49 protein-coding genes (1 of these 49 cut by a window edge) are annotated in these 57,671 nt (G+C 64.1%); 21 read left to right on the forward strand and 28 right to left on the reverse strand.

The window, feature by feature from the left end:
* Positions 1–113: 113 nt before the first annotated feature.
* Entirely contained in the window at positions 114–1,019 is a 906-nt protein-coding gene (locus tag G3O06_RS02680) for an NAD(P)-binding domain-containing protein (protein ID WP_205814865.1), read from the reverse strand.
* A gap of 553 nt (positions 1,020–1,572) precedes the next feature.
* Entirely contained in the window at positions 1,573–2,841 is a 1,269-nt protein-coding gene (locus G3O06_RS02685) for an aminotransferase class III-fold pyridoxal phosphate-dependent enzyme (protein ID WP_174983390.1), read from the reverse strand.
* A 914-nt stretch (positions 2,842–3,755) separates the two neighbouring features.
* On the opposite strand from G3O06_RS02685, the gene G3O06_RS02690 reads away from it, so the two are divergent.
* Positions 3,756–3,959: a hypothetical protein gene (locus G3O06_RS02690; RefSeq protein WP_205814866.1), complete on the forward strand. Its 204-nt coding sequence runs from the start codon at positions 3,756–3,758 to the stop codon at positions 3,957–3,959.
* An 85-nt stretch (positions 3,960–4,044) separates the two neighbouring features.
* Here G3O06_RS02690 and G3O06_RS02695 read toward each other — a convergent pair whose 3' ends face one another.
* Entirely contained in the window at positions 4,045–4,920 is an 876-nt protein-coding gene (locus tag G3O06_RS02695) for a phytanoyl-CoA dioxygenase family protein (RefSeq protein ID WP_205814867.1), read from the reverse strand.
* Positions 4,921–5,346: 426 nt separating this feature from the next.
* On the reverse strand, positions 5,347–7,155 hold the full coding sequence (locus G3O06_RS02700) for an alkaline phosphatase D family protein (protein WP_205814868.1): 1,809 nt from the start codon (positions 7,153–7,155) through the stop codon (positions 5,347–5,349).
* A gap of 396 nt (positions 7,156–7,551) precedes the next feature.
* Here G3O06_RS02700 and G3O06_RS02705 point away from each other — a divergent pair, with 396 nt between their 5' ends.
* Together G3O06_RS02705 and G3O06_RS02710 are read left to right on the forward strand one after the other, a co-directional pair.
* Positions 7,552–10,071: an AsmA family protein gene (locus G3O06_RS02705; RefSeq protein WP_205814869.1), complete on the forward strand. Its 2,520-nt coding sequence runs from the start codon at positions 7,552–7,554 to the stop codon at positions 10,069–10,071.
* Positions 10,072–10,591: 520 nt separating this feature from the next.
* The gene (locus G3O06_RS02710; protein ID WP_205814870.1) at positions 10,592–12,214 is read left to right on the forward strand and encodes an AMP-binding protein; all 1,623 of its coding nucleotides are present in this window, start codon (positions 10,592–10,594) and stop codon (positions 12,212–12,214) included.
* Between the two features lie 558 nt (positions 12,215–12,772).
* Here G3O06_RS02710 and G3O06_RS02715 read toward each other — a convergent pair.
* The 5 genes from G3O06_RS02715 to G3O06_RS02735 form a co-directional block, all read right to left on the reverse strand.
* Positions 12,773–13,957, reverse strand: a complete 1,185-nt coding sequence (locus tag G3O06_RS02715; protein WP_205814929.1) for an acetyl-CoA C-acyltransferase — start codon at positions 13,955–13,957, stop codon at positions 12,773–12,775.
* A gap of 54 nt (positions 13,958–14,011) precedes the next feature.
* A complete protein-coding gene (locus G3O06_RS02720; protein ID WP_205814871.1) occupies positions 14,012–15,835 on the reverse strand; it encodes an acyl-CoA dehydrogenase in 1,824 nt (607 codons plus the stop codon).
* Between the two features lie 114 nt (positions 15,836–15,949).
* Positions 15,950–16,486, reverse strand: coding sequence for a MaoC/PaaZ C-terminal domain-containing protein (locus tag G3O06_RS02725; protein ID WP_205814872.1), 537 nt, complete (start codon positions 16,484–16,486; stop codon positions 15,950–15,952).
* Positions 16,479–17,411, reverse strand: a complete 933-nt coding sequence (locus tag G3O06_RS02730; RefSeq protein ID WP_205814873.1) for an SDR family NAD(P)-dependent oxidoreductase — start codon at positions 17,409–17,411, stop codon at positions 16,479–16,481. Before G3O06_RS02730 ends, G3O06_RS02725 begins: the two co-directional genes overlap by 8 nt.
* 706 nt (positions 17,412–18,117) lie before the next feature.
* Entirely contained in the window at positions 18,118–21,309 is a 3,192-nt protein-coding gene (locus G3O06_RS02735; RefSeq protein ID WP_205814874.1) for a cytochrome P450, read from the reverse strand.
* Between the two features lie 163 nt (positions 21,310–21,472).
* On the opposite strand from G3O06_RS02735, the gene G3O06_RS02740 reads away from it, so the two are divergent.
* Positions 21,473–22,030: a TetR family transcriptional regulator gene (locus G3O06_RS02740; RefSeq protein WP_346779480.1), complete on the forward strand. Its 558-nt coding sequence runs from the start codon at positions 21,473–21,475 to the stop codon at positions 22,028–22,030.
* A gap of 450 nt (positions 22,031–22,480) precedes the next feature.
* Here the strand turns inward: G3O06_RS02740 and G3O06_RS49920 are convergent, their stop codons facing one another.
* Entirely contained in the window at positions 22,481–22,792 is a 312-nt protein-coding gene (locus G3O06_RS49920) for a hypothetical protein (protein ID WP_205814876.1), read from the reverse strand.
* 461 nt (positions 22,793–23,253) lie between these two features.
* Between G3O06_RS49920 and G3O06_RS02750 the strand changes: the two genes are divergently transcribed.
* Both G3O06_RS02750 and G3O06_RS02755 read left to right on the forward strand, forming a co-directional pair.
* Positions 23,254–23,643: a BON domain-containing protein gene (locus G3O06_RS02750; protein WP_205814877.1), complete on the forward strand. Its 390-nt coding sequence runs from the start codon at positions 23,254–23,256 to the stop codon at positions 23,641–23,643.
* Positions 23,644–23,739: 96 nt separating this feature from the next.
* Positions 23,740–24,192 (forward strand): DUF3331 domain-containing protein, encoded by a 453-nt coding sequence (locus tag G3O06_RS02755; RefSeq protein WP_205814878.1) that lies wholly within the window; start codon positions 23,740–23,742, stop codon positions 24,190–24,192.
* On the opposite strand, the gene G3O06_RS02760 is transcribed toward G3O06_RS02755, so the two are convergent.
* From G3O06_RS02760 to G3O06_RS02770, 3 genes are all read right to left on the reverse strand, one after another.
* Entirely contained in the window at positions 24,173–24,604 is a 432-nt protein-coding gene (locus G3O06_RS02760) for a universal stress protein (protein ID WP_205814879.1), read from the reverse strand. The genes G3O06_RS02755 and G3O06_RS02760 overlap by 20 nt on opposite strands.
* Positions 24,605–24,826: 222 nt before the next feature.
* Entirely contained in the window at positions 24,827–25,087 is a 261-nt protein-coding gene (locus tag G3O06_RS02765) for a sigma factor-like helix-turn-helix DNA-binding protein (protein ID WP_205814930.1), read from the reverse strand.
* A gap of 140 nt (positions 25,088–25,227) precedes the next feature.
* The gene (locus G3O06_RS02770; RefSeq protein ID WP_205814880.1) at positions 25,228–25,464 is read right to left on the reverse strand and encodes a DUF4148 domain-containing protein; all 237 of its coding nucleotides are present in this window, start codon (positions 25,462–25,464) and stop codon (positions 25,228–25,230) included.
* Between the two features lie 536 nt (positions 25,465–26,000).
* Here G3O06_RS02770 and G3O06_RS02775 point away from each other — a divergent pair.
* The 5 genes from G3O06_RS02775 to G3O06_RS02795 all read left to right on the forward strand — a co-directional run bounded on the left by G3O06_RS02775 (position 26,001) and on the right by G3O06_RS02795 (position 34,944).
* Positions 26,001–31,058 (forward strand): trifunctional serine/threonine-protein kinase/ATP-binding protein/sensor histidine kinase, encoded by a 5,058-nt coding sequence (locus tag G3O06_RS02775; RefSeq protein ID WP_205814881.1) that lies wholly within the window; start codon positions 26,001–26,003, stop codon positions 31,056–31,058.
* Positions 31,059–31,158: 100 nt separating this feature from the next.
* On the forward strand, positions 31,159–31,818 hold the full coding sequence (locus tag G3O06_RS02780; RefSeq protein ID WP_174968601.1) for a response regulator: 660 nt from the start codon (positions 31,159–31,161) through the stop codon (positions 31,816–31,818).
* Between the two features lie 158 nt (positions 31,819–31,976).
* The gene (locus tag G3O06_RS02785; RefSeq protein WP_205814882.1) at positions 31,977–32,360 is read left to right on the forward strand and encodes a response regulator; all 384 of its coding nucleotides are present in this window, start codon (positions 31,977–31,979) and stop codon (positions 32,358–32,360) included.
* A gap of 135 nt (positions 32,361–32,495) precedes the next feature.
* Positions 32,496–33,566: a HAMP domain-containing sensor histidine kinase gene (locus G3O06_RS02790; protein WP_205814883.1), complete on the forward strand. Its 1,071-nt coding sequence runs from the start codon at positions 32,496–32,498 to the stop codon at positions 33,564–33,566.
* A 184-nt stretch (positions 33,567–33,750) separates the two neighbouring features.
* Complete coding sequence (locus tag G3O06_RS02795) at positions 33,751–34,944, forward strand: MFS transporter (protein ID WP_205814884.1); 1,194 nt, start codon at positions 33,751–33,753, stop codon at positions 34,942–34,944.
* 89 nt (positions 34,945–35,033) lie between these two features.
* Here the strand turns inward: G3O06_RS02795 and G3O06_RS02800 are convergent, their stop codons facing one another.
* Entirely contained in the window at positions 35,034–36,287 is a 1,254-nt protein-coding gene (locus tag G3O06_RS02800; RefSeq protein ID WP_205814885.1) for a condensation domain-containing protein, read from the reverse strand.
* 90 nt (positions 36,288–36,377) lie between these two features.
* Complete coding sequence (locus tag G3O06_RS02805) at positions 36,378–36,824, reverse strand: cupin domain-containing protein (protein ID WP_205814886.1); 447 nt, start codon at positions 36,822–36,824, stop codon at positions 36,378–36,380.
* A gap of 326 nt (positions 36,825–37,150) precedes the next feature.
* Between G3O06_RS02805 and G3O06_RS02810 the strand changes: the two genes are divergently transcribed.
* From G3O06_RS02810 to G3O06_RS02840, 8 genes are all read left to right on the forward strand, one after another.
* Complete coding sequence (locus G3O06_RS02810; RefSeq protein ID WP_174997468.1) at positions 37,151–37,396, forward strand: DUF4148 domain-containing protein; 246 nt, start codon at positions 37,151–37,153, stop codon at positions 37,394–37,396.
* A gap of 71 nt (positions 37,397–37,467) precedes the next feature.
* Positions 37,468–37,884 (forward strand): organic hydroperoxide resistance protein, encoded by a 417-nt coding sequence (locus tag G3O06_RS02815; RefSeq protein ID WP_174968594.1) that lies wholly within the window; start codon positions 37,468–37,470, stop codon positions 37,882–37,884.
* 114 nt (positions 37,885–37,998) lie between these two features.
* On the forward strand, positions 37,999–38,334 hold the full coding sequence (locus tag G3O06_RS02820; RefSeq protein WP_241019471.1) for a CPBP family intramembrane glutamic endopeptidase: 336 nt from the start codon (positions 37,999–38,001) through the stop codon (positions 38,332–38,334).
* A 202-nt stretch (positions 38,335–38,536) separates the two neighbouring features.
* The gene (locus G3O06_RS02825; RefSeq protein ID WP_205814887.1) at positions 38,537–39,085 is read left to right on the forward strand and encodes an RNA polymerase sigma factor; all 549 of its coding nucleotides are present in this window, start codon (positions 38,537–38,539) and stop codon (positions 39,083–39,085) included.
* 2 nt (positions 39,086–39,087) lie between these two features.
* Entirely contained in the window at positions 39,088–39,408 is a 321-nt protein-coding gene (locus G3O06_RS48850; RefSeq protein WP_241019472.1) for a hypothetical protein, read from the forward strand.
* Positions 39,405–39,617: a hypothetical protein gene (locus G3O06_RS48855; protein ID WP_241019473.1), complete on the forward strand. Its 213-nt coding sequence runs from the start codon at positions 39,405–39,407 to the stop codon at positions 39,615–39,617. The genes G3O06_RS48850 and G3O06_RS48855 overlap by 4 nt, the downstream gene beginning before the upstream one ends.
* 457 nt (positions 39,618–40,074) lie before the next feature.
* On the forward strand, positions 40,075–40,794 hold the full coding sequence (locus G3O06_RS02835) for a response regulator transcription factor (protein WP_039353478.1): 720 nt from the start codon (positions 40,075–40,077) through the stop codon (positions 40,792–40,794).
* Positions 40,794–42,299, forward strand: a complete 1,506-nt coding sequence (locus G3O06_RS02840) for a HAMP domain-containing sensor histidine kinase (RefSeq protein WP_205814931.1) — start codon at positions 40,794–40,796, stop codon at positions 42,297–42,299. Before G3O06_RS02835 ends, G3O06_RS02840 begins: the two co-directional genes overlap by 1 nt.
* Positions 42,300–42,318: 19 nt before the next feature.
* Here G3O06_RS02840 and G3O06_RS02845 read toward each other — a convergent pair whose 3' ends face one another.
* From G3O06_RS02845 to G3O06_RS02855, 3 genes are all read right to left on the reverse strand, one after another.
* Positions 42,319–43,419 (reverse strand): AraC family transcriptional regulator, encoded by a 1,101-nt coding sequence (locus G3O06_RS02845; RefSeq protein WP_205814888.1) that lies wholly within the window; start codon positions 43,417–43,419, stop codon positions 42,319–42,321.
* Between the two features lie 139 nt (positions 43,420–43,558).
* Positions 43,559–44,014 carry a carboxymuconolactone decarboxylase family protein gene (locus G3O06_RS02850; protein ID WP_174968590.1) on the reverse strand — a complete coding sequence of 152 codons (456 nt, stop codon included), beginning with the start codon at positions 44,012–44,014 and terminating at the stop codon, positions 43,559–43,561.
* Between the two features lie 300 nt (positions 44,015–44,314).
* Positions 44,315–45,106, reverse strand: a complete 792-nt coding sequence (locus tag G3O06_RS02855) for an HAD-IIB family hydrolase (RefSeq protein WP_205814889.1) — start codon at positions 45,104–45,106, stop codon at positions 44,315–44,317.
* Positions 45,107–45,407: 301 nt separating this feature from the next.
* On the opposite strand from G3O06_RS02855, the gene G3O06_RS02860 reads away from it, so the two are divergent.
* Both G3O06_RS02860 and G3O06_RS02865 read left to right on the forward strand, forming a co-directional pair.
* Positions 45,408–47,042, forward strand: a complete 1,635-nt coding sequence (locus tag G3O06_RS02860) for an AMP-binding protein (protein WP_205814890.1) — start codon at positions 45,408–45,410, stop codon at positions 47,040–47,042.
* A complete protein-coding gene (locus tag G3O06_RS02865) occupies positions 47,042–48,202 on the forward strand; it encodes an AraC family transcriptional regulator (protein ID WP_205814891.1) in 1,161 nt (386 codons plus the stop codon). The genes G3O06_RS02860 and G3O06_RS02865 overlap by 1 nt, the downstream gene beginning before the upstream one ends.
* 87 nt (positions 48,203–48,289) lie before the next feature.
* On the opposite strand, the gene G3O06_RS02870 is transcribed toward G3O06_RS02865, so the two are convergent.
* The 10 genes from G3O06_RS02870 to G3O06_RS02915 all read right to left on the reverse strand — a co-directional run.
* Positions 48,290–48,931 carry a PqiC family protein gene (locus G3O06_RS02870; protein ID WP_205814892.1) on the reverse strand — a complete coding sequence of 214 codons (642 nt, stop codon included), beginning with the start codon at positions 48,929–48,931 and terminating at the stop codon, positions 48,290–48,292.
* On the reverse strand, positions 48,928–50,598 hold the full coding sequence (locus tag G3O06_RS02875) for an MlaD family protein (RefSeq protein WP_205814893.1): 1,671 nt from the start codon (positions 50,596–50,598) through the stop codon (positions 48,928–48,930). Before G3O06_RS02875 ends, G3O06_RS02870 begins: the two co-directional genes overlap by 4 nt.
* Entirely contained in the window at positions 50,595–51,242 is a 648-nt protein-coding gene (locus G3O06_RS02880; protein ID WP_174988780.1) for a paraquat-inducible protein A, read from the reverse strand. Before G3O06_RS02880 ends, G3O06_RS02875 begins: the two co-directional genes overlap by 4 nt.
* Positions 51,239–51,886, reverse strand: coding sequence for a paraquat-inducible protein A (locus G3O06_RS02885; RefSeq protein ID WP_205814894.1), 648 nt, complete (start codon positions 51,884–51,886; stop codon positions 51,239–51,241). The genes G3O06_RS02880 and G3O06_RS02885 overlap by 4 nt, the downstream gene beginning before the upstream one ends.
* 124 nt (positions 51,887–52,010) lie before the next feature.
* Positions 52,011–53,585 carry a Na+/H+ antiporter gene (locus G3O06_RS02890; RefSeq protein ID WP_205814895.1) on the reverse strand — a complete coding sequence of 525 codons (1,575 nt, stop codon included), beginning with the start codon at positions 53,583–53,585 and terminating at the stop codon, positions 52,011–52,013.
* A gap of 138 nt (positions 53,586–53,723) precedes the next feature.
* Positions 53,724–54,236 carry a DUF3331 domain-containing protein gene (locus G3O06_RS02895; RefSeq protein ID WP_205814896.1) on the reverse strand — a complete coding sequence of 171 codons (513 nt, stop codon included), beginning with the start codon at positions 54,234–54,236 and terminating at the stop codon, positions 53,724–53,726.
* A gap of 164 nt (positions 54,237–54,400) precedes the next feature.
* Positions 54,401–54,634, reverse strand: coding sequence for a hypothetical protein (locus G3O06_RS02900; protein ID WP_205814897.1), 234 nt, complete (start codon positions 54,632–54,634; stop codon positions 54,401–54,403).
* Between the two features lie 26 nt (positions 54,635–54,660).
* Positions 54,661–55,350 (reverse strand): response regulator, encoded by a 690-nt coding sequence (locus tag G3O06_RS02905; RefSeq protein WP_174997456.1) that lies wholly within the window; start codon positions 55,348–55,350, stop codon positions 54,661–54,663.
* Between the two features lie 113 nt (positions 55,351–55,463).
* A complete protein-coding gene (locus tag G3O06_RS02910) occupies positions 55,464–56,906 on the reverse strand; it encodes an efflux transporter outer membrane subunit (RefSeq protein WP_205814898.1) in 1,443 nt (480 codons plus the stop codon).
* 4 nt (positions 56,907–56,910) lie between these two features.
* Positions 56,911–57,671 carry the 3' end of a multidrug efflux RND transporter permease subunit gene (locus G3O06_RS02915; RefSeq protein WP_205814899.1) on the reverse strand. Its footprint extends 2,383 nt past the window's final position, so the window shows 761 of its 3,144 coding nt (coding positions 2,384–3,144); its start codon lies off the right edge, out of view; it ends in the stop codon at positions 56,911–56,913.

Genomic DNA, 57,671 nt, shown 5'->3' on the forward strand with positions numbered 1-57,671 from the left:
GCGCTCTTACGGGCAGCGTGGGGCGAATTTGGCCTGCAGTCGGTGGAGGTTCTGTTTCCGGTGTCAGGTCTGCGGCCCTTCGGCTGCGGAACGGGATACGGGTCGGGTTGTATCTAACCCCGGTCCGCGAGCGGCTTCCTGAAACATTCAAACACGGCGGCCAGCTCATGTTGACCGTGGCCCTTGGCGACGGCCTGCTGGAGTCGCGCCAATACTTCCTGCGGGTAGCTGCTGTCCGTGCCACTTTCCTGGCTGAACGCCACCAGCTGTCCGATACCCGCGGCCCAACTGTCCAGGGTGGCCTGCGACCCTGAGTAATTCCCTTTCTTGATCATCTGTACGCACGTCTGAAGCGTATCCTCGACGAAGGGACGACGCGCCAAGGCAAGTGACAAGTAGGTGTCGAGGGAGATGCCTTCGGCGTCACACACGGCGGCGCCGTAGAGAAACCCGAGCGCGGCCCCCAGGGAGAACGAACCCACAACTGCGCCATCGAGAATGGCGGCATTCTCGAATCGCTCCCCAACGAACAACGCATGTCCACTCAGGTTCGCCAGGGCAGGTCGCAGGGCTTCGAAGGTCGAACGCGAGCCGGCATACAGAATCGATCCGTCCGGCGTGCCGATATCCTTGGGGTAGCAGCCGATGGTGCCGTCCAGGTAAGCCACGCCGTGTTCCTTGGCCCATTCCGCAGCATCTCGCGCGTCCTCCGGCGTGCCCGTCGTGAGCTGGATGATCGTTTTGCCTTTGAGACGGGCCGCGACGTCCGGCGTGCGCAGCAACGAGTCGGACGCGCCATAGTCGAGTACGCAAACGATCACGGCCTGACTCGCATCGATCGCCTCCGCGGCTGAGTGTGCGACCTGGGCGCCAACCTCGCCAAGCGCCGCGGACTTGCTCGCCGTGCGGTTCCAGACGGTGACGCGATGATTGGCGGCAAGCAATGCCTTGGCCAGGGCCGCTCCCATTGCGCCGAGACCAATGACGGATATTGCCTGCGCCGTTACGGTATTTGCCATCACAAAACTCCTTCGAATCGGGTATATGAAACTTCAGAAGAGGACTTGCTTTGCACAGCGAGGAACAGGGGTGCCCGCCGTCGACCGCCACCGATCGCATGTGGCAGGAACCTGTCGTTGCCCTGCCTGCTTGCCCGGCAGCCGCGTCGAGATGCGCTCGATCAGCACCCTGCCGTAGTCGGTCTTCCACATCGCATCGGTCGACTCGGCGCCGATGAAGCGTGGTTCGATCGCGTTGGCGGATGCGGTGGATCCTGGATGGTTTCACGCGAGAAGTGCCATCCATCGACGTCGGGCAACGACGGATCAATCCGCGACGAATGCTTTAACCTGCGTGGGTTCGAGACGTTGGATGAAGCCACGACGATCATCGAGGCATGGCCCCTGAATGACCTGCCAACGATGGTTATCCTGGCTCTTCTCCGAAAGAAGCAGCACCAGCCGAATTCGCCTTTCAGCTGGTGCCTTGGTCGGATCCGGCTGGATCCGAAATGCTGTAAAGCGCGCTCCAGATCTGGCGCGGAAAACCCGTGCCGATCAAGCGCATCCGGCATTAACGCTGTACGGTGTCCAGAATATCCAGGCGGCTCACTGCAATCGCCTTCTGCTTGATCGCGCCAAATGCCACTTCGGTCGCCTCGAGCGTACGTGCGATGTCGTCGTCGGTGTGGCTCGCCGTGAAGAACATGTTGTGCCACGGGTGGAGATAGGCGCCATTCTTGATGACCTCCGAAGCCCACGCCCGGCCGCGCGACACGAGCTCGTCGTCACCCGCGAAAAGCATCTGGGGCATGACGCTAGGCCCGGTCTGCTTGAGTTCGAAGCCATGCCGCTCGGCTTGCTCGGCGATGCCGGCGCGCAGCTTGTCCGCCAACCGCTTGGTGTGTTCGAGGTAGTCCGTTTCTCGTACCAGGCGCAGCGTTTCGATCGCCGCGGCCATCGGCACAGCCGAGAGCCAGTAGGAGCCGGTGACGAAAACGTTCGTCGCAGCCTCTCGTGCCTTGTCCGAACCGAGCACCGCAGCGATCGCATAGCCGCCGCCGATGGCCTTGCCCCAGCAGCTGAGGTCCGGGTGCACGCCCCAGTCCGACCATGAACAGTCGCGCGACAGGCGCAGCCCCGTGCGGACCTCATCGACGACCAGAAGCGCTTCCTGCTCGTCCGCGAGGCGACGGCACTCCTTCGCGTATTCGATCGACGGGAAAAACTGATCGTAGAGCACTTCGTGCCGGAACGGCGTAGCGTAGATGGCCGCTACGTCACCGTCGACGCTCTTGACGGCGGCATTGAGGCTCTCGATATCGTTGTACTCGAAGTAGACGATGTGAGCCCGGTCTTCCTTGGTAATCCCCGTCGTATAGGGCACGTTCCACGGGGACGCACCATGGTATGTGCCGCGCGCAACGAGAATCTTCCGCTTCTCGCGATAGGCGCGCGAGATCACCATGGCCATCGAGGTGGCGTCCGAGCCGTTCTTGCAGAACATCGCCCAATCGGCGTGGCTGACCTGTTGAGTGAGCGCCTCGGCAAGCTGAACCATCACCTCGCTGGGACCCGTTGCCGTGTCGATCTTCTGCAACTGGAGGGCGGCGGCCTGCTCGATCCGCTCGTTGCCGTAGCCGAACAGATTCGTGCCGTAGCCACACACGTAGTCGATGTACTTGTTGCCGTCGACGTCCCAGAGGTGGGTGCCTTTCGCTTTTGCAAAGTACAGCGGGAAATCTTCCGTCAGATACTTGACGCTCTGGTGACCGTACATCCCGCCCGGGATGACCTTTTCGGCTCTTGCGAACCACTCGTTCTTCTTTGCCAGCCTGTCCATGCTCGACTCCTTGTGAAAAATTCGTTCTCGGAACGTCAGACCCGATATCGAGTCTTTTGACTGAGTCATTTGACCAAGTAATCAGGCCCCGGGAATTTCGGGGAATGCAGCTTCTGAAATCTCGCGTCTGATCGTTGGATCGACGCACCGTATCGCCTTGCGTCGTGAATGCAGCTTCACTGCGTCGCGCGCTTGAGCGTCTGTCGGCGCCTCACTGGAATTGGTCATTTGACCAAGTCCAGTGTCTATAAATGTCGCCCAGACGGAAATTGGCGTTTTCCACTAGTCCCGCACAGCCGTGGACCGACGTCACGCTCGGCATGCAACGGCGATGGGGGAGGAGGCGAGTTGAGCGGCGCCAGTTCTCCGGCGTGCGCTGTGCGGCGTCGCTATCTGATCCGCATAATGAAAATCCCCGCTCAACCTTCAAGCGGGGATGCCGGGTGATCAAGGTGGGGCGGAGGGCTGGGAGGGGCGGCGGTGTACTTCCGCCAGAAGATTTCGCAGCGCGAGATCGTGGTGCGTACGGGCGTGTTCAGACGCACGGTACGCGCATGGCAGGGGCAGACTGATCTACGCAGTCGGAAGTAACCGCAGCGCGCGGGCCCGCGCGTCCTCGACGCATGGACCCACTAACTGTTGGGCTGGTTCGAGACCGAAAGCTGCCGACCGAAGCGCGAGCAATGCGCTCCGCGGATCGTGTTCGATACGATCCGCGCGCAAGGCAACGCCGGCGTGTTCGATCTTTCCAGGCGGAGCCTATTGGCTCGAGTCGTAGTGCTCGATATGGTAGAGGACCATGAATCCCGGGCTCAATACAAGAAGGATTCCGGCAACGAGAGAGATTGCGACAAATAAACGCTTCACCATGATCACGCTCCTGAGTTGGATGAGGTGCAATAGAAAGTCGATTCTTGGGGACCATCCCCGGAAAGGCGCGCAATCTCCGCATTGACCTCGAGATTGCCTTGGGCAACGCCGGACGAAGGAGCCATCTCGCCGCCGCGGTTTTACGCCTCGTCGAGGCGTTGGGCGAGCGGGTGAGCGACCTGGTCGCCGGTCACGATCGCAACGCGATTCGTCAGGTCGATCTTCATGGGGTGTCTCGCGGGTGGTGATTCTGTCGTGGCTCGCGCATGTGCATCACGGAATCCGGGGAGGGGGATCAACCCGCCCGGACCGACGCATGCCTCTGTTCCTGGCTTAAAGACCGAGGTGCGTTGCGATATCGTCGTAGTCGACTTGCCACAGGCCCGGCGTGCCAGCGGGATATTGCGAGCGGAAGCCGATGATTCGCTGAACGCGTTTCGACAGGCGTCGCACGGTGTCCATGTCCACGATGAAGGGATACGCTTCCTCCGGCGTCAGGTAGGACGGTTGCATCGGAATCGTGAGCCCGCGTCGGCGCTCGTTCTTCGTCACATTCGCGCCGCCACCGTGGATCACCTTTCCGCTGAACAGCAACGCGTCGCCGGCGTCCATCTCGGCGGCAATGGTCATTTCGGGCGTCCCCTTGCTGTCGAAGTAGTCCTCGTCCCAGTTCTGGCTCCCCGGAATGATTCGGGTGGCGCCGTTTTCCTCGGTGAAGCGCGTCAGCGCAATCATGAGGTTGGTGAACACCGTGGGCCCGTTGACTCCGAGCGCGCACAGGGGCGGAAAATTGCCGACATCGCGATGCAGCATCTGTGCCGTGTTGCCCGGGCCGATGTCGATGACCTGGGCGGTCGAAAGCCACCAGTCTCCGGACTCTTCACGGTAGAGCACCTCGCCGAGTTCATGAAAGAGTTGGTCGTCCAGCACGTCTCCGAAAGTCTTGCTGTGCGTGACCATGTTCGTCAGGCGCTTCGTATAGGTGCCGTGGAATTCCTTGATCAGTTCGTTTTCGTGCGACGACCCCTCGCGAAGCCGCTCGAGCGGAGCATCGACCTCGCGGTTGATGTTCGCGACCTGCTCCTGGGTCAGATAATTCTTGATCCGGACGCCGCCGTATTGATTCATGAGCGACACGATCTCTTGTGCGCTGGTTTGCTTGGAGACGGTAGGGAGGGAGCCCTGAATGTTCTGAATGTTTGCGTTCATGTTTGCCTCAAAGTTGCGTGGACGGGTAAATCAGACACGGCGTCACGTTCTGATTCGGGGGGGATCCAGACATCAATTCGAATGTTTGACTGAGTCATGTGACTATGTATGCCTTCGCTTTCTGCCATACGTTCCTTTCACGCCAGTTGACGGAACGCGCACGTTCTTCCCGACGTTACCGCGACCTCTGGGTGATCCAGTACCTGTTTCCAGGGGCGGCAGAGGTGGAGCTATTCGTGGGTGTTTCCGGTGAGCTGGCGTATTCGTGACAAATCAGGTCAAATGACCAAGTCGTATGATCGAGGAAGTTAACATGGCGTTTTTCGACGGTCGATCATGGTTAACCCGTCGCACATGACCGGGCAGGAGCACGCACGCAAATTCGCTGGAACGCACAACGCATCCAGAAAAGCGGCGCGTCGGAACCTACATGTGTTCGACGCGTACCTCGACTGAATCCCTGGGCACGGTCAATCGCGTGCGGCCAAGCAGCGCGTCCGCGGGCGCGGCTCCGTCCGGGTTCAACGGCTTCACTTTGTTGAACGTAACGGAAAAGTATTCCGGTGTGACGGTGGCCGACGCATAACCCTGCGCGTCGTGGTCGGCGTGGCACAGATCGGGGTTGTTCGCCGTCAGGAAGCTATCGAGTCTGGCAGGCGTCGCCGCGATCGACGCGAGCGGCGTACCGTTCCATGCGGCGTTCAGATAGGAATAGAAGGACGTGCTGCTGATGCCGGCGCAGACGAAATCGACGATGACCGGCACCCCGGTCGCGGGATCGGGATCGTCCCGCACGACGCCGCACTGAAATGCATGCAGGTCTCCGGTGATCGCGACGACGTTATGGACCCCGTGCTCCCTCAAGTAAGCGAGCAGTTCGTGCTTGTGCGCGGGATAACCGTCCCATGCGTCGCAATCGACCACGAGGCGGGCCGCCGGTGTCTTGGGGGCACTTGGCATCGCGAACCACAGACGGTTCAACATCACCTCGTTGCCCCATACCTTCCAGGTTGCCGGCGAGCCCTTCATCGCGGCTTTCCACCATTGTGTCTGTTCCGGACCGAGCATCGACGGCGGGCGGCCCAGCTGCCGGGTTTCTCGCGCCTCGTCACGTTGCAGCACATCCTGCTTGACGAAGTAGCGCGAGCCGGCTGCGTCGTCCCCATGCACCGGGTCGTGCCCGCGCGAGCGCGCGACAGCCGCCTCGCTCACGACGTGGTCGTCGCGATACAGCCGCTCGTCCGTCATCACGAGGTGCATCAGCATGCCGAAACGAAAGTCACGGTAAATGCGAATGTTCGTGTATGACGGATTGTCCGGCTCGAAGCGCACATCGCCCCAATCCACCGGCATGTACTCGGCCCACGCGCGACTGGCGCTGCGGCGCCGCCGGGTTTCCTGCCGCTCCTCGTTGGTGTAGACCTGATGGTCCTGCCAACAGTCGTCGGAAAATTCGTGGTCGTCCCAGATCGCAATCATCGGCAGGCGCTGGTGCAGCGTCTGCAAGCGCGGATCGGTACGATAAGTGCGATAGAGCGTCCGGTAGTCTTCGAGCGAATCGGCATACGCGCGGCCATCCGCGAGCCGCTTGCCGCCGGGCAGGTGCAGCGGAGGATGCGCGGGCTCGGCACGGCCGGAGGGAGAGGTCCCGACCGTTTCATAGATGTAGTCACCCACGTGCACGACGAAATCGAGATCGCGTTCGTCGGCCAGCAGCGTCATCGCTTGCCAGTGGTTCACGCTCCAGTCCTGACAGGTGAGCCACGCGAAGCGAACCTGTTCGTTGGCCTCGTGTGCGTCCGGCGCCGTGCGCGCGACTCCCGTCATGCTGAGGTCGTCGCCAGCGACGAACCGGTAGTGGTAGGTGGTCTTCGGCGAGAGGGCTGTCACCTTCGCTCGCACGGTGAAGTCGTAGGTGGCCAGCGCCCGCAGCGGTACGCTGGCGACGAGCGTCGAGAAATCCGGCAGCGTCGATACTTCGAGTCGTAACGGTACCGCGCGCGCGACACCTTTTGCATCGTGCTGCATGCCGCTGGATGCCGGCACGCATCGCGTCCAGAACACGATGGAGCGATCGCGCGGATCACCGCTTGCGACACCTTGCGGGAATCGATGGAGGGTCTCGCGCGCGGGGCTGCCCGGCAGGGCCGCCGGTGAAACGTCGTGCGTGACGGCGGCCGTGGCAGCCGCAATGGTAAAAAAAGCCGACGACTTGAGGAAATGGCGACGATCCATTGATCCTCCCGATCGACATCCCGCGGATGCGGGAAGCACGGCAGCAGGCGTTTGCTTCTTGCGCTCGACAAGCGTGCCACTGCAGCACGGCGCGAGCAGGTAGAGCAGTCGATCCGGAACGTTACTGCGAAGATCGGCGCCTGAAAAGTCGTGGGAACCCGATTTCGAGCTCACGCACGCTACCTGGCGGCGGGCTCCTTTTCGGCAATCCGTCGAAGTTCCTGCACATGTAGCGGATCGTCCCGAAATCCGACTCCGCGGCATCTGTCCGCTGCTCGCACAAGTGCTCGGAAAGGCGAACGTGACTGCACGTCGATATCATCAGACAAGCCCATTCGAAGCGCGTTCAGGAACACGAATTGCTCGATACGGTGTAGCAAACTCGGGGAGTGAGCAATGCACATCAGCCACACCGTCGGCAAGGCGGCCGCGTGGCTTGCCGTTATCGTCACGCTGGCGCTTGCAGCGCTGGTCGTCTTCATGGTGACGTTCGACTGGAATCGAGCCCGGCCGTGGGTCGATGACACGGTATCGGACGCGATCGGACGGCAGTTCGCCATCAATGGCGATCTGCGTATCGGGTGGCGTCGTCCCGTGAGCGAGCAGGGCTGGCGTGCATGGGTGCCATGGCCGCGATTCAGCGCACACAATGTCACGATCGCCAACCCGGACTGGGCGCGCACGAAGAATTTCGTCACGCTGGACGTGATCAGCTTCGAAGTCGAGGCGCTGCCGCTGATGGCACGCCACATCGTGATTCCGGCAATCGATCTGGTCAATCCGTCCGTCGACCTCGAACGCCTCAGGGACGGGCGAGTCAACTGGACGCTCAAGCTCAAGGAGCCCGCGCAGCCGGGCCGATGGACGCTCGACCTGCACGAGATCGCGTTTGCCCAAGGCAATCTCGGCTACTACGACCAGCAAAAGCAATTCGATCTGAGCGCCGTGATCGACACGCTTGGCCAGTCGATCCCGTTCGGCGCGGTGATGAAGCAGCAGGAGGCGCTGGCGCATCACGAATCGGCACAGGCCGTCGGGCCGGCAGGTCAAAAGAAGCTCGCGGCCCAGGCGCACGCGGGTCCGGCGCAACCGGTGGTTCCTGCGTCGGGTGCCGAAGCGGCGTCACGCGCGTCGGCAGCGGCTTCGCAGGCGTTGGCCGCTGCTTCGCATGCCGCAGCGATGAATTCCGGCACCGCAATCGCCTCGGCTGCATCAGGCCCGCTGGCGGCGTCGAGCGCACCCGCACCCGCACCCGCACCCGCAGCTGCCGCGTCGGGCACAACGGCTTCGGTGGCATCGAGCGCACCCGCATCCGCAGCTGCCGCGTCGGGCGCAACGGCCTCGACGACAACGAGCGCATCGGCGGCCGCAGCGCCCACGGCATCTGCCACCGTTGGCACTTACACGATCGGCTGGACCGTCAAGGGGACCTACAAGAAGGGGCAGGTCGTCGGCACCGGCAAGATCGGCAATTTGCTGGAGCTGCAGGGCACGCAACGCCCGTTTCCGGTTCAGGCCGATTTGCGCTTCGGCGATACGCACCTGGCGCTCGTCGGCACGCTGACCGATCCGTCCCACCTGGCAGCGGTGGATCTCCGATTGTGGCTCGCGGGCGCCAGCATGGCCCACCTGTATGAAGTCACGGGCATCACGCTACCCGAAACCCCTCCTTATGCGACCGACGGCCGACTGGTCGGCCAGTTCCGGGCGTCCGGCAACGTCTTCAAGTACGAGGACTTCACGGGACGCGTGGGCGGCAGCGATCTCGGCGGCACGCTGGTGTACGTCTCGCGCGAGCCGAGGCCGCTCTTGTCCGGTACGCTGGTGTCGAATCTGCTGCAGTTCTCCGACCTAGCACCGCTTATCGGCGCCGACACGAATGCCAGCAAGGCGCGGCGGGGCGCCGCCGTCGCGCAGCCCGCGAACAAGGCGTTGCCGGTCGAGCCATTCCGCACGGACCGCTGGAAGAAGATCGATGCCGACGTTCGATTCACCGTGCGGCGCATCGTCAAGACGGCGAGCTTGCCGATCACCGACCTGTCGACCCACGTCGTGATGCATGACGGTGTGCTGACGCTCAACCCGCTGAACTTCGGTGTCGCAGGCGGTACGCTTGCCTCGAACATTCACCTGGACGGCAGCGGCGTGCCGCTCAAGGGGCGGTTCACGCTGCAGGCGCGACATCTGAAACTCAAGCAACTGTTCCCGACATTCCAGGTGATGCAAACGGCGCTCGGCGAGATCAACGGCGATGCCGCGTTGTCGGCCACCGGCAATTCGCCGGCCGCACTCGCAGCGACTTCCAACGGGGAAGTGAAGACATTGGTGACCGACGGCACGGTGAGCCTGTTGCTGATGGAAGCCGCCGGGCTGAATGTGGCAAACGTGGTGTACGAGAAATTGTTCGGCACACGCGACGTCAAGATCAATTGTGGCGTGGCCGACTTCGTGGTCACCATTGGCGTGCTCGACTCGCGCGTATTCGCGCTCGACACCGAGGATGCGGTGATCGGAATCGACGGTAACGTGAACCTGCGGGACGAGACCATGAACCTGACGGTCCATCCCCATACCAAGGGCTTCCGGATCATCTCTCTACGCTCGCCGCTGTATGTCACCGGATCCTTCAAGCAACCGCACGTCGGCGTCAAGCCTAGGGCACTGATCGCGCGTGGCGGGGCAGCGATCGGGCTGGGCTTGCTGAATCCGCTCGCCAGCGTGCTCGCGTTGTTGCAGCCGGGCCGCAATCGCCCGTTGCCGTGCCAGCAGATGCTGGCCGACATGGAGCAGCACCCGACGGCGCCACCGCCGGGCGTCCGGGAGAAGACGAAGGCGGCGCCGGCGTACATGAATGCGCCGCCGCCGGCTTCTGCAGCTTCGGAGCCGGCTGGTGCCGAACCCAGGCATGCGGAGTGAGCGAGAGCCTCGTGCAACTACCAAGTTGCCGCAATATTCCCTTTGTGATCAAATGACCATATCAATTGACTAATTTGAGTGTGGCCTCCCCTCGACTCGGAAGTCGGGTCTCGGGGGGCATGAATTTGCCTGCCAGGCCGGGTGCAATGGAGTCCGATGGGCGGGAGGTGCCAGGTTGAGCAGTGGATTTTCGGGAATGGATCTGGTGGTACTCAATGCGAAACCCCTGATTGGGCGGGTGCCCGCCATTGCTGAAAATCCCTGCAACGGCGTGTGCCGGGTCGGAAGTCACCAACATTTCGGTTGCTTCGGCTAACGAAGAACAAGATGGGGGCCGTCGCATGTCAACCGCACGCCGATAGCGTGATCTCGGACGCCCCCGACTGCCGGTCTACCACGCAGCCATATCGCTGCGACGAGGGATGAATCTCGCGTGGTTCGAGGCGCCCCGGCTTGTTCACGCGCGCGATGAGGGGATTGGCGTCGCGCAATCATTAAAACGGGACAGAGGAGATTGGGTATGGAAAAGATCTGGCTTGATGCCTATCCGCCGGAGGTTCCGGCAGAGATTGATTCCAGCGCGTATCGAAACATCACTGCATTGATTGAACAGAGCTTCAGCAAGTTTCACGCGAATCCGGCGTTTGCGTGCGACGGAAAGCAGATCACCTATGGCGAGCTCGACACGATGTCTCGATCACTGGCCGCGTGGCTGCAATCACGGGGGCTCGAGCGTGGTGCGCGCGTCGCCATCATGATGCCGAATGTGTTGCATTACCCGATCTCGATTTGTGCGGTCCTGCGCGCCGGCTACGTTGTCGTCAACGTCAATCCGCTCTATACACCCCGCGAGCTGCAACATCAGCTGAATGACAGTGGCGCGGAGGCGATCGTCATTCTCGACGGCTGCACCGCAACGCTGGATGCAATCATTGCGCACACGCAGGTGAAGCATGTTCTGGTTGCCGCGCAGGGCAGCGCTTGCGCCGAAGAACAGAAGCCGAGCCCGCATGCGACATTTGACGACGCGATTGCGGAGGGAAGTCGGGGCAAATTCATACCGGCTTCCCAGTCGCCGGATGATGTCGCTTTTCTCCAATATACGGGCGGGACAACCGGTGTGTCGAAAGGCGCGACGCTGCTGCATCGGAACATCGTCGCGAATGTACTGCAGACGGACGTCTGGCTCAAGCCCGCTCGCGGTTGGCGCCCTGACGTGACGCAGTTCATCACGGTGGCGGCACTTCCGATCTATCACATCTTTGCACTCAACGTTTGCTGCCTGCTGACGATGCACACGGGCGGGCTTTGCGTACTGGTGCCGAATCCGCGGGACATCGGCGGGATGATCAGGTCGCTCGCCGGATACAAGGTCACGAGCTTTCCGGGCGTCAACACGCTCTTCAACGTGATGCTCCATCATCCCGAATTCTCGCGGCTCGATTTCTCCAATCTGCTGCTGGCCAACGGCGGCGGGATGGCCACGCAAGAAGCCGTCGCAAGGCGCTGGAAGGAGATGACCGGCGCGCCGATCGTCGACGGATACGGGCTGTCCGAGACATCACCCTGCGTCGCGATCAATCCCGTGGCACGCGGTGACTTCAACGGCACGATTGGCTTGCCGTTGCCCTCCACCGAAGTGTCGATCCGGGACGACGACGGCAAGGAGTTGCCGCCCGGCGAAGCCGGCGAGCTGTGCATTCGTGGTCCGCAGGTGATGGCAGGTTACTGGCAGCGGCCGGACGAGACCGCGAAGGTGATGACCGCGGACGGCTTCTTCAGATCGGGCGACATTGCGTCGATCTCCGAGGATGGATTCGTGCGAATCGTCGACCGCAAGAAGGACATGATCCTCGTGTCGGGTTTCAACGTCTACCCGAACGAGATCGAAGAGGTCGTTGCCAACCACCCTGGCGTATTCGAGGTCGCGGCCATCGGCGTACCCGACGAGCATTCCGGAGAGGCCGTCAAGCTGTTCGTGGTCAGGAAAGATCCGGAGCTGACGTTCGAAGACCTGATGGCGTTCTGTAAAGGCCAGCTGACTGGTTACAAGCGTCCGAAAAGCATCGAGTTTCGCGACAGCCTGCCAAAGAGCAACGTCGGGAAGATCCTTCGGCGCGAGTTGCGGGTGCTGAACAATTGACGTGATCGACCGAGGCGATGCCGGAAGGTCGAGCGGCCCGCATCACAAGGCTCCGAGCGGGCACGCGAATGGCGCGACGGGAAAAGTCCGTCGCGCGCCGGCGCCCGGTGCGATGGTGCATCAGGCGCGTTTGCGCCACAAGGTCGGCGACAGCAGCCATGTCCATCCCCGTCGCTTTCCTCTGGCAGGCGTCTTCCACGCATATCCTGGAGGACGCGCCCGGTACCCCGATTTCAGCCGTCATCAAACGACGGTAGGGGAGTGAGGCAAAAGGGATACCCCGCTCAACCTTCGGGCAGGGCTACAGGGGCAATCAAGGTGGCGATGCTGGCCGGGATTTGGCGCCGCACTTCCGCCAGAAGGTTTCGTCGCGCGAGCTCGCGTGTCACGACATATGGGCCAACGCGCTGCCGAGCCGGTTCAAGTCGAAACCTGTCGACCGAAGCACGAACGGCACGCCGTGCGGTTCGTGTTCGGCAAGCATCCCTGGAGAGGTGTGCAATGCCCGCATTAGCGGGGCTGTCGCCCCATTCGTTCTACAGGCAAAGGCGCGTTCCGTCAGACAACTTCGAACAAACCGGCTGCGCCCATTCCGCCCCCCACGCACATCGATACGACGACGTAGCGCGCGCCGCGTCGTTTGCCTTCGATCAGTGCATGGCCGACCATACGGGCACCGGTCATCCCGTACGGATGGCCGATCGAAATGCTGCCGCCGTTGACGTTGTACCGGGCCGGATCGATTCCCAGCTTGTCGCGGCAGTACAGCACCTGGCATGCAAATGCCTCGTTGAGCTCCCACAGTCCGATGTCGTCGACTTTCAGACCATGAAGCTTCAGTAGCTTGGGGATCGCGTAGATGGGGGCGATGCCCATCTCCTCGGGCGCATTGCCGACGACGGTCATGCCGCGATAGATGCCGAGGGGCGTTGCGCCGATCTGTTCGGCAGTCTTGCCGTTCATCAGAACGCAGGCGCTTGCGCCGTCCGAAAGCTGGCTCGCGTTCCCGGCGGTTACAACGCCACCGTCCATCACCGGTGCGAGAGAGGCAAGCGATTCGAGCGTCGTGCCGGGACGATTCCCCTCATCCTGCGTGAGCGTGACGTCCTTCTGCGACGTTTCGCCGGTCGCTTTGTCGACGACCAGCATCCGTGTCGTGATCGGCACGATTTCGTTCGAGAAGCGGCCTTCCATTTGTGCTGCGGCAGTGCGGAGCTGGGAATCGAGCGCGTACTGATCCTGCACGTCGCGAGCGATCCCGTACTTGCGGGAAACGAACTCGGCGGTCTCGAGCATCGGCATGTATGCGGCGGGTTGCACGGCCAGCACGTTGGGATCCTGGTCGGCGCGCGTCCACTCGAAGTAGCGGGTCTGTACCGCCGAGATGTTTTCCTGGCCGCCCGCGACAACGACCTGCATCCCGTCGCACATGATCTGTTTGGCGGCCGTGGCGATCGCCATCAGGCCTGATGCACATTGCCGGTCGAGTGTTTGTGCGCCGACTGAAGCAGGTAGCCCGGCCGCCAGCACACCTTGTCGAGCGATATTGTTGCCGGCGGTTCCCGCGTTGAGTACCGAACCGATGACGGCGTCCTCGATGCGATCCGGTTCGATACCGGCTCGCAGTACGGCATGCCTGATTGCGTGACCGAGCAGGGTGGGCGAGTGCGTGAGGTTGAATGCGCCACGATATGCCTTGCCGATCGGCGTGCGCGCGGTGGAAACGATGACAGCGTCAATCATATGACATCCTAATAAATTAAACGAAAGCAACGAAATGGAGGCGTCGCGCATGGGTCAGAACCAATGCTCCGGCATCGTCAGGGGAGTTTTCTCCACTGGATTGAGCACGGCGAGCCACGCAGCCACCTTGGGCATTTCCCACCCGAAGAAGTAGTCGCACGCTGCGAGCTTGCCGCGATGGAAGTCGCTTCCGGTTGGGCCGTTCTCGAGCGTGTTGGCCACGATCGCCTGGTCGAGCCAAAGCCAGCCGACGACGACATGGCCGAATGCTTCAAGGTAGGCAGCCGCATTTGCCAACTGGACCTCCGGGTCGTCGAGTCGGTGCAGTTCGTCGGTGACGATGCGGATGCGCTCCCACGCGCATTCGAGCGTGCCGGCATGGTCCTGGAGCGAACGGATCGACCGTGCGTTGAATACCGTTGTGGCAATTTTCCTGTCGAGCGCTTTCATGGCGGCGCCGCCGTTTGCACGAGTCTTTCGACCAAGCAGGTCGAGCGCCTGGATACCGAATGTGCCTTCGTGTATCGGGTTGAGCCGATTGTCGCGATAGAACTGCTCGACGTTGTATTCGCGCGTGTAACCGTAGCCGCCATGAACCTGGATGGCTAGATCGTTGGCGACGAGCCCCCATTGGGACGACCAACTCTTGACGACGGGGGTGAGCAGGTCAAGCAGGCCATGCGCGCCTTCGCGGTCGCTGGCGTCTTCTTGAGAATGGATATCGTCGCTCAGTCGAGCCGCATACAGGCACAACGCGAGTGCACCGGATACATATGCCTTTTGCGCGAGCAGCATGCGCCGGACATCGGCATGACGAATGATGGGGGCCTGTCCTGATGCGGACGATCGGTCACCGCGTGTCCGGCCCTGCAGGCGCGTCTTCGCATAATCCAGCGAGTGAAGGTAGCCTGTATAGCCAATCGCGGCGGCGCTGAGGCCGACCGAGATGCGCGCCTCGTTCATCATGTGGAACATGTAGGCCAGCCCTTTGCCGGGCTCGCCGACGATCTCCCCGATCGCACCCGCTTCGCCTTCCGGACGGTAGCGACCCTCACCAAAGTTCAGCAGGCAATTTACCGTGCCGCGGTACCCCATCTTGTGATTGATACCGGCGAGTACGACATCGTTTCGCTCACCGGGCAGTCCGTCGGCGCCGATCAGCTTGCGTGGTACGGTGAAGAGCGATATCCCTTGAACTCCCGGCGGAAGTTGCCCGTTTTCATCGGGGATCTTTGCCAATACCAGGTGGACAATGTTCTCGGAAATCTCGTGATCGCCACCGGAGATCCACATCTTGTTGCCGAACAGGCGGTAGCGGCCATCTTTACTCGGAACCGCGCGCGTACGGATATCGGCAAGACTTGACCCGGCTTGCGGCTCCGACAGGCACATCGTGCCAAAACATCGCCCTTCCGCCATGGCCTTGACGTAGTGCTCCACCCGGTTCCGCTCGCCGTGGGCCATCAGCAAATTGGCGTTGGCGATCGTGAGAAACGCGTAGCCCGCGGTTCCCGGATTGGCTGCCAGCAAATACGCCATGCCGGCCCGCTCCACGGTGCTCGGCAGGCTCATGCCGTTCCACTCGTTGGGGAACGAGGCGCTGATCAAGCCAGCGGCCGAAAATGCACGCAATGCGACACCTACTTCCGGGTTGATGGTGACGCGCTCTCCGTCAAATGCGGGTTCGTTGCTGTCGTTCTTCTTGTTATGCGGTTTGAAGAGATCAGTGGCAAGCGATTCGTACACATCCAGCACGGATGTGTAGTCGAACCGGTCCTGCCCGGCAAACCGTTGCCGACGGGTAAGGGATTCGACCTGCAGCCAGTCGAAAAGAATGAACTCCACGTCGCGACGGGAGAGGGTGAGTTCGCTAGTCATGGAATCGAATGAGTGAGTATCTGGAGTCTTGGCACGCTTTCGAATTTATTCAATAAATTCTGGAATGCGAAATTATTGTTTCAAAGCGATCGAACCGGAAAACATTGAGGGGCATCATGTGTTGATCGGCATCGTCCGCTCCGCCACGAGGGCTGGCTTGTGATGGTTCTCAATTTCCACCATGGCGCCAATGGTCAACGGGATGCTCGTGGTGTTTCGCGTCGTGACCTGTTTCAATGTGAAGCGCCCGCGAACGCGTTCGCCACGGCGGCCCGGAGTAATGAAGCGCACGCTGTTCAATCCGCAATTAATCGGGTTCTGCCGCCTTTTGACCACGGAGAGTGCGCCGGACGCCCACCCGAACAGAATCGAAGGCGCGTGAAACCCGCAGGCGATTGTTTCGCCGTACGGTCTGGCGCGTGCAAGTTCCTCATCCGCATGAATCGATTGCCGGTCACTGTTGAAGTCGGCAAATTCATTGATCGAAGGCGGATCGATGGAGAACCATTCGGATACGCCCAGCTCCTTGTCGACGAGGGGCGGCAACCGGGATAGAGCAAGCAGGGGGCTTGCATGACGATGTCCGTCAGCCGGGTGGCTGCTCGGATCGCGGTCGAGTCTGCATGCCGCCGTCCCGGACGCGTCACGCATCGGAATGCTCCTTCGTATTCGCAGAGGCGATGCGCGCCTTTTTGACTTCGAGATCGCCCTGGGCAACACCGGATGAAGGAACCACATCGCCGCTTCGGTTTGCCACCTCGTCGAGCCGTCGGGCGAGCTGGTGAACAACCTGGTCGCCGGTCCCGAGATGGATGCCGGGCGTCAAGGTGATATGGGCGGCCTCGAAACTGCCCGCGCCGGCGCACAGGACCATCCGACTGGGTGCCTCTTCACCGGCAAGCACCGCGACGGCAGGGCTGACGGATCCAGGCGACAGCGTATCGAGGATGTCCGCAGACATGAGGCCTTCGAGCATGCGTGTACCGGCCGTCGGAGCAAGGCAGTTCACGCGAATGTCGTATCGCTCGCCTTCGATGGCCAATGTCTGCATCAGGCCGACCAGCGCCATCTTCGCGGCGCCGTAGTTCGATTGCCCGAAATTGCCGTACAGGCCCGACGACGAGGTCGTCATCACAATGCGGCCGTACTGTCGCTCCCGCATGGGTTCCCACACGGCCTTCGTGCAGTTGACTGCGCCCATCAGGTGAACGTCGATCACCGCGCGAAAGTCGTCGAGCGTCATCTTGCTGAAGCTCTTGTCGCGCAGGATGCCGGCGTTGTTCACGAGGATATCGACATGACCCCAGCGCGAAAGCGCTTGGTCGACCATGTGCTGAACCTGTTCGAAATCGGTTACCGATGCGCTGTTCGCGACCGCTTCGCCGCCGGCAGAGACGATTTCGTCGACGACTCGCTGGGCGGCCGTGGCGGAGCCGCCTCTGCCGTTTACATCGCTGCCCAGGTCATTGACCACGACTTTTGCCCCCAGCCGGGCAAGCAACAGCGCATGCTCGCGCCCGAGACCGGCGCCTGCGCCGGTCACGATCGCAACGCGATTCGTCAGGTCAATCTTCATGGGTTGTCTCGTTGGTGATGATGTGGTGGGCTACGACAAATAAGCGCGCATTCATTCCGCGTTTGTCGCGACATCCGGGTGATCTATGGCACGTATCCGGAGTGGGCATGCATCGAGCCATTCGCGGAGGTTTCCGGGATGAAGGCGTATTCATGCAAGATACGATCAAATGACCAAGTCGTATGATCGGTGAAGTTAACATGGTGTTCGTTGACGGTCGATCATGGTTAACCCGTCGCGTTTCTAAACCTGCAGTCATTGAAAGGCATGAGGTCGATCCGATGCGGTTGGCGGCGTGTGATCAACCCCTGAGGTGCAAGACGAGCCGTGAACCGGAATGGATCGACGTATAACTGAGGCCCGAATTTCGATTCGAGAAGGTCGCTCGAGAGCGAAGCGAGCAGATCGGTTTAGATAGGAATCTGGATCTTTTTGCCAACCGATATCCGAAGTTTCGCGAGACTGCGAACCATGCTCGCATGCCACCTTCCCACTCATCGCGACGCCGTCTGGAAGTGAGCGGAGAAATTGCCCATCTGGTTCCGGTCGGAACTCGACAGGAACCAGATTGAAGGGCGCGAGGAAAGCAGGGCGCAGGCCGGGATCGAAGAACTAGTCGCGAGAGTTTCGGAAGGCGGCGGCGGGGCAGGTCAAAAGCGCTTTCCCTTTTCTGAAGCGACCGGAAGCGGCATGAATCCTGCAACGGTCATGCAAACACGTCGGCAACATATCTGCCATGCTCCCGCTCCATCGTGTCAATCCACTCGCTGGCGCTCTCATCACTCTCGCCAGTTGTCTCCTGATAAATGCGACCAAGCGTGGCACGTACGGCAGGCGCCATATTCTTTCCATCCCCGCAGACAAAGACGGTGGCACCGTGCGCAAACAGTGCGGCGATTTTCTCGCGTTCCAGCCAGACTTTGTCTTGAACAAAGCGAGCACCTTCCTCCGGACGGTTTGAATAAGCCGGCATCACTTCGACCACGCCGCATCGTGCCCATTCGTCGAGTTCGTCGCGATAGAGAAAGTCAACGTCAGGGTCATCGATCCCGAAGAAGAGCAACGACGTGCCGACGTTCTCCCCACGCTGTTTCTGTAATGCGCGCTCTTGCAGAAAGCCGCGGAATGGGGCGATACCGGAACCGGCGCAGATCAGAATCATCGGGAGATCGGTTTCAGCCGGTGGCCGAAAACGTGCATTCGATGGCCTGACTGCAACGGACAGGCTGTCCCCCGTGTTGAGCTGCGCGAGATACGACGACGCCACCCCTTCATGACGACCATTGCCGGAGAGCGCCGGCGCATCGACGATTGCTACCGTCAGCGTTACATGGTCTGCTTTCCAGAGCGGGGAAGACGAGATCGAATACTGGCGTGCTTTCAGCGCGGGCAGCATATCGAGGAACTTTTCGAATGACAGATCGACGGATCCGAAGCGTTCGAGCAGATCCATGACGGTTGTCCGCTTGCCCAGAATCTCGCATTCGAAATCGTCGGCGCTCAGGCGCTCAAGCTCGACCTTCTCCGGTGGGCAACGCGTGGCAGCGGCCAGGTTGGATACTTGTGATCGAGTCGCGGGAACGGCGAGTTCGACATAGCTCGAAAACAGTTCGCCACAGCCGATTGCCTGGCCGAGCGGAAGGCGTGGATTGCTTGACGTTCCTTCAATCACCACCTGCGTGTCCCAGCTCACGCGAAACCGGCGCAGGACGCGATCGACGTTGTTTTTCGAGTTGCGGGGCAGTACGGTCAGGTAATCTCCCGATCGATAAGTCATCGCTTCAGGAAGTTTCAACTCAATATGCTTTTTAGAGCGGCTTCCAGCCACGCTAATATCAACCAGTTCTCTATTGTCGACGATGGACGCATGCGCCATGTCGCCGAAATTGAGCAATTTTTCACGGGTATTCTCGGCGAAACTTACTTTCAGTGCGATATCGCCATGTTGCACGGCCGAGACTTCCTTCCCGGCGCTAATTGCAAAGAGATTCCACATTTCGGTGTACCAACGGTCAAATTCACCAAAGAAATCGCCACCGGAATCGAGCTCGCCTCTGACGTGCACTCTCGTGGCACCGGCCTTCTCGAGGGCTTCATCGACGCGCTTGGGAATCGCCTGGTATGTCCGTGCCCATTGTTTGTTGCCGCACCCAAGAACCGAAAAATGGACGCCGTCCAGCGCACCCTCGTCCAGCGCTTCGACATACGGGACGAATGATTTGGCGTTGTCGGGCGGCTGTCCTTCGTAGGAAGCGGTGACGATCACGATTGCAGGATATCCGTCGAGTTTCCCCGCGAAGTCGTCGAGAGGCGCGCACGTGGCGTGAAATCCGTGACGACTCGCGTCGCCTGCAATGCGTCTTGCAAAGGATTCGGCGGAGCCCGTATTTCCCCCAAAGAGGACGAGCATAGGCGACGAGTCTTCGCTGGCAGGGATCGACTGAACCGGAGCGACGCTGGCGCTTTGAGCGCTCGAGCGGGCGCGAACGGTCGTATCGGGCACTTTAAGCGCACCTCGAGCCCGCGGTTTCACGTTCACGCGGAAACCGGTTGGCTTCAGCGTAAGCGTTTCGGCGACGTCCAGCTCGTAGTCCGGATCTGCGAAAGAGAAATCGAATCGCTGCAGCAGCATGATCAGAACGAGATGGGCCTCCTGCATGGCAAAAGGGCGGCCGATACAGGCACGTGCGCCATTGCCAAAAGGCTTCCAGGCATTCGGAGGCAGCTTCTCCGCGTTCTCCGGTGCAAATCGCTCTGGACGAAACGCCTCGACGTCCTCGCCCCAGACGCTCACATCCCGATGCAACATGGGAGTCAAGATCATGATGATGTCGTCTGGAGAAACGGCATATTTCCCGCCGAACGTGGTGTCAGCGAGTGGTTTGACGGCGAACGCCGGGGCCGTCGGCCAGATTCGCAGCGTTTCCATGAGGATGTGTTCGATGTAGCGAAGTCGCACAAGATGCTCGATCCGTGGTGTCTCGCTGCCAACAACCTCGTCGACCATGTCCCGTGCTTTTTGCAGGATGTCCGGGTTTTTGAGGAGGAAATAGGTGGCAAAGGACAGGAGCCCGCTTGTCGTTTCATGTCCGGCGATGAGAAACGTGATCATCTGAAAGACGATGTTCTCATCATCAAGTTTTTCCCCTGTCACCGGATCGATGCCGTTCAGCATTCGGTCCAGCAGGTCCATCGACTCTTCGCTGTCGTGCGGGTTCTTCCGCCGGTCTTCGATCATTTTGGTCGCGAGCGATCGCATGACTTCGATGTCCGCGTCGAACTTTCGACTGCGATTGACCATCAACTTCGACACAAGTTTTGGCCGCAGCTCGCGCTTTCCCGCCTCGCTGAGGGTGTTGACCATGGCATCGACAAACGGATGCTGATCTTCGCGGTAGAAGCTGTTGAAACGGCAATCAAACGCACAAAGGGCAATCGTATCGAGCGTCAGTCGAGTCATGTGATCGGACACATCGACCGGCGTCTCCGGGCCGAACCGCTCCCAATGGAGAAACATCTGGTCGGCGATGTCGACCATCTTGTCGAACATCGACCAGATACTGAGCGGGCCGAACGCCTGCATCAGCACACGATGCGCTTTGGCCCAGTTCGGTTCGTCACCGAATGCCGTAAATAACCCGTCCCCGATCGCGGGCCTAAGTTCGAGCAGGGATTGGTGTACACACTTCTGAAATCGGCTTTCGTCACACACCTCATCCACAAGTGCCTGGCCACTGACAACGTAGTAACCTTGCCCGAACACCTCGAACCAATAGACCGGCCCGTACGTGCGCGCGAGATCCATCATCTTTGCAAGTGGAGACGGCCCGAGGACCTCCATCAGATGACCGATGACGGGTTTCAGGGGCGGCTGGGGGACGAGGGAGGAGGATTTCATTTCAATAGCCTTTCAGAGGTATGTCAGCGCAGCGCATCTCAATCTATTGAACGAATGTAAAATAGACAAAACCACGTGTCCAGAGCTTTTTATGCCACCTGATGTAAGCCCTAATACCGCCGATCCTCGCTTTCAACGGAGTTACGACGCGCTCGTTCGCGCCGTGACCGAACTGCTCGACGACGCGCCGCTGAACACCCTCAGCATTGCTCAACTGGTGCAGCGCGCGGGTGTCGCTCGTCCCACGTTCTATCAGCACTTTCCCGACCTTCAGTCTGCCGCTCAGCGGGCGGCGTTGGTGAGGCTCGACAACGCTTTTGCGTTCGTCGAGGAGCAAGGCAAACTGCTGAACCCGCCGAGTGCCACTTTCGTCAGGTCAATGGAGGTGGAAACCGCGCTGATTCTCGAGCATCTGCATGCGCATCAGTCTTTCTATCTGACCGTATTCAATGACGCAGCGACATCGGCGTTTTTTGATGAACTGGTGACGTTCGTCGCCGGCCGCATCCTTCCACCCTATGAAGGCGTTCGCACGGAGGCAGAACAGGATTGCCTGACGGTGCTTGGCGGTGGATTGGTTTGGACGGCGGTGCACTGGCTTCGCCAGGGGGCCACGCGCGAGACCCCTGCGCTAATGGCAAAGCGCATGGCCAAGACTGCGGCGACGATCCTCGACGCGTTCGGTCTTACTCTCGGGTTCGCACAGGCAGATTCAGCGTAGCGCGAGGCGGTGCACGGGAAGCGGCCAGGTTGATCGACATGCGCCGCTCATGTGCTGAATCGACTTGCACGCGAACTCGCTGCCCCGAAATGGCATCTTCAGTCGTATCACCGACCGACAGCAATTGATCGCTGCGGATGATCGGGAGGCTCGGTCGGTGTGAGCTTCACTTTTAAAAGTATTTCGTACTGCTGGTTGTGTACCATTTGGTCGAGACGGCTTATCGCACTGCTTCTACATTTTCAGAAAACGAAATGCGGCGGGGAACGCTAGCGAAGCATGCCGTGGCATCGCACCCAAATCCCCATCTGACAAGAGTTTTCAGGGAGTTGATGGTCCGCCGGCTTCCGTGGAAATCCTCCACGAGCCGCCACTTTTTAGTGTTTTTTCAGTGTTCGCGATGTGGGGCAGGCTCTGCTTGGATATGCACGGGCCGACCTCGTTGCGATATCAAAGGTGCGCGATCATGGGTGCTCTGACGGTTAGGCAAATCGAAGCCGCAAAGGCGTCGGCTTCTTCGTAGGCGTTATCGTCGTCCTCCGACAGCGCCTCGATTTTTTCGGCCAGTTCGTCCTGCTGCGCGGCGAGTGCATCCGTATCGTGCTGTTCGTCCTCGGCGTACGGACGCTGGACCGGGCGCAGCCTGCCGTAACGGTTCAGTTCCAGGCAATCGCGCTCGATGCGCGTTTCCACCCAGCCCCACCCCTCTGCGCGTACTTCCCCGGCAGCAACATCGCGCTTTTCCGCGACGAGCTTCCGCAACAGGTCGGCGTCGGCAAACTATCCCGCGTTCTCGTCGTCGCTGAACAAGTCTCGGCGCACATGGCCGCCTGCTGCGCGCGTCCTTCATTGACTGACGCCGCGCGTGGACGGCGGTACGCGCGCAAGGGTGACGCTCCCGCGTTTTCCGGTTGACGGGGCAGCGGCCGCGCATCAGGCGGCGTGATGCGCAGCGACGCGTGCAGCCATTTCCAAAGCCTATACGAACGTATGTGGCCATCTATCCTGACGGGTTGTGCAGCTAGCTACAGATGCTATGGATGCCGTTGACGGCGCGCCTTATTCTGGTTCCACCGGTACACGAATCGCATCGGTGACGACTCCGGCGACAGGTGATCGAGTCGGCTTTGCGATGTGGCAATGATGCGATTCGCGTGCGTCGCGACGATGCACACGGCCGGAACATGCATGCCATTCGATACCAGCAACCCAAGGAACCCATCATGAAAATTCGACAAGTCATCCTGAATGGCGGCCTGGCGGCCGTCCTGCTCGCTTGCATGCAACTGCAGGCATTTGCCGAAGAAAGTGCCAATGCGGCGGGCACGAATGCAGCGGTGACGTCCGCCCAGACATCCACCCAGACGAAAAAGGCCACGCGTGCGGCCAATCGCAGGTTCTCGCGATCGATTCAGAACACGCTGTCGCGAACGAAGGGGCTGCAAGGGCAAGCGATCACGGTTTTCGCCAATGCCGCGACCGGACAGGTGACGCTGGCCGGCCAGGTGCAAACCGAAGACGAAGACCATCTCGCGGTCGAGTCGGCCCGGAAGATCCGCGGCGTCAAATCGGTGAAAAGCGAGCTGATGCTGCGTGAGAAAGGCGGCGCCTGAGCGAGGGCGCGCGCATCGCGGGGCCGAATGACGGTGTGTCGGTGATTCGTGCGTCCGCTTTCACATGATCGATCCGATTGATTGGGAGAAGAGGTGATGGTGATGCTGCATGAAGCGGACATCGTGGCTCGCACGTTGATCAATGTCCTGGATCCTTCGCAGGAACAGCGCAGCGTGTGTTTGCGAACGCAGCGCACGCGATACAAGGCGCGACGCCTCGGGCTGCGTCAATGGGACGAGGACGATGCGCGTGCGCACACCGAGCCGCCTACCAGGATCGCCGTGATGGAACGCCTGTCGTTGTACACGATCAGTGTTTCGTGGAGCGACTCGTGTTCCGGGCGGTATGCCGAGCAAATCTGGTGCAGGAGCCGCGCGCGTGTCCCGTCGATATGTGCGCTGACGGGGCGTGCGATACAACGCGGGGACCCGGTGTTTCGTCCGCGGGGGAGCGATGTCTGTCTGCCCGCCAACCGGCAGCGGATGATCCTTGCCGCGACCGTTCAGTCGTGCATCGATGCGGCCGACGCTAGGTCGATGGGGCCGTGACGACGACAAGCGCGGCCCCCGGAACGCGCTCGGCCAGGTCGAAGTGAACGGGAGGCTCGCGCCACCAGCGAGCGAACCCGGTGGGGGCGCGATATCCGACGACGATCATATCCACGCAGGTTGTCGACACATGGGCGGCGATCGCATCGGCCGCGCGTCCGAAGTGGAGGTAGCCGCGCGCGGCGATGCCTTCGTCCGTCAGTGTGTCGATCGCCCGTTGAAGATCGCGATGGGCGGATTCTGCCAGACGCTGATGGGCGAGCTCGCTGAGCAGTCCGGCCGCCCGTGCGTTGACGGTGACATTGTCGACGATGGCGACGACGTCGACCGTGGCCGACAATGCGCGGGAAAGCGACGCACATCGTGCGAGCGCGGCGTTTGCTTCGTTGGTTCCGTCATAGACGAGCAGCATTCTGGACAGCGATGACATCTTCGATATTGGCGGCGGGGGAATAAGATCGCCCATCACGGGCACCGGTACAGGCGGTCGGCGTTCGGCCACGTGCGCGGAAGCGGGCGCGACTCCCAACACTGAACACGCGATGGCGATCGTTTATTCCCATGCGGTCCCCCGCGCGGGCGATCGTGTCGCGGCCGGTTCGCATCGGCAGGCGCGCGACGTCGCGCGTCGACGTCAGCGCTGCGCGTCGATGCGATGTCCCGTCTCCATTCGTGATTCGCCGGATCCGTCGAACACCATCCGAATCGCTTTGCGCGCACGGGAGATCCGGCTCACGATGGTGCCGATGGGGATGTCGAGCGCATCGGCTGCCTGCCGATAGCGGCGCCCGTCGACGCTGACGAGCAGCAATGCAGTGAGTTGGGATTCCGGCAGCCGCTCGACGGCGTCGATGATTTGGCGGATGGCCAGTCCGGTTTCGGGGGGAGCCGGAATCGGAGACCGTTTCCAGCAATGCGTCGCTCAGTTCGAGCACAAGGCCGTTGCGATGATTGCGTTGCCGGAAGTCATTGAGCCATAGCGAGCCGGCGAGCATTGCACCTGCCCGTGCCGGCCCTCCGGAAAACGTCGGTGCTTCAATGGCCGGAATAGAGTTTCCTGAGTGCGTCGAGCTCGCCACTCTGGCGCGAGCGAGCGAGCTCCTGACGCACTTCGGTTCGTGTCTTTCCCATCGGCATCGCGATGGCCGGTGCCCATTGGGTCGTGGCCATGGCATCTTGATTCCCTGTCGTCGAATCGACAGGGGCCGCTGCATGGGCAAAGGCTGCGGTAGCAAACGCGACGAGCGCGAAGGTGATCCTTGAGGTCTTCATGTCGGAATCCGGAAAGTGGGTCGGTCGAACGGTACGCACGGTATCTGGCGAACGCGGGGGCCGGTTGCGTCGGCCGCGTTGCGAATGTCGTCAGAATCCGTCGCACGTGTATTGAGCGCCACAAAGGTATCCCGCATGTGTCCGCGGCGCGGCGTTTTGCAATGTCGTGTATCGATGCGGACACGCGATACATCCGGATACGAAAGCGCCGATCATGACGCGACGCGAGTGCGCTTCGGCAGCTCGCATGCATCGGCCGGCGCGCATTGTTGCATTGACGACATCGTGCTGGAATAATCGGCGGGTTCGCGTGTTATCACGGGTACCTGGAAGAAGGGCGCGGCGGCCGGTGAGGTGCGACACCGCCCGAGCGAAATCGAGGGCGCCCCGCGGCCCGCGTCGCGACCGCGTGTTCGAACGAACGGATACAACCCGGCATCCCGCGGCACGTGGCACGGGTGCCGCATGCCGTGCTCCACGCCGCCGTGCCGGCGGCGTTCGAGTAGATGACGCCACCGTTTCCTTATTGCATTCGCATGATCGAACTTTCGACACGCCGCTTTATCGAATTGAGCCCCGGCCCGCCACGACTGCACCGTGCGATCGATGACCATGCGCCGCCGGTCCTGGTCGCGGGGCGCGGCGTCGCGGCGCCGTCCGCGGTCGCCGCGCTGCAACGCGAATATGTGTTGCGCTCGGCACTGCACGAACGCTGGTCCGCCGTGCCGCAAGCCATCGTGTCGCATGGTGGCGGCGCCGTGCTCATCCTGGCCGATCCGGGCGGGATGCCGCTCTCCGTTGCAGATGTCCCGCAGCCGCGGTTATCCGCGTTTCTGCGGCGTGCGATTTCGCTCGCGACTGCGCTGGGCGAGATGCATGCGGCCGGCATCGTGCATCGCGCGCTTGCGCCGCATCGCTTCCTCGTGGATGACGACGATCGCGCGTTTCTGACGGGCTTCGGCTATGCGATCGGCCCCGATGCGACCGACCCGTTGCGCGACACCGGTCTCGAGTGGGACGACACGGATTTCGTCTATACGGCGCCCGAACTCGGCACGCGCATGAATCTGCGTGTCGACGCGCGCGCCGATCTTTATTCGCTCGGATGCATTCTCTATCAGCAGTTGACCGGTGTGCCGCCGTTCGATGCCACCGATGCCGCCGGGCTCGTGCACGCGCACGCCACGCATTCGGCGCGCCCCCCTCACGAACTCGTTCCGCACGTACCTGAGCAGATTTCCCGGATCGTCGTGAAGCTGCTCGAAAAGGCGCCGGAGCAGCGTTACGGCACGGCCGCGGGGCTCGTCGCCGACCTGCAGCGATGCGAGCAGTGCCTTCGCCGCGACGGGCGCATTCCGATGTTCGTGCTCGATGTTCATGCGGCGCTGCAGCGTCTGCAGCAAGCTGATCACGTGGTGGGCCGCGACCAGGAGATCGATGCGTTGCGCGCGCAGTACCGTGCCGTCGCCGCCGGTGGAGAGATGCGCGTCGCATGGGTTTCCGGCCACTCGGGCATCGGCAAGTCGACGCTGCTGCTGGAGGCCGTCGCGCGAATCAGGCACGACGGGGCGCTGCTCGTGGCCACCAGCAAGGGCGAGGAAGGGCGCCGCGGCACGCCGTACGCGATGCTTGCCCAGGCGCTGGAGCCGCTGCTGCAGTTCGTGCTGGGTTGCGCGGACGACGAATTCGACATGTGGCGCGCGCGAATCGGAACGGCAGTGGCGCCCGTCGGGCGCACGCTCGCGAGATTTCTGCCGGCGCTCTCGGCGGTGCTTGGCCCGCAGGCGGGCCCGCCGGAGCAATCCGAACTGGCGCCTGGGCTGGAGCGCGAGCGCGTGCTGCACGCGATCGCCCGGCTGATCGCGTGTTTCGCGGCACCGGAGCGCCCGCTCGCGCTGCTGCTCGACGATCTGCAATGGGCCGATGCGGGCACGATACAGGTGCTGGAGCGGTTGGTGCAGCAACACCACGACACGGCGTTGCTGCTCGTTGGCGCATATCGCGGCAACGAGATCGATGCGAGTCACCCGTTGCGGGCTGGCCCGCTGGCCGACGTTCCCGATGCATTGACGGTGGAACTCGGGCCGCTGAACGAGCGGGCGACGACCGAACTGATCGCCCACGCGCTGCATCAGGATACCGATGCGCTTCGGCCGCTGTCCGACCTGATCGGGCGGAGGACCGGCCGCAATCCGTTCTTCGTGCATCATCTGCTGCGCCTGCTGGCCGACGAAGGCATGCTCGATTACGATGCGGGCGCCGGCCGGTGGCGCTGGAACATGGCGCGCATCGCCGCGCATCGCGGCGGCGATGACGTCGCGATGATGCTGGCACGGCAGTTCGAGCTGCTGCCGGACGCCGCACGATTCATGTTGCGCCTGCTGGCCTGCATCGGCCAGCGTGCGTCGACGCGCCTGCTGGCCACGGCGGCCGGCCTGAGCGAGCCCGATGCGATCGCGGGGCTGCAGGCGGCGCTCGATGCCGGCAGTCTCCAGCGCGACGGCGACGACTGGACGTTCTGGCACGATCGCATTCGCGAGGCCGCGTATGCGTCGATCCCGGAGGACGAGCGGGCACCGCTGCATCATGCAATCGCCTGCCGTTTGCTGGCGGCCGGCGATGCCTGCGCCGACGCGTTCGTGCTGGCCGCACAGGCGAACCTCGGCAGGACGGTGGCCGAGACGCCCGCGCAGCGCCGCGCGTTCGCGCGCGTGAATCTGGAGGCCGGGCAGCAAGCCCGGGCTGCCACCGCGCATCATTCCGCGCTCGGCTTTTTTCGAGCAGCCGTCGATTTCCTCGGCGAACGGGACGCCAGCGACGACGGGCTCGAGGCGCGCATGCTATGCGGCGAGGCCGAGTTCATGACCGGTGCGCTCGAAGCCGCCGAAGCGCGCCTGGCCGAACTGGAGCGGGTAGCCGGCGACGGCACGTTCGGCGCGGATCTCACGCGCCTGCGCGCGGCGTTGTACACGGCGCTGGGCCGCTTCGATCTGGCGCTCGGTGTCGGCCTTGCGTTCCTGAAGCGCGCCGGCATCGATATCCCGCCCCATCCGGACAGCGCGGACGTGCATCGCGAATACCTTCGCCTGCGCGGTTGGCTGGACCGCAACGGGATCGACGCGCTGCGTGAGCTGCCGATCATCGCCGATCCGCTGCAGCGCGCGATTGTCGACATCTTTGCAGACCTGATTCCGCCGGCGCTCTATTCCGATCAGGACCTGGTCGACATGATTCTGCTGCGTGCGGTGAATCTGGCGATCGAGCATGGCCATTCCGATGCATCGGCGGACGTCTACGTCTGCATGAACCAGATCTTCGGCGCACGTTACGGCGATTACGCCGCGTCGCTGGCATTTGGCGAGCTCGCGCTGCATCTGGTCGACGAGCGCGGGCTCGATCGGTATCGCGGCCGCGTATATATGGCGCACGGCACGATCGTGGTGCCGTGGGTGTTGCCTGCGCGCTCGGCCCGCGGGTATATCTCGCGGGCGTTCGAGATCACGGTCGAGTGCTGCGATCATACGTTCGCGCTCTATTGCAAGCGCAACGAGGCGACCGGCATGCTGTTCGCCGGCGAATTTCTCGGCGACGTACGCGATACGGTGGCGCACGGGCTCGTGATCGCGCGTGATGCGAATTTCCAGCTCGTGATCGATGGGCTGCTCGTGCAGCAGATGCTGCTGAGGCGGTTACAGGAGGGCGAGAGCGACGATCACGACGTGTTGCCGCCGCAGGAGGGCCGGCCGGCGAACCTGGTCGATCTCGCCTACTGGGTCTACAGGCTGCAGGCCGCACTGTTGTTCGGCGATCTTCCGGGCGCGCTCGACGCGCGTCGGCACGCTGAAGCTTGCGAGCATACGGCGCGTTCGTTTGCCGAGCGGGCCGATTTGCCGTTCTACGGTGCGCTCGCACTGCTTGCGCGGCCCGGCCGCGATGCGTCCGAGGAGGCTGCGCTGCAGCGCCATCTCGAGCAGCTCGACGTCTGGGCGGAGGCCTGCCCGGCGAACTTCGCCGCGCGACGCGAGCTGGTGCGCGCGGAGCACGCGCGCGTGAACGGGCAGCCGCTGGACGCGGCGGAAGCTTATGCGCGCGCCGTGATGCACGCGGGCAGGCATGGTTTCGCGCAGGTCGAGGCGTTGGCAGCCGAGTATGCGGCGCGATTCCATGCGGGTCGCGACAATATTGCCGCGCACGCTTATTTGCGCCATGCGCAAAGCGCATGGCAGCGTTGGGGGGCGCTCGCGAAGGTGCGCCAGTTGCAGGCCGCACATCCCGATGTATTCGATGCCGGAGCCGGCAATCCCGTCGGGAGCCGGATGCACGCACTGGACGTGAATGCGGTGCTGCGCGTGTCGAACGCGCTGGCGAGCGACATCGTGCCGGCGCGTCTCGTGGAAACGCTGTTGCGCACGACGCTCGAAAGCGCCGGGGCGGAGCATGGCGCGCTCGCGGTGCTGCGCGAGAGCGTCTGGCATGTACCGGCTCGTGCGGACGTGATCGACGGTACGATCGTCGTGACGCAGGAGGCCGTGTCGTTGACGGCGAGCGTGCTGCCTGTCTCCGTCGTGCAGGCGGTCGCCCGGACGCAGGAAGGGGTGGTGATCGACGATGCATCGGAGTCGCCGGTTCATGGTCAGGATGCTTACGTTCGCCGCCGGCGCCCGCGTTCGGTAATGTGCGTGCCGCTGATGCGTTATGCGACGCTCGTCGGCGTGCTGTATATGGAAAACAATCTGGCGGCGCGGATGTTTACCGCGGCCAAGGCGGCGCTGGTTGAGGTGATCGCGTCGCAGGCCGCTTTCGCGCTCGAGAATGCGCGGCTCTATGAGGAACTGGTCGAGCAGAACCGTCAGCGCGCGCATGCCGAGGAACAGTTGCGTGCCGCACTGGCCGGCCTCGAGCGCGCCAGCCGGCTGACCGCGATGGGCGAGCTCGTCGCGTCCATCGTCCATGAGATCGGACAGCCGCTTGCCGCCGTTGACACGTCGGCAAGCGCCGCGTTGCGTTGGCTGAACCGGGAACCGCCGGACGTCGGCGAAGCGCGGGCGATGCTCGAGCACATCAACCGGAGCGCCGCGCGGGCCAAGAGCATCATCCAGACGCTGCGCGCGAAGGCACGCAAGGCCGCGCCGCAGTTTGCGACGGTCGACCTCGCGGAGGCCGTTCGCGAGGCCGCGGCGCTCGTCGCGCGGCAGCTCGACACGCTGGACGTAGTGCTGGAGCTGCGCAGTCACGATGGCCCCGTCTACGTATACGGCGACCGGATCCAGCTCCAGCAGGTCGTGATCAACCTGTTGACGAACGGTGCCGAATCGATGGCCGAGCTCGAGACGGCGCGTTGTCTTTCGCTAGCCTGCGAAGTGCACGGCGTTGACAGTGTGCGCGTGAGCGTTGAGGATTCGGGCAGCGGCATTGCACCCGACATCGCGGACCGGCTGCTCGAACCGCTTTTCACGACCAAGGAGAACGGGATGGGCATGGGCCTCGCCATCTCGCATTCGATCGTGGACGCTCACGGCGGAACGTTGACGCTGTCGCCGCGCGAGGGTGCCGGTACGCGAGCAACCGTGATGCTGCCGCGTGTCGATCCATGACGTGTCGTCCGTCGGCGCGACGTGCAGCGGGCGGACAGGTTCTTCGAGTTGTGTATGAGCCGCTGCGCGGCCACTCCTGAAAATTCATCAGCGAATATCGATGCCGGAAACCAGAATGCCCCACGCGACACCTGATCGGAACAGCCGCGTCGTCTACGTCGTCGATGACGACGAATTCGTCCGTGTCGCGCTGATCAGCCTGCTGCGGTCGATCGACCTGGAGGTTCGCGCCTTTGCGTCGACGGAAGAGTTTCTCGCGGCAACGAAGGGCGCGGGACCGTCGTGCCTCGTACTGGACGTCAGGCTGCGCGGGCAGAGCGGAATCGCGTTTCAGACGTCGCTGGCGGAGAGCGGCGGTCCGCAGATGCCGATCATCTTCATCACGGCGCACGGCGATATCGCGATGACGGTGAAGGCGATGAAAGCCGGCGCGATGGATTTCCTGACGAAACCGTTCCGCGACCAGGACGTGATCGATGCGGTGATCGCGGCGCTCGAGCGCGATGCGAAACGGCTGCAGGACGATCACTCGCTGCTCGATCTGCGCGCGTGTTGGGAATCGCTCACCCCGCGCGAATGCGAGGTGCTGCAACACGTCGCGACGGGCCTGATGAACAAGCAGGTCGCGGGCAACATGGGCATCGCGGAGATCACGGCCAAGATTCATCGCAGCCAGGCGATGCGAAAAATGAAGTGCCGCTCGGTGGCTGAACTGGTGCGCAAGATGACTGCGCTCGGCATCAACGTGCCGTCGCGCTAGGGCCACGCGTTTCCCGGATCTTCGTCGAACGGCCCATGCACCGCGCCGGGCGTACCCATACGTAGGTATGATGGCGGCGCTGCGGCGTGACGGTATGCTGGCAACTTGGGTAACAGTGCTCGGGACGGGCCGTTCCGTCCCCTTCGCCATAAGCAGGGATGCCTTTTTCACTCTCAGCCTCCGATCTCGTATCCATTGTCGACGACGATCCCTTCGTACGCGCCGCCGCCGGAAGTTTCGTGCGTTCGCTGGGCGGGGACGCGCGCGAGTTCGCGTCGGGCCCGGCATTCCTGGCGTCGGACGTGGTGTCGCGCACGGGTTGCCTGATCTGCGACCTCCAGATGCCCGAGATGGATGGCCTCGAAGTGCTGGCCACGATGGAAGCACGCAGCCTGCACATTCCGACCGTGCTGGTCACGGCGTTCGTCAGCGCCCGCGCGTCCGAGCGAGCGCGGGCCAGCACCGCGCTTTGTCTCCTCGAGAAGCCGATCGACGCACAGGAGCTCGAAGGCTGGCTCGCCCGTGCGCTCGGATACGGCTGATTGCCGGTCTGCGCCGCAACGGTGACCTAAACCTTCGTAGGGGGTAGATGGCCGCTTGTTTGATGGTGCGCCCCCCCGCACGCATGTTTTCATCTTCCCTGTACCGTCCGCCGCGACGGCGACAGGAGAACGAAGATGGCCAACATTCCTACCTTATCGTCCGGAGCCTGGTTCGAGGCTCGGCTCCCGCGCTCCATACGCAACCTCGGCCGCGCATGCCGCGGGCATGCACGCGGTCTCGTCGCGTGTCCGGCCCGGCTGTTCGTCGTGGCTGGCGTGCTGTTCGTCGCGGCGGCGCTGTACGACGCTCGCGACCTGCTCGCGAATGCATTGCTTCCCGTCGTCGACGACGATCTTCTGATTGCGAGCGCGGCGGGCGCGATACTGGCGCTGGCGGCGGCTGTGCTGTGGCTGCGTGCGCTGCGACTGGAGGCGGCAATCCGGCAACTCGCCGCGGCAATCGAGGACCATGGGCTGGAGGAGTTGCCCCGTTCACTGGTCGAGCGTGGTACGCCGCCGATCGCGAGACTGGCGGCCGCGATCAACGACGCGCATCGCCAGCATGCGGATCGCGTGACGGAATTGCTGCATGTGCTCGCGGCCTATGCGCATGATCTGCGCACGCCGCTGACGCGCGTGATGCTGCGTAGCGGAATGCTGGAAGATCGCACGTTGCGCGATGCGATGGAGCGCGACCTTGCCGAGATGGGAGAACTGATCGACGCGAGCCTTGCCTGCGCACGGCTTCAGTGCAGCGTGGCGGAGCCGCCGCGCAGCGTCGACGTGGACGAGTTGCTCGGCTCGCTGGTCGACAACTATCGCGACGCGGGGCTTGCCGTCGTGCTGGACGGGCGGTTGGACTGTCCGCTCGTGACGTTTCCGCATGCACTGCGGCGCGTGCTCGTCAACCTGATCGACAACGCACTGCGCTACGGGCGTGATGTCCGCCTGTGCGTTCGCGTCGATGCCCGGCGCGTGATGCTTGCGGTGGTGGATTCGGGGCCGGGCATTGTGCCGGCGGAGATGGAAGCGGTATTCACGCCGTGGTATCGGGCGCCGCAGACATCGGCGCGTGTGCCGGGATCCGGGTTGGGGCTTGCGATCGCACGGCGGTTGACGCAAGCGATGCAGGGCGAACTGCAGCTGAACAATCGCAGCACCGGAGGGCTCGAAGCGCGCGTGACGTTGCCGCTCGCCGATACCTGAGCGCGTCGCACGCGCGTGAGGAAACGTGGGCTGTCGTTTGCGCCTATACGAACGTATGCGGCGCATCATCGGAACAGTTCATTTCTTCGATGACGGACTGTGCGGATCATATCGCGATGGCCCTGGGCGGCGAGCGTTTCGCGCCGCCGCCCGAATCGACAGGAATCTTGAAACAAGGGGAGGCATGATGGTCGATCCACGCACGATGTCGCCGCGCGTCGCCTCGTTCGTGCTGCTCGGCGCGCTGCTGACGGCATGCGGCTACGGCGCGACATTTCTGTTGTCGATGCATTTCCATCTGGCGGGCGGAAGCGACATCGACACGGGGGCCGCACTGGCCGAAGCGATGATCGGTGCGTTGATCGGCCTGCCGCTGGTCGCGTGGTGCTCGAACCGGATCGGCGCCGCACGGGCGACCGCGCTGGCGGCGTTGGTCGTCGGCGCAGGCGTCGTCGGCTTTGCGCTGATCGGGCGCACCGGCTCGCTGAGCGTCGTGCCCGGATTGCTGGTCGGCATCGGTTGGGGCGGGTTCTGCCTCGCGGCGCCGATGATGCTCGTGGAGCGCACGGCCGATATCGAACGTGAACGCTGGTTCCTGCGGTTCGGGTCGTTTCAGATGGCCGGCGTCGGCGGCGGTCCCGCAGTTGCGGCACTCGCGATTCGCAATTGGCACTGGACGACGGGCGCGGTGTTCTTCACGGTCGGCGGGCTGTGCGTGGCGGCTGCGGCGATGCTGGAATGTTTCGGACGCCTGTCGCCTGCTTCGCATGCCGTTGCGCGGCCGATGCGGGATCGCTGGGTACGCGAGATGGGCGCGATCGCACGCACGCGTGCGATCTATCCGATCGCGATCATCGCGCTCGGCTCGAGCGTCTTCTCGGGGTTGATGACGTTCCAGATGTCGATGGCGCAAGGCCCCGGCGTGACGGCCGGAACGTTTTTCGGTCTGTATTCCGCCACGGTGGTCGTCATCCGCTGGCTGCTCGGTGCGGTCGTGATTCAGATCCGCGTCAGCGCGACGACGCAGATCCTGCTCGGCTTCATGATCCTGAGCGTTGCCGTGACGTTCGCCGTGCCGCACAACGCGCTGTTTCATTCGGCCAGCGCCGTGCTGCTCGGCACCGGGTATGGCCTCGTCTATCCGATCGTTCAGGCGCAGGCCGTCAACAGTGCCGATGCGCGGCACCGGCACGCCGTGCTGACGTGGTTCGTGGCGTCGTATTTCGTCGGCGTATTCGGATTCCCCGCGCTCGGCAGCATGGTGCTGGTCAGCATGGGCAAGACGATGCTGTTGGTACTGATCGCGGCATGCGGCCTGGCGGCGCTGCTTCTCTCGATCGTCGAGCACCGCAAGCGGGTATTGCCGGTGGCGTGCTGAACGCACGCGCCGGGGTTCCCGAATCCGCCTGCCGATGCGACGCGCGCGATGGTCGGCATCGAGCGCGGACGAGGCGAGCAGCCTGACGGTCAGCTCACGGCTTCGTGGAGAATCGCGCGAACCTCTTCGAGAAGTCCGCGTATCGCGCCATGGCTCGTATGCGTGAGACGTAGCACGCCATCGATCGTGCATGCGCCGATGACCTGGTCGTCGGCGAAGCCCGAAGTCACGATGGGGCCCCACAGCGCTTTGAGCGACAGGCCGTCGTGCGCGGAAGCAACGGGCTGATTGCCCAGATTCGACACCATGACGTCGAAGGCAAGCACGGCCGAAAGAAACCCGGCCGCGTGCTCGACGCTCGGCCGCGCGGACATCGCGGCATCAAGTGCCTTCAGTTCCGCCGCCACGCTCGCGCGCGCTTGCGACGGGGCAAGATCCTGTTTGATCTTGCGGGCGGCGGTCCACACATCCGTACCGCGCGGGTGATCGTCGACCGTGATGGCCTGCGTGATGTATACGCCAGCGGCGATACGCGCGTCGTCGGAGAGATCGCGCAGGTCGATCGGCGTGACGGTTCTGAACGCGCGTTCGGTCCACGCGCTGGACAGACGCCGCCCGGCTTCGTGAACGGCCGCGACAATGGCGCCGTGCACGGTGGTTTGCTCGACGCGTGCCCGGACAACGAGCCGGCGGGTCACGTCCGCGGAAAGCGCAATGGCGTCGACATGCGGCGCTTGCGCGGCGTCCGGACGAAATGGCTTGGTCGCGGGCGCCGGCGAGGGGGCCGGCAAGACGGCGGCATGGTTCAGGTCGGTATCGAGCACGGTCTCCAGCGACGGCACCAACGGCAGCGGCGCCAGCCGCTCGCCCGACAGCATGCGCAACAGATCGTCGATCAGCAATGCACTGCCCATGCCGTCGACCACGGAATGATGTGCAGCCAGGATCAGCGTCGAGCTGCATTCGCCTTGCAGCAAGGTCGCGCGCAGCAGCGGCGCCGCGGACCAGTCGAAGCGCGTGGCGATTTCGCGGGCCGCTTCCGCCTGCCACGAAGCCGGGTCTTGCTCGAGCACGCGCAACGGCACCGCGGCGTCAGCCACGCGATAGAAGCCTGAATTCTGTTGCGCGTCGGTGGCGATGCGGGTCGATAGCAGCGGATGCCGGCGCTGGAGCGCCTGAAAAGCCGTGTGCCATGCGTCCGGCGAAAAGCGCCGGTCGATCTCCGCAACCATCGCGAAATGCGTCGGCCGATTCCGGTCGAGCAGCCAGAACAGGTGTTCCGTGCTCCCGAGCGCCCGCACGGGCCGCTGACTGCCCTCGATTTCCTGTGATTGATTTCGCACCGCCCGACTCCCGAAGTGATGGTCTGCCTCAACAGAACAATCGAGGCGGGTGCGCTATTCCGCCATGGCTGGACTGCTCGACATGCCGGACTATTTTTTTCTGTCGTCGGGGCTGTAGGTCACATAGAGCTTGGTATAGCCCGGTGTGTCGAAATGTCCCGTCCATCCCTGGGGAAGCGTGACGGCCTCGCCGGTCTTCACGAGCATCACCGAACCGTCCGACGACGTCAGCTTTACGCTGCCTGAAAGAAAGTACAGGAACTCGTTGTACGGCAGCCCGTGCGGCCCCTTGATTTCCTCGTGTGAAGGCCCGGATCGATACACGCCGGTCTGGTAAGCGTTGTCGGTCGACGTGAACGTCGCGACGTCCGCGCTCGTTTCGCCGCCTTGGTCTTTTTTCACGGCGTCGGCGCGATTGAATATCGCACCCGCAAGGTCGGACCTCGACGCCTTGATCGGCTTGATCGTTTCAGCGTGCGCATCGACCGAGGTCATGACGCTGAACAACAGCAGTGCTGCGAGGGCGTATCTGGACATCGGCTACTTCTCCTTTGGTTTTTTTCGTGGCAGCGACGTAAAGGGTGAACGCGCTGTCGTGGCGACATTTTGTCGGAAAAACCCGGCTTCGTTTGGCGATCGATCGAAAACGAGACCGCAGATTTGTTTCTCAATGTGTATGAAACCGGTCTGGATACGTGGCCATGCAAAAGCCATTTCCCGGGACACACGTCAGATACGTGATCTGGATTTAATGCATCTCACCGATCGAATCCGATCAGGGCGCTCGAACCGGCTTCGCGAGATCAGCGGCCGTCGAGCGCCCGGACAGATTCGCGGCAGCCGAATTTATCCAGGAGAACGACATGAAAGTAAAGACGATTGCTTTGGTTTTCGCGGCGTGCGCCGCCGTTGCAGCCACCACTTCCGCTTTTGCAAGCAGCCCCGTCGACACGAGCGTCAACGACCAGGCCGTCGGGCAAGCGAGCCAATGGGCGACGGTCGCCAAGTCGCCGAAGGGAAAAACGCGCGCCCAGGTTCGCGCGGAATTGGTGCAGGCCGAGAAAGACGGTCAGCTTGCGGCGCTCGACAAGCTCTATCGAGGCAGTTGATTGCCTGCTGCGGACGCGATGCCGATTTTCGGCATCGTCATTCATCCACCCCGTTCAACACGGTACCGATCATGCACCACGAAACGAAAATTCTGTACACCGGCGAGGTTCGTACCACCGGCGGCCGCGATGGCGCCGCGCACAGCACCGATGGTCGCCTGGATGTGAAGCTCTCCGCGCCGGGCTCGGCCGCGCCCGGCACGAATCCCGAGCAGTTGCTGGCCGCGGGCTGGTCGGCATGCTTCATCGGCGCGATGGGCCTGGCCGCGCAAAAGCTGAAGGTCTCGCTGCCGCGCGACACGCATGTCGATGCGCAGATCGATCTGGCGATGAACGACGGCGCGTACTTCCTGCAGGCACGGCTGAACGTCAGCGTGCCGGGCGTCGACGCCGACGTCGCACAGGCGCTGGTCGACGCGGCGCACCGGACGTGTCCGTATTCGAAGGCGACGCGCGGCAACATCGACGTGGTCGTCACGGTGGTCTGACACGCGTGCGGCGCTCGACGCGATCGACGACCCGTTGGCAACGCTCCGCAAGGTGCAATGACCGCATTGGCGTGGTGTGCGATTTTTCTTGCCGCACTGGCGGCGATCTCGAGGATGCCTCGCGGGCTGACGCTGATCCTGCTCGCAATCGGTTATGCGATCGCGTTCGCGGAAGAAGCGTTTTTCCTCGGCTACATCCAGGCGGGCGCGACCCGGTTGATGCGCGCGCAACCGAATGCCGGCCGGCTGGCGCTTGTGGCTGGCGCCGTTCCGTTCGGCCTTGCTCATTACCAGGGCGGCGCGCTGCTGGTTCTGCTGGCCGGCGTGTCCGGCATCGGTTACGGGCTCGCCTATTGCGCGGGCGGTCTGCAATCGGCCGTGCTCGCGCACTTCGGCGTCAACCTGGTGCAGTTCGGCTTGCTGACCTATCCATTCATCGCCCGGGCCTGAGCGAACGCGCTCTCTGGCCACGAGGGCCCGTGATCCGGCAGTTCGGGTAATACGCGACGGCGGATGGAATATCTGCGCCGTCCAGCTGTTTACGTGGACTGCGGGGTGTTGCCCGCTTGATTTCGCCTGAACCCAAAGAGACATGTCAGATACTGCAGTTCATCAACGTCGGCTTGGTTGCACCGCGGGAGGATCGACGTAGATGACCGCAGCCGAATTGTCCGCCATGCTCCCCGCGATGCTGCCGCGTCTCTGGACCTTCGCGCTGCGAATCTCCGGCGACCGGCACGACGCCGAGGATCTCGTGCAGGGCGCATGCGTCCGTGCACTCGAACGAGCGCATCAGCTACGACCGGGAACCGCGCCGCTCAGCTGGATGTTCTCGATCGTGCAATCCACCTGGCTCAACGAGCTTCGCGCACGCAGCGTGCGTCGGCGCTCGGGCATGGACTGGGACGACGACCTGCTCGAAACCGTCGCCGATCCCACCGCGCCGACACTGGAACAGCAGGCGCTGGACGCGCAGATCGTCAGGGCGGTGCAGCAGCTGCCCGAAGCGCAGCGCGTGGTCATGTTGCTGGTCGCCGTGGAGGGGCTCAGCTATGGCGAAGCGGCCGAGGCGCTCGGCGTACCCATCGGGACGATCATGAGCCGGCTTTCGCGTGCCCGCCAGACGATCGGCGCCCTGTTCGGCGATGGAAGGGGACGACCCATCAAAGGCGCAGCGAAGCGTGAGGATCAGGGGGCATGAAAATGGACGACATCCTGCTCATGGCATACGTGGATGGCGAACTCGCGTCGCACGAGCGCGAGGAAGTCGACAGGGCGATCGGCACGTCGGCCGACATCGCCAGGCGGGTTGCGCTGTTCGAAGCATCGGTGTTGCCCTATCGGTATGCGTTCCAGCGTCAGGAATGGCCGCCGCTGCCGCAGAGGCTGGTCGGCAAGGTCGCTAGGCGTATGCCGGGCCTTTGGCGCGGTCCGCGGTCGGCGGCGTGCGTCGCGGGGATGCGCCGGCGTCGCAGCCCGATGCACGCACGCCGTCGTCCGCGCCGGTTTCGGGGGTTCGCATGATGGTGCCGTGGCTCGCGGTCGCTTTCGTCGCGGGAGCGTTCCAGGTCGGCAGCATGGATGTCGTGACCTGGCGCCGTGCCAGTGTCACCTATGCGCTGATCGCCGCACCCGGCGACACCGACCTCGGCGCGATCGGCAAGCGGATCGCCGACTTCGCTCGATCTAGCCAAGGAGAAAGTCATTCCCCATTGATGGATCGTTCTTTGTAGGCCCGACCACCTGTCAGATCGAGTCCCGGCTAATACACATGAGGCCCATACTGATGTCGGATGTTCGCGACGATTCAACGAAAATGCACTTTGAACGCTCCGGTGTAATGCGGCGACCATCGGCTGCGCGGCATGTGACAGGCGCTGTCGCGCCGGGGTGGTGGTGAGGCGGCATGCAGCGACTTGCGTTCGCTTTTTAGTGTTTATTTAGTGTTCGTGTCGGCACGCGAGGGATCGAATTTTAGGGGCCGGAGCAGGAAGCCTTGCGGGCATTGGCTCGCGGTGCAGGCGTGATCCAAAGATAAACGAATTGTGAACCCTTCCCGCCGCAAAATTTTGCACAATGGCGACAGCGCGGCCCGTTGCCGCGATTCACCCCCGGGAACCCGGCCAGCCGGACCGGGGCCGGCCCGAACCGATACCCGACCTCGGCACCGACGTGCCGCCGCCCGCCGCCATGGACCAACCGAAACGCATCCTGATCGTCGAGGACGACGCCGACATCGCCGACGTGCTGAGCCTGCACCTGCGCGACGAGCGCTACGAGGTCGTGCACAGCGCGGACGGCGCCGAAGGGCTGCGCCTGCTCGAGCAGGGCGGCTGGGATGCGCTGATCCTCGACCTGATGCTGCCGGGTGTCGACGGCCTCGAAATCTGCCGGCGCGCACGTGCGATGACGCGCTACACACCGATCATCATCACGAGCGCGCGTTCGAGCGAGGTGCACCGGATCCTCGGCCTCGAGCTCGGCGCCGACGACTATCTGGCCAAGCCGTTTTCGGTGCTGGAACTCGTCGCACGCGTGAAGGCGCTGCTGCGGCGTGTCGATGCGCTCGCGCGCGATTCGCGGATCGACGCGGGCACGCTCGACGTCGCGGGGCTGGCGATCGACCCGATCGCACGCGAGGCGAGCGTGGACGGCGCGCGCATCGACCTCACGCCGCGCGAATTCGACCTGCTGTATTTCTTCGCGCGGCACCCGGGCAAGGTGTTCTCGCGGATGGACCTGCTCAATGCCGTGTGGGGTTACCAGCACGAAGGCTACGAACACACGGTCAACACCCACATCAACCGGCTGCGCGCGAAGATCGAGGCCGATCCGGCCGAGCCCGTGCGGATCCTCACCGTGTGGGGCCGCGGCTACAAGCTCGCCGCGCCCGGCCAGCGGGACGCATGATGAAGCTCACCCTTACCCAGCGGCTGTCGCTCGTATTCTCGGTGCTGCTGCTTGCGTGCTCGGGCGCGTCCGCGTGGCTGCAGATCCGCGCGAACGACATGCGCGAGCAGGAAGTCGTGCAGGGGCTGTCGCGCGACCTGGCCGCCAATATCGTCAACAGCGTGACCCACAGCGCGCCGCTGATGGACGCGAACGGGCTGCGCCCGGATGCCGTGCGCACGCTGTTCGGCCAGCTGATGGGCGTGAACCCGAGCGTCGAGGTGTACCTGCTCGACAACGCGGGGCGCATCAAGGGCGACGATGCGCCGCCCGGCCACGTGAAGCGCGACCGCGTCGATCTCGCGCCCGTGCAGCGCTTCATCGCGGGCGAGCCGCTGCCGATCCTCGGCGACGACCCGCGCAGCCCCGACGCGCGCAAGGTGTTCAGCGCCGCGCCGCTGCAGCGCGCGGGGCAGCCGCCGTCGGGCTACATCTACGTGGTGCTGCTCGGCGAGGCGCACGACCGGCTGGCCGCGCGCGTCGACGCCGGCAACGTGCTGCGCACGACGCTGTGGTCGATGGCGCTGGTCGCGCTGCTCGGCCTGCTCGCGGGCCTCACCGCATTCAGCTTCATCACGCGCCCGCTGCGCCGGCTGACGGACGCGATGCGCCGCTTCGACGCGAACGGCACGCCCGACACGCAGCCGCCGGTGCCGCGCTCGCGGCCGGGCCGGCGCGGCGACGACATCGTCGTGCTCGAATCCGCATTCGCGCAGATGGCCGACCGGATCGGCGACCAGTGGCGCGCGCTGACGCACCAGGACCAGCAGCGGCGCGAACTGATCACGAACATCTCGCACGACCTGCGCACGCCGCTCACGTCGCTGCACGGCTATCTGGAGACGCTGTCGCTGAAGTCGGAGACGCTCGCCGAGACCGAACGGCGGCGCTACCTGTCGATCGCGCTCGCGCAGAGCGCGAAGGTCGGCCGGCTCGCGCAGGCGCTGTTCGAGCTCGCACGGCTCGAATCGGGCGGCGTGCAGGCCGAGCGCGAGCCGTTCTCGCTCGTCGATCTCGTGCAGGACGTGTTCCAGAAATTCGAGCTGACCGCGCAGGCGCGCGGCGTCGCACTGCATGCGCGGATCCCGGCACGGGTGCCGGTCGTGTCGGCCGATCTCGGGATGATCGAGCGCGTGCTGACCAACCTGCTCGACAACGCGCTGCGGCACACGCCCGCGCACGGCGAAGTCGAGGTCGCGCTGGAGCCGCGCGGCGACCGCGTGGTCGTGACCGTGGCCGATACCGGGGAAGGGATTCCGGTGGCGCGGCGCGAAGGGTTGTTCCAGCGGCCGCAGCGGCCGATGAGCGGCGGCGCGGTGACGAGCGGCGGGCTCGGGCTGCTGATCGTGCACCGGATGCTGGCGCTCAACGGCAGCAGCATCCGGCTGGTCGACCGGACCGGGCGCGGTGCGGTGTTCGAGTTCGCGCTGGCGGTGGCGGCGCCTGCTGTCGGCGACGGGCGCTGACCGTAGTCACCGCCCGCGCTCAACCGCCGCGCTTGCGCCGCACGTCGCTCGGCGTCATGCCGGTCCAGCGCTTGAACGCGTGGCGAAACCCCACGGCGTCGCTGAAGCCGAGCGTCAATGCGATGTCCTCGGTACTGAGCGTGGTCGTGCTGAGGTAGTCGATCGCGAGCGCCTTGCGCACGCTCGCCAGCAGTTCGCTGTATGACGTGCCTTCGGCTTCGAGCTTGCGGCGCAGCGTGCGCGACGTGATGCACAGGATCGCCGCGATCGCGTCGATGTCGGGAAACTGCCCGGGCGTGCGCGTGAGTTCCTGGTACACGCGCCGCGTGACGCCGGCCTGGCTGCGCAATTCATCGAGCAGGCTCGCGCAATGCGACGACACCTGCGCGGCGGTAATCGGATTCGCGAGCTGCGGCGCACGCGTGAGCCACGCGGCCGGGTAGCTGAGCACATGATGCGGCTGGTCGAAGGCGATCGGGCATTCGAGCGCATCGGCCAGCAGCGCCGCGTGCGCCGGCTGCGGTTGCGCGAACTGCGCGCGCGCCGGCACGCACCATGCACCCATCACGTCCTTGATGATCGTCACGTGCAGCGCGAACTGCATGTCGATCAGGAAACGGTACATCGGCTCGTCGAGATCGGGCAGCGCGACTTCGTGCCGGTCAGGAAACTGCCACGACGCGGTATCGCCCTGCTCGACCCAGCGGATCGCGAGCATGCCGTTCGCGAGCCGGTGATATTTGACGGCCGATTCGAACGCGTGCGCGAGCGATTCCGAACACAGCATCGCGTAGCCGTACATCCCGTAGCTCGATACGTGCAGCCGGTGGCCGACGCGCACGCCGAGATCGGCGCCGTCGTAGCGGCCGATCGCATTGCGCGCGGCCGTGAGGAACTGCAGCGGCGACGTGAGCGTGAACGGGTCCGCGACGGCGGCCGGCGTGAGGCCGGTACCGTCGAGCACCGCGACCGGGTCGAGGCCGGCTTGCGCCGCCACGTCGAGCAGCACGGCCAGCTTGGCCGGCGTGAAGCGCTGCTGGCGCAACGCGTGGGTCGGCTCGACGTCCGGCAGGCGGGCTGCGCGGGCGGTCGTCGGGTTCAAGAGCGCACTGCGCGGCATGGGAGCATCCTGCGTCCGAATCGATATCGTTTACGGCACGCAATTCTGCGCGGGATCGGTCCCAAACGCCACAGGGTTCACCCTGATACGCGCGCCGGCGCCACCCGGCGCGGCCGGCGTCGGCCGCCTGCAACCCGCTTCAACCGGCCTGGAACACGCCGGCCTCCCACGCGAACGGCTTCGCGAGCCGGTTCCACGTGTTGATCTGCGCGACGATCAGCGTGAGCGTGGCCAGTTCGTCGCGATCGAAGTGCGCGCGCGTCGCGTCGACGAGTGCGTCGCCGATCGCGTGCTCGCTGATCAGCGTCAGTGCTTCCGCCCAGCGCAGCGCGGCCTGCTCCTTCGGGCTGTAGAGATCGGGCGTTTCGTGCCACACGGGCAGCAGGTTGTAGCGCAGCGGATCGTCGCCCGCGTGGATGCCTTCCTTGATGTGACGGTCGAGACAGTAGGCGCAGCCGTTGAGCTGCGATACCCGTGCGCGCACGAGTTCCACGAGCTTGAAATCGTGGCCGGTGTTATTCGCGTATTCCTCGACGTTGAGCACGACGTCGAGCAGCCGGGCGGGGAGTTGTCCAAACGAGATGCGTTCTGGCATGGCGACTGACCTTTGGAAGCGTTGTTGGATGTCGTGTTCCGGCTCGGTACGCTGTTGCGATCTGCGTCACATGAACAGTAATCCTGAATATATGGCGGCGGGATCGGCCGGCGAGCAAAGGCACCATGCACGCATGATCCGTTGTGCGGATGCGGCGGCTTCATGGGCGGCGGCGCGCGGCACGTGCGGCCGTGGTGAACCGGAAGCGAAGCGATCGTATCAGGTGCACCTGCCGACCGGAATCGCCGGATTCCGTATGTTGTTCATGCCGATGAGGAGATAGTCGACTCGCGAAAGCGGTCAGCCCTGATCGTCCTGACGCGTGCGCAGAATCGCATCGGCGAACTCGACGAACCCGCTGCCGCCCGGGCCTCGCGTGATCCAGCGCGGCAATGCAGGCAACTGCTGCAGATACTCGACCACGGTGCTCATGCCGGCCGTGTGGGTGAAGTAGCCGAACATCGGCGCGTCGTTGGTGGAATCGCCGGAATAGGCCACGCAATCGCGCGCCGAACCGGCGTCGACGCCGAACGTGTCAGACAGCACGCGCAGCGACATCGACAGCTTGTCGTACCCGCCGACCCAGCCGATGATCCACAGATTGTTGATGGTCGCGTCCGCGCCGGCCTCGGCCAGTGCGTCGCGTATCCGGTCGTCCTGGTCGCTGCCGGTGCGGGCGTACGCGAGCGAGGTCAGCCTGAAATCCTGGTCGTCCGCGTGGCGGGCGGCGGGTACGGCCGTCTCGACCTGCCGCGCGATGCGCGAGAGCGCGGCGCGTGCGTCGGCACGCGCATCGTCCACGTGCCAGTAACGGCGTTCGGCGCCATGCCCGTCCGCGCCGCGCCGGATGAACAGCCCGCCGTTTTCCGCGATCACGCCGTCGACCGGCCACATGCGCGCCATCTGGTCGCACCAGCCGGCCGGCGCGGCGGTCACCGGGATCACGCGGATGCCGTGCGCCTGCAGGCGTTCGAGTGCCGCATAGGTCTGCGCGGCCAGCCGGCCGCGATGGGTCAGGGTCTCGTCCATGTCGGTCAGCAGGAAGCGGACGGACGAGAAGGTGTCGGCGGGGGCCTGGGCAAGCGGCTGCATGGTCTCGACAGCGGAATGACGATCGTCGATTATGAAGAAGGGCGCGTGGCCGTGCCACGCCGCTTCCTGCTTAGCAATTCGCACCGGGGAATAAGCGGTCGCCTGCGCGGGTCGGCAAAGTTGTCTGGACAAGCTCGAACCGACGCATGTCCGTTTCGATCATCTTTTCGGCCGCCCGGATCATTTTCAAAGTGCGCCGCGCGGGCGATAGTCGCCGATCAGGCGATGGTCCGCGCTTCTCCGGCGTGCAGGCCATCGTGCGAACGGCGCGGCCGGCGCGCCGTCCCCCGTGGAGTGAGACATGACGAAGAGACACTGGACCGGGTCGTATGGCTCGATCCCCGCCGAGATCGATCCCGATCGCTTTCCTTCCGTAAGCGCGTTGCTCGACAACGCGATGCGCCGTTTCGCCGATCGCCCGGCGTTCCACTCGTATGGCCGCACGCTGACCTATGCCGACGTCGACCGCCTGTCGACCGCGCTGGCCGCCTATCTGCAGCAGGTCGTGGGCGTCCGCAAGGGCGATCGCGTGGCCGTGATGCTGCCCAACGTGCCCGCGTTTCCGGTCGCGTTCGTCGCCATCGCGAAGATCGGCGCGATCCAGGTCAACGTGAACCCGCTCTATACGGCGCGCGAACTCGAGCATCAGCTCAATGACGCGGGCGTCGAAGTCGCCCTGGTGTGCGGCGGGTCGATGGGCACGTTCGCCGAAGTGGTCGGCGGCACGCGCGTGCGCACCGTGCTGAGCGTCGGGCGCGGCGATCTCGGCGTCGTCGATGCGCCGGCCGGTGCCTGCGACGCACTGCCGCCCGGTTCGATCCCGCTTGCGGATGCCGTTGCCGCCGGGGAATCGCTCGCGCTCGAACCGGTCGCGCTGGAAGGCGCGGACCTGTTGCTGCTGCAGTACACGGGCGGCACGACCGGCCTGTCGAAGGGCGCCGCGCTGTCGCATCGCAACCTCGTCGCGAACATCGAGCAGTTCGGCGCGATCGTGCCGGCCGCGCGCGAGCCGGGCGAGGAGGTCGTCGTCACGGCGATCCCGCTGTATCACATCTTCGCGCTGACGGTGAACTTCCTGTCGTACTTCGCGATCGGCGCGCAGAACTGGCTGATCGCGAACCCGCGCGACATGGACGGCTTCATCGACGTGCTGAAGGCCGCGCGGCCGACGGTGTTCGTCGGCGTGAACACGCTGTACGCGGGGCTCGCCGGCCATCCGCGCCTGACGGAAGTCGACTGGTCGCGCCTGAAGCTGTCGGCCGGCGGCGGCGCGGCCGTGATCGACGTGATCTCGTCGCGCTGGAAGGCGGTGACGGGCAACTTCATCCGCGAGGGCTACGGGCTGTCGGAAACGTCGCCGGTCGTATCGTTCAACCCGCAGTCGATCGACTCGTTCACGGGTACCACGGGCCTGCCGCTGCCGTCGACCGACGTGAAGCTGCTCGACGACCAGGACAACGAGGTGCCGATCGGCGGCGCGGGCGAGATCTGCGTGAAGGGGCCGCAGGTGATGGGCGGCTACTGGCAGAAACCGGACGCGAATGCGGCCGCGTTCACGGCCGACGGCTATTTCCGCACCGGTGACGTCGGCGTGTTCGACGAAGCCGGTTTCCTGCGGATCGTCGACCGCAAGAAGGACATGATCATCGTGTCGGGCTTCAACGTGTATCCGAACGAGGTGGAAGCCGTGGCCACCGCCGTGCCGGGCGTCGCCGAATGCGCATGCATCGGCGTGCCGGACGCGCGCACGGGCGAGGCGGTCAAGCTGTTCGTGGTGCTGGCGCAGGATGCGTACGTGACGGAGGAGCAGCTCGTCGCGCATTGCCGCGAGAGCCTCGCGGGCTACAAGGTGCCGAAGCTCATTCGCTTCGTCGACCGGCTGCCGAAGTCGACCGTCGGCAAGATCCTGCGCCGGGAACTCAGTCGCACCGACTGATGGCGCCGGCGCGCCGTGCAGCGCCCGGCGCGCCGAAGGCCCGGAAGGCTCCGCGCGGGCCGCTCAAGTACAATGCGAGCGGTTCGATCGACGGGGACGCGATGACCGGTTCAGATTCACTTTCCGCCCAGCCCGGGCCGACAGCCGGGCGTGCGTTGCCGTCGCCGAGCGCGACGGTGCCGATCTCGCTCGTCAACGGCTTCCTCGCGAGCGCGGGCGCGCAGCGCGACGTGGTCGAGCGCTACCTGCGCGGGGCCGGCATCCCGATCGAGCTGCTCGGCGAACCGCATGCGCGCGTGACGGAGGAGCAGTTCTCGACGCTGTACCGCACACTCGCGATCGACCTCGACGACGAGATGCCCGGCATCTTTTCGCGCCCGCTGCGCGGCGGCACGCTGAAGTACCTGTGCCTGAGCCTGCTCGATGCGCGCAACCTCGAAACGGCGCTGCATCGTTTCGGCCAATTCTTCCATATCCTGCTCGACGATTTCTTCGTCGAATCGAAGCGCGACGGTCTCGTCGCGCAGGCGGTGCTGCGCCCGAACGATGCCGTCGGCCCGATCGGCGCGCTTGGCCAGGAGCTGATGCTCAAGCTCGTGCACGGCGTGTGCTCCTGGCTGATCGGGCAGAAGATCCCGCTGCTGCAGATCGAGTTCGCGTGCCCGCGGCCGCGCCATGCGGTCGACCACCTGTACTTCTTCACCGGCGCCGTGCAGTTCGACTGCGAGCGCACGCTGATGCGCTTCAGCGCGGACTACCTCGACGCGCCGATCCGGCAGAGCAAGCGCAACCTGCGCAAGTTCCTTGCGCGCGCACCCGGCGACTGGATCTTCGAATCGTTCAGCGAACAGCTCGTGTGCCATCGCGTGCGGCAGTACCTGTCGGAAGCGTTGCCCGACCTGCCGGTGATCGACCACGCGGCCGAGCATCTGCATTGCTCGGTGCGCACGCTGAGCCGCCACCTGGCCGCCGAAGGGACGACGTTTCAGGTGCTCAAGGACGAACTGCGGCGCGACATCGCGATCCAGCGGCTGACCGATACGCCCGACACGATCGCGGCGATCGGCGCCGACATCGGCTTCGACGATCCGAGCGCGTTCCATCGCGCGTTCCGGCACTGGACGGGGAGCACGCCGGGCACTTACCGGCGGCGCGTGTAACGCGTCGCGCATCGCTTCAAGGTAGCCGGTTCCCATAACCGGCTACCCTCGCGCGCTCCCATGGACGGCTCCCCTGGGCGGGATGGTTTACGAATCCGACGGACAGGCAGGGCGCCCGTTGCCGAAGCTGCGCACCGTGCTCGCGATGCGGGTGGCGAACTGCTCGATCATGCGCTGTTGCACGCGCACCATGTCGGCGTAGCCTCCGGGGGCCGCCTCGTTGAGCCGCGTGCTGCACGAAATGCGCGCGCCCGGCGTGTCCTGCTGCACACCGACGACCCAATCGGCTTCGAACTGCGCCATGTGCCCGGGCCACGCATCGAAGCGGCGCACCTGCGTGCGGATGCTCATGACGGTCTGGTTCGACGGACGCGGCAGGCCGGTGACGTTGCGCGCGCCCAGCTGCTCGACGAGCGCCGACGAAAGCGCTGCGCGCAGCTCGTCGCCGAGCGGTGCGACCCAGCGTTCGTTGTCGAGTATCACCGCGGTGCCCGTCCCGCTGCGCACGACCATCTGCTGCTGGTCGAGCTGGGCGGGGATGCCGACCGGTAACACGTTGATCGCCAGCGGCGCGGTGGCGCGTGCTGCCGCCGCCGTCGCCGTTGCCGGCGCGGACGTGGCCGGCGAGACGAGCGTGTAGTAATGCACCGGGTTCGACGCGCAGGCGGTCAGCGCGATGACGGCGCCGGCGCCCAGGGCGATCGTCCGGGCGCGAATCGGGAAGCTCATGGTTGTCGTGGCTCCTGCTGGACAGGCGGGGTTGAAGGGGCGACAGGCGCGCTCGGCGCGTGATCGGCCCCGGTTCCCCGGAGCAGCGATTCGGGACGGCGGCCCAGCATGTCGGTCAGCGTGCGCAACGATCGCGCGGTACGCTGGACTTCGGTCAGCGTGTTCGCCAGGTTTTCCTGAAGCGGGCCGTCGTCGGCGATGCCCTGGCGCAACGCGCCGAACGTCTGGTTCGCCTGGTCGAGCGCGCGCGTCGTCGACGGCAGCAACTGGCCGTTGACCTGCCTGAGCGTCGCGTCCAGGTTCGTCAGGCTCGAATCGACATGCTTGCCGATCGAATCCAGCGGCATCTTGTTGATCTTGTCGACGATGTCGGCGATCTGCTCCGGCAACTTGTCGAACGTACTCGCCACGGTGGGCAAGGTCAGCGGTGTTGCATTCGCATCGAACGGCACCTTCGGCGCGTTTTTCACGAAATCGAACGAAATGTAGAGCTGCTCCGTCAGCAGGTTGCCGGTACGCGCCTGCGCACGGAGCCCATGCTCGACCAGGCCCGCGAGAAACTGGGCCGCGCGCGGATTGCCGTTGCCTTCGGTCTTCTGCAGCTTCTCGATGACGGGGCCGAGCCGATACGGATAGACCTTCACCATGACGATGGACTGGAAGCGCCGGGTGGCACGGTCGAAGTCGAGCCGGGTCGAGACGACCTTGCCCATTTCGATACCGGAAAATTCCACCGGTGCCCCGACGGCGAGCCCGCGCAACGGCAGCTCGAAACGGAGCCGAATGAGTTGGGATGGCCCGTCCGGCGCAGCCATCGCGAGAGTTTCGTTATCGGCGAGCGTAAACAGGCGGCCGGCAGGGGCTGCCGCCGCATCACTGTCTTCCGGTGTCGCGAACGCGATGCCGCCGCCCACGATCGTCGCGACCGACTGGGTCTTCAGCTTCAGGCCGTTCGCGTCGAGCGACAGATCCATGCCGCTCGCGTTCCAGAAGCGCGTATCGGTCGTCACCAGCCGATCGTACGGCGCATCGATGAATACCTGCAGGTTCATGTCGCGGCTCTGCATGTCGAGCTTGTACGACGCGACGTGGCCCACCATCAGATGGCGGTAATAGACCGGCGAGCCGATATCGAGCGAACCGAGATCGGTGGCCCGCAACGCGAAACTCGTCCCCGGCATGCCGTTGATGACGGTAGGCGGCGTCTCGAGCCCGGTGAAGGCTTTGCGCGCGTTCTCCGAGCGGCCCGTGTCCATGCCGATGTACGCGCCGGAGAACAGCGTGTCGATACCCGATACGCCGCTCATGCCGACGCGGGGGCGCACGACCCAGAACCGCGTGTCGTCGTGAATCAGGTTGCGCGCATTCTTCACGAACGACACCGTCGCGACGACGTGCGAACTGTCGTCGCTCAGCGAGATGGCGGTCACGGTGCCGATCACGACGTCCTTGTACTTGACGGGCGTCTTGCCGGCTTCGAGGCCTTGCGCGGTGTTGAACGTGATCGTGATTTCCGGTCCGACGGACAACCACGCGTGGATCACCATCGACAGGCCGATCAACGCCGCGACGAGCGGCACGAGCCAGACGAGCGAAAGCCGCAGGCGGTTGCGTGTCACGGGCGGGTCGTGGGGTTCGAGGCCTTGCGGCCCGGATGCAGGATTCATGCTTTCTCGGCGTCCCAAATGAGGCGTGGGTCAAAACTCATCGCAGACAGCATCGTGAGAATGACGACCATGCCGAAAAACAAAATGCCGGCGCGCGGCTCGATCTCGGACAGCGGACCGAACTTCACCAGCGCACAGATGATCGCGACGACCAGCACGTCCAGCATCGACCAGTAGCCGACCAGCTCGACCGCGCGGTACAGCACGGCCCGCTCGCGCATGGCCGACACGCTGCGCCGGCCGGTCGTGACGAGCAACGTGCCGATTGCGAGAAACTTCGTGCACGGCACGACGACGCTCGCGATGAAGATCACCGACGCGATGCCGTACGAGCCGCTTTTCCAGAACACCACGACGCCGCTGAGGATCGTCGATTCGCTGTGGCTGCCGAGCAGCGTGGTGCGCATCACCGGCAACAGGTTGGCCGGGATGTAGAAGATCAGGCTGGCGATCAGGAGTGCCCACGCGCGCACGAGGCTGTTCGAACGACGCGCGTGCAGCGCGGAGCCGCACCGCGGGCAGCGTTCCGCTTCGGCGGCATGCGCGTGCGCATCCTGCGCGGCGGATGCGTGCGTGCGGCAGACGAGGCCGCACGCATGGCACCCGATCATGCCCAGTTGACTGGCGCGTACAGGCAGGCTCACGGGCGGCCTCCGGACGTTTCCACCGGCACGACCCAGTCCCACAGCTGGCGCGTGTCGTGACCCGCGATCAGCGGGATCAGCACCATCAGCACGGCCGTGGCCCACAAGCCGGCGCCGGGAATGATCTGCATGATGCTCGACAGCTTGATGATGGCGATCAGGATGCCGAGCAATCCGACCTCGATCATGCTCCAGGGTCGCAGCGCGACGAGCAGCCGCATCAGCGGGCCGAACGCGGGCGCGCGACGCCCGGCGCGGGCAAAGGCCAGCAACCAGATCAGCGTGGCGATCTGCAGGAACGGCACCACCACGATGGCGAGCGCCGTCGGAATCGCGATCGGCGCGGCGAAGCCTTCGGCAAGCGCGAGCGCGGATTGCCACAGCGTGGCTTCGCTATGCAGCCCCTGTACGCTGATCCGCATGATCGGGCAGAGGTTGGCGATGGCGAACACCACGCCTGCGGCAACCGCCAGCGCGAGCCACCGGTCGATGTCGAGCCAGCTCGATCGAAACAGCACGGCGGAACATCGCTCGCAACGCGCGACCTCGTGAGGCTCCAGCGCGCGGCGTCGGTAGACGCTGTCGCAATGCTCGCAGGCGATCAGGGTCGGATACGTGTCCATGTGTTCGTGTTGCTCGCGCATGCGCGCTCGATGACTTGCTTCGCAGTGTGCTTGGCGTCGATGGACGTTTTTGTGCGGTTTGATGGAGAAATGATGGAGCCGGAATGTGCTTGAATGCGGTGCGTTTCCATCGATCGCGATCTCGTCACGCCTTCGCGGAAATGGCGCGGAGTTCCTCGAGATCGAGGTCGCGCGTCAGTTCGTGCAGCGTGTGCTCGTCGATGTCGCCGGCGCGGTAGAGGCGCATGAGCTCGGCACGTCCCGCCGCGATCAGTTCCAGCACGGTATCCGAACGCGCATCGAGTTGGGACTTGTATTCGTCGGCGTGCCGCGCGTAGCGGGCCATGTCCTCGGCCTTGTGCTTGTGAATGTCCAGCAGCATCGGGTGAACGAGTTCGCCTGCCGCGTTGTATGCCCGTTTCGCCATCAACTCATACTGCACCTTGGCAATCACGGCCTCCGCCTCGCTCATGCTCAGGCGAGGCTTGTCGCTTTCCGGCGCCGCGAGCCCCGTCCAGCGGATCACGGCGCTGAGCGTCTGCCCCTGCACCAGCACGGTGGCGAGGATGACGGCAATGGCGGTGACGAGGATGAAATCGCGCCCCGGAAAACTGTCCGGCAAGCTGGCGGCGAGCGCCAGGGTGATCACCCCCCGCATGCCGGCCCAGCTCAATACCGTCGCATCGGCAAGCCCGAGCGGATGGAAGCGGGTCACGCCCAACTTCCGCAGCAGGATGAGCGCGCCGTCCGACACACACACCCAGGCAAACCGCGCGAGGATCACGGAAAGAACGACGATCAGCACCGGCACACCCATCTCCGCCAGCATCGTGTCGAGCCCGTCGCCCCGCTGGATCAACTCATGCAGCGAGGATCCGATGATCAGGAACACGAAGGCCTCGAGAATGAAGATCGTGACAGTCCAGAAGCCCGTGCCGTACAGGCGCGCCGACGCGTTGAGCACGCGATGCTGGAACCAGGCACAGATGAGCCCCGTGGTCACGGTGGCGATCACCCCCGAGACGTGGAAGCGCTCGGCCAGAAGATAGGAGCCCCACGCACAAAGCGGACTGGCGGCGATGACCAGGCTGTCTTCGTCGAGATGGCGCATCAGGAGCACCCAGGCGCCACCCACGACGGCGCCGATCAGTACGCCACCCAGCGCGAGCAGTGCGAAGCTGCCAAGGGCTTCGGCCGGACTGAACAGGCCCGTCACGCCCGCCGCCACCGCAAAGCGAAACAGCACGAGGCCCGTCGCATCGTTGAACAGGCTCTCTCCCTCCAGGAGGATCAGGAGGCGGCGCGGCAGTTTGACCTGCTGCAGCGCGGCGCGGGCCGAAACCGCATCCGGCGGCGCGACCAGTGCGCCCAGGGCCGCGCAAGCCGCCCAGGGCAGGGAGGGCACCAGCCAGTGGGTGACGAGGGCCACCACGACCGTGGTGAAGAGCACCGCACCAATCGCCAATGCCCCGACGCCCAGCATGTGCCGGCGCAGATGGTCGAGTGAAATTCCCAGGGCGCTGTCCATCAGCAACGGGGGCAGAAAGATCACCAGCACCAGTTCCGGATCGATATGCACCTCGGGCAGGCCGGGCAGAAAGGCGATGAACCCGCCACCGATGATCAGTGCGACGGCGGGGGGGAGCCCGAGCTTATGCCCGACATAGTGCAAGACAAGGATCGCCAGCAGCAGCGCGATCATCAATTCGAAAATAGCCATGGTGACGGTTTTGTTGTCAGAGCTTCGGTGGTGAGTTGCCCATGCGCGCTTCAGCCGGACGGAAGGCGCAATGCGGGGCATGGTTTCCAGGAGCCGGACGGCTTCAGTGTCCGGCCGGGAGTTTGAAGCGAGCCCCTTCTATTTCGTGATCCGGGCAAAGTCGATGCTGGAGATGTGAAGCGCGAGTATCATCGCGGCCCAGTTCGTCGGGCGGCCATTCCGCACGCTTGGCCGATAAATCTCGTCGCCCGGTTCGATAGGCATTCCACTCGCCGCACATAACCCTGTCCGTCTGGCATATCCTTTATGCCAGGTTTGATAGCCATAATGTCCGCCCGTTGAATCCCGCCATGAAAGCACCACCGTGCTGGACGTCGGTTGATCAAGAATATCGATCGTTGCGCAGCACCTCGATCGATCGCCAGAAGTCGTTTTTCTACGTGAATCAACCGCGCAATCCTTGCGCTGCCGGTTGATTCGCGCGCCGTCGCTGCATGCGTCGAGTGAGCGCATCATGCGGCGCCAGCGTTCCTCCGGTTCGATTTCGTCGATCGGAATCAGCTTTCCGCAACCAATCCGTGAATCATCGCTTCTTTCCAGTTCGCGAGAATCGCCATCGATTGACGAAGAGACATTTCCCTGATTTCTCATTTCGCACCTCGCTGCGCGCATGCAGTTGATCAGATCTCTGGAAAAGAAGTTTTCCAATAATTAAATCAAGAATCCAATTTTCATCTTGATTAAAGAAACAACCCGATTCAAAAACAGAGGAATCGCAGCGTGGCCGCAGGCGTGCAATGAGCGCAGGCCGGTTCCTACAAGCCGGTTCTGCGCGCCAGTCTGGCGAGGTCGATGACCGTCGCGACCAGCGCGGCCAGCAACACGGCGGCGAGTATCAGATAGCTCGGCGTCTCGCGGATCACGCCCGCGATCGGGTTGTCGGTCGCAGCAGACGAAACGGCGAGGATCAGGCCGTAGACGAGAAACCATCCGGTCGCGATCGTCAGCACGACAGCGGCGACCATCAGCAAGCCGATGATCCGTGCCACGCGCCGCCGCGATCCATGGCGCGCGTTCACTGGGTGCTGCGCAGCCGGTAGCCGACGCCGCGCATCACCTCCGGCATCCCGGACGCGCCCGCGCATTCGAGCTTCTTGCGCAGCCGGCTGATATGGCTGTCGACGGTACGCTCCAGCGCATCGATGTCGGCGAGGCAGGCGTCGATCAGTTCGCTGCGCGTGAACACGCGGTTCGGCGAGCCGGCCAGGTGCGCGAGCAGCCGGAATTCGGTCAGCGTCAGCGAGACGCTGGTTTCTCCGGTGTCCGTGCGAACCGTGGTCAGGTAGCTTTGCGTATCGATTTCAAGGTTGCCGACCTTGATGAAGCGTCCCGACGCGGCGGTTTCGAACCGACGCAGGATTGCACGGATGCGCGCGACCACCTCGGCCGGATTGAACGGCTTCGTGATGTAGTCGTCCGCACCGAAACGCAGCCCCTGCAGGCGGTCGATCTCGCGATCGAGCGCCGTGATGATGACGATCGGCGTGTCGCCGCGGCGGCGCAGTTCGACCAGGACTTCCCAGCCGTCCTTCTTCGGCATCCTGACGTCGAGCAGGATCAGGTCGGGCTTCAGTACGGGCTGCACGTCGAGCACGGCCTGGCCGTGACCGACGCGGTAGGTACGAAAACCGTCGTGGGCGAGGTAGGCGTCGAGTATTTCGGCGATCTCCGGATCGTCTTCGGCAATGAGTATCAGAGGGTTCATCGGGTTCACTGGAAGTGAGCGTGACCGGTAGGCGGGCCGGCGGCGCGGCACGTGCGCCGCCGGACTTCACCGTGCTTTCAGTCGTCGCGAACGGATCGGCGACGGCTCATGGCTCAGTTGTTCGCCACGTTGTTGGCGGGAGGCACGTCGGTGTCGATCAGCCCGCCACCGAGCGCCTTGTAGAGCGCGACCGCGTTGCCCAGTTCGGCGTTGCGCAGATCCAGCAATGCCTGGCGCGCGGCATACAGCTGCCGCTGCGAGTCGAGCAGTTCCAGCCGATCCTCGATGCCGGCGCGATAGCGCAGGTTCACGAGATCGGTACGGCGCTCGGCGCTCTTGACGACCTTCGCTTGCGCATCGATCTGGCGGCTGAAGGTCTCGCGCCCGGCGAGGCCGTCGGCCACTTCGCGGAACGCGGTCTGGATCGAGCGTTCGTACTCGACGACCGCGCTGGACTTGCGCACTTCCGCGAGATTCAGCTCGGAGCGCAGCCGGCCGCCCTGGAAGATCGGCAGCGTGACCTGCGGCGCGAAGCTCCACACGCGCTGGCCGCCGTCGAACAGGCTGCCCAGCCCCGGGCTGAGGAAGCCGATCGACGAGGTCAGCGACAGCCGCGGGAAGAACGCGGCGCGCGCCGTGCCGATGTCGGCGTTGGCGGCGACGAGGTTCTGCTCGGCCTGCTGGATGTCCGGCCGGCGGTACAGCAATTCCGACGGCAGCCCGGCCGGCAGTTGCGTCATCACCGGCTGGCGCTCCAGCGACAGCGGGTCGGGCAGGTTCTTCGGCAGGTCGGTGCCGACCAGCAGCCGCAGTGCGTTGCCCGCCTGCTCGACGGCGCGCGAACGCGCCTCGAGATCGGCGCTGGCGCTCGCGACCTGGCCTTCGGCCTGCGCGATGTCGACGCCGCTGGCCTGGTCCGCGAGCTTGAGCCGGCGCGCGAGGTCGAGCGACTGGCGCCAGTCGTTCAGCGTGCGCTCCGACAGCGCGCGCTGTTCCTGCGCGAGGCGCTCGGCGAAATACGCGTTGGCCACGGAGCCGACGAGCGCGATCTGCACCGCACGACGGCCGTGATCGGTCGCGAGGTAGCGCGCGAACGCCGCATCGGACAGCGATTTCACGCGGCCGAACAGGTCGATCTCGAACGCGCTGAGGCCGATGTTCACGCCGTACTGGTTCTGCGTGTTTTCGAGCAACGGCGGGTTCGATTGCGAGTCGGCGGGCGTGCGCTGGCGGGTGAAGCTCGCGCCGGCACCGATCGACGGCAGGCGCGCGGAACGCTGGATGCCGTACTGCGCTTCGGCAGCCTGGACGTTCAGCGCGGCCAGGCGCAGGTCGCGGTTGTTCTCGAGCGCGAGCTCGATCAGGCGCTGCAGGCGACGGTCGCCGAACATCGTGCGCCAGCCGAGATCGGCCGCGTTCGCGTGCTGGTCGGCCGCGGCAGCGGTCGTATAGGCGGTCGGCACCGGCATCTCGGGCCTGACCAGCTTCGGCGCCATCGAGCACGCCGACAGCGCGAGCGCGGCGGAAACCGCGGCGGAAAGAATGAGTGATCGCATGGCATCAACCTTCATGTTCGTGGGTCACGGTGGCGGGCTTCTTGCCGGATGCGCGCCATGCCGAGATGCGTTCCTGGATGCTCATCACGAACACGTAGAAAACCGGAACGAAGAAAATGGCCAGCACGGTGGCGGTCACCATGCCGCCGAACACGCCGGTGCCGATCGCGTGCTGCGTTTCGGCGCTCGCGCCGGTCGCGATCATCAGCGGTACGACGCCGAGGCCGAATGCGAGCGAGGTCATCAGGATCGGGCGCAGACGCAGCTTGGACGCCTGCACGGCCGACTCGATCAGCCCCATGCCTTCCTCGCGCAACTGCTTCGCGACCTCGACGATCAGGATTGCGTTCTTCGCAGACAGGCCGATCACGGTGATCATCCCGACCTTGAAGAACACGTCGTTCGGCATCCCGCGGAGCATTACCGCGCCGAGTGCGCCGATCAGGCCGAGCGGCACCACCAGCATCACCGACAACGGAACCGCCCAGCTCTCGTAGAGCGCCGCGAGCACCAGGAACACGACGACCATCGATAGCGCCATCAGCATCGGCGCCTGCGAAGCCGACTCGCGCTCCTGCAGCGACTGGCCGGTCCACGCCACCGTGAAGCCCGGCGGCAGCTGCGCGGCCAGATGCTCCATTTCGGCCATCGCCGCGCCGCTGGAGTACCCGGGAGCCGAGCCGCCGGAGATCCGCGCGGACGGATAACCCTGGAAGCGCACCAACTGCAGCGGGGTTTCCGACCAGACCGGGCGCACCACTTCGG

This window comes from Burkholderia sp. Ac-20345, from assembly GCF_017104825.1.
Classification (GTDB): Bacteria; Pseudomonadota; Gammaproteobacteria; order Burkholderiales; family Burkholderiaceae; genus Burkholderia; species Burkholderia lata_B.

What these genes read in the sequence shown, in the direction of transcription:
- G3O06_RS02680 (WP_205814865.1), bottom strand. Translation starts at nt 1,019, where the DNA reads ATGGCAAATACCGTAACGGCGCAGGCAATATCCGTCATTGGTCTCGGC.
- G3O06_RS02685 (WP_174983390.1), bottom strand. Translation starts at nt 2,841, where the DNA reads ATGGACAGGCTGGCAAAGAAGAACGAGTGGTTCGCAAGAGCCGAAAAG.
- G3O06_RS02695 (WP_205814867.1), bottom strand. Translation starts at nt 4,920, where the DNA reads ATGAACGCAAACATTCAGAACATTCAGGGCTCCCTCCCTACCGTCTCC.
- G3O06_RS02700 (WP_205814868.1), bottom strand. Translation starts at nt 7,155, where the DNA reads ATGGATCGTCGCCATTTCCTCAAGTCGTCGGCTTTTTTTACCATTGCG.
- G3O06_RS02705 (WP_205814869.1), top strand. Translation starts at nt 7,552, where the DNA reads ATGCACATCAGCCACACCGTCGGCAAGGCGGCCGCGTGGCTTGCCGTT.
- G3O06_RS02710 (WP_205814870.1), top strand. Translation starts at nt 10,592, where the DNA reads ATGGAAAAGATCTGGCTTGATGCCTATCCGCCGGAGGTTCCGGCAGAG.
- G3O06_RS02715 (WP_205814929.1), bottom strand. Translation starts at nt 13,957, where the DNA reads ATGATTGACGCTGTCATCGTTTCCACCGCGCGCACGCCGATCGGCAAG.
- G3O06_RS02720 (WP_205814871.1), bottom strand. Translation starts at nt 15,835, where the DNA reads ATGACTAGCGAACTCACCCTCTCCCGTCGCGACGTGGAGTTCATTCTT.
- G3O06_RS02725 (WP_205814872.1), bottom strand. Translation starts at nt 16,486, where the DNA reads ATGCGTGACGCGTCCGGGACGGCGGCATGCAGACTCGACCGCGATCCG.
- G3O06_RS02730 (WP_205814873.1), bottom strand. Translation starts at nt 17,411, where the DNA reads ATGAAGATTGACCTGACGAATCGCGTTGCGATCGTGACCGGCGCAGGC.
- G3O06_RS02735 (WP_205814874.1), bottom strand. Translation starts at nt 21,309, where the DNA reads ATGAAATCCTCCTCCCTCGTCCCCCAGCCGCCCCTGAAACCCGTCATC.
- G3O06_RS02750 (WP_205814877.1), top strand. Translation starts at nt 23,254, where the DNA reads ATGAAAATTCGACAAGTCATCCTGAATGGCGGCCTGGCGGCCGTCCTG.
- G3O06_RS02755 (WP_205814878.1), top strand. Translation starts at nt 23,740, where the DNA reads ATGGTGATGCTGCATGAAGCGGACATCGTGGCTCGCACGTTGATCAAT.
- G3O06_RS02760 (WP_205814879.1), bottom strand. Translation starts at nt 24,604, where the DNA reads ATGCTGCTCGTCTATGACGGAACCAACGAAGCAAACGCCGCGCTCGCA.
- G3O06_RS02770 (WP_205814880.1), bottom strand. Translation starts at nt 25,464, where the DNA reads ATGAAGACCTCAAGGATCACCTTCGCGCTCGTCGCGTTTGCTACCGCA.
- G3O06_RS02775 (WP_205814881.1), top strand. Translation starts at nt 26,001, where the DNA reads ATGATCGAACTTTCGACACGCCGCTTTATCGAATTGAGCCCCGGCCCG.
- G3O06_RS02780 (WP_174968601.1), top strand. Translation starts at nt 31,159, where the DNA reads ATGCCGGAAACCAGAATGCCCCACGCGACACCTGATCGGAACAGCCGC.
- G3O06_RS02785 (WP_205814882.1), top strand. Translation starts at nt 31,977, where the DNA reads ATGCCTTTTTCACTCTCAGCCTCCGATCTCGTATCCATTGTCGACGAC.
- G3O06_RS02790 (WP_205814883.1), top strand. Translation starts at nt 32,496, where the DNA reads ATGGCCAACATTCCTACCTTATCGTCCGGAGCCTGGTTCGAGGCTCGG.
- G3O06_RS02795 (WP_205814884.1), top strand. Translation starts at nt 33,751, where the DNA reads ATGATGGTCGATCCACGCACGATGTCGCCGCGCGTCGCCTCGTTCGTG.
- G3O06_RS02805 (WP_205814886.1), bottom strand. Translation starts at nt 36,824, where the DNA reads ATGTCCAGATACGCCCTCGCAGCACTGCTGTTGTTCAGCGTCATGACC.
- G3O06_RS02810 (WP_174997468.1), top strand. Translation starts at nt 37,151, where the DNA reads ATGAAAGTAAAGACGATTGCTTTGGTTTTCGCGGCGTGCGCCGCCGTT.
- G3O06_RS02815 (WP_174968594.1), top strand. Translation starts at nt 37,468, where the DNA reads ATGCACCACGAAACGAAAATTCTGTACACCGGCGAGGTTCGTACCACC.
- G3O06_RS02820 (WP_241019471.1), top strand. Translation starts at nt 37,999, where the DNA reads ATGCCTCGCGGGCTGACGCTGATCCTGCTCGCAATCGGTTATGCGATC.
- G3O06_RS02825 (WP_205814887.1), top strand. Translation starts at nt 38,537, where the DNA reads ATGACCGCAGCCGAATTGTCCGCCATGCTCCCCGCGATGCTGCCGCGT.
- G3O06_RS48850 (WP_241019472.1), top strand. Translation starts at nt 39,088, where the DNA reads ATGGACGACATCCTGCTCATGGCATACGTGGATGGCGAACTCGCGTCG.
- G3O06_RS48855 (WP_241019473.1), top strand. Translation starts at nt 39,405, where the DNA reads ATGATGGTGCCGTGGCTCGCGGTCGCTTTCGTCGCGGGAGCGTTCCAG.
- G3O06_RS02835 (WP_039353478.1), top strand. Translation starts at nt 40,075, where the DNA reads ATGGACCAACCGAAACGCATCCTGATCGTCGAGGACGACGCCGACATC.
- G3O06_RS02840 (WP_205814931.1), top strand. Translation starts at nt 40,794, where the DNA reads ATGAAGCTCACCCTTACCCAGCGGCTGTCGCTCGTATTCTCGGTGCTG.
- G3O06_RS02845 (WP_205814888.1), bottom strand. Translation starts at nt 43,419, where the DNA reads ATGCCGCGCAGTGCGCTCTTGAACCCGACGACCGCCCGCGCAGCCCGC.
- G3O06_RS02850 (WP_174968590.1), bottom strand. Translation starts at nt 44,014, where the DNA reads ATGCCAGAACGCATCTCGTTTGGACAACTCCCCGCCCGGCTGCTCGAC.
- G3O06_RS02855 (WP_205814889.1), bottom strand. Translation starts at nt 45,106, where the DNA reads ATGCAGCCGCTTGCCCAGGCCCCCGCCGACACCTTCTCGTCCGTCCGC.
- G3O06_RS02860 (WP_205814890.1), top strand. Translation starts at nt 45,408, where the DNA reads ATGACGAAGAGACACTGGACCGGGTCGTATGGCTCGATCCCCGCCGAG.
- G3O06_RS02865 (WP_205814891.1), top strand. Translation starts at nt 47,042, where the DNA reads ATGGCGCCGGCGCGCCGTGCAGCGCCCGGCGCGCCGAAGGCCCGGAAG.
- G3O06_RS02870 (WP_205814892.1), bottom strand. Translation starts at nt 48,931, where the DNA reads ATGAGCTTCCCGATTCGCGCCCGGACGATCGCCCTGGGCGCCGGCGCC.
- G3O06_RS02875 (WP_205814893.1), bottom strand. Translation starts at nt 50,598, where the DNA reads ATGAATCCTGCATCCGGGCCGCAAGGCCTCGAACCCCACGACCCGCCC.
- G3O06_RS02885 (WP_205814894.1), bottom strand. Translation starts at nt 51,886, where the DNA reads ATGCGCGAGCAACACGAACACATGGACACGTATCCGACCCTGATCGCC.
- G3O06_RS02890 (WP_205814895.1), bottom strand. Translation starts at nt 53,585, where the DNA reads ATGGCTATTTTCGAATTGATGATCGCGCTGCTGCTGGCGATCCTTGTC.
- G3O06_RS02895 (WP_205814896.1), bottom strand. Translation starts at nt 54,236, where the DNA reads ATGAGAAATCAGGGAAATGTCTCTTCGTCAATCGATGGCGATTCTCGC.
- G3O06_RS02905 (WP_174997456.1), bottom strand. Translation starts at nt 55,350, where the DNA reads ATGAACCCTCTGATACTCATTGCCGAAGACGATCCGGAGATCGCCGAA.
- G3O06_RS02910 (WP_205814898.1), bottom strand. Translation starts at nt 56,906, where the DNA reads ATGCGATCACTCATTCTTTCCGCCGCGGTTTCCGCCGCGCTCGCGCTG.